At 69.4% G+C, this 54,625-nt stretch carries 58 protein-coding genes, 1 rRNA gene and 1 pseudogene (1 of these 60 cut by a window edge); 32 read left to right on the top strand and 28 right to left on the bottom strand.

All coding sequences use genetic code 11. The annotated features are described in order from the left end of the window. A 5S ribosomal RNA gene (gene rrf / locus ACFYXB_RS35285) occupies positions 1–104 on the top strand; the annotation flags it as partial. A gap of 72 nt (positions 105–176) precedes the next feature. Here rrf and ACFYXB_RS35290 read toward each other — a convergent pair. Continuing rightward, a complete protein-coding gene (locus ACFYXB_RS35290; RefSeq protein ID WP_389589134.1) occupies positions 177–725 on the bottom strand; it encodes a cysteine hydrolase family protein in 549 nt (182 codons plus the stop codon). 131 nt (positions 726–856) lie between these two features. On the opposite strand from ACFYXB_RS35290, the gene ACFYXB_RS35295 reads away from it, so the two are divergent. Beyond that, a complete protein-coding gene (locus ACFYXB_RS35295) occupies positions 857–1,420 on the top strand; it encodes a GNAT family N-acetyltransferase (protein WP_389589135.1) in 564 nt (187 codons plus the stop codon). A 14-nt stretch (positions 1,421–1,434) separates the two neighbouring features. Here ACFYXB_RS35295 and ACFYXB_RS35300 read toward each other — a convergent pair whose 3' ends face one another. The 7 genes from ACFYXB_RS35300 to ACFYXB_RS35330 form a co-directional block, all read right to left on the bottom strand. Next, positions 1,435–2,982, bottom strand: a complete 1,548-nt coding sequence (locus tag ACFYXB_RS35300) for a type VI secretion protein (protein WP_389589136.1) — start codon at positions 2,980–2,982, stop codon at positions 1,435–1,437. A gap of 1 nt (position 2,983) precedes the next feature. Beyond that, positions 2,984–4,417: an ATP-binding protein gene (locus ACFYXB_RS35305; protein WP_351350421.1), complete on the bottom strand. Its 1,434-nt coding sequence runs from the start codon at positions 4,415–4,417 to the stop codon at positions 2,984–2,986. Between the two features lie 14 nt (positions 4,418–4,431). After that, on the bottom strand, positions 4,432–5,991 hold the full coding sequence (locus tag ACFYXB_RS35310; RefSeq protein ID WP_389589137.1) for an SCO6880 family protein: 1,560 nt from the start codon (positions 5,989–5,991) through the stop codon (positions 4,432–4,434). Beyond that, positions 5,988–7,319, bottom strand: a complete 1,332-nt coding sequence (locus tag ACFYXB_RS35315) for a hypothetical protein (RefSeq protein ID WP_389589138.1) — start codon at positions 7,317–7,319, stop codon at positions 5,988–5,990. Before ACFYXB_RS35315 ends, ACFYXB_RS35310 begins: the two co-directional genes overlap by 4 nt. After that, positions 7,309–8,139, bottom strand: coding sequence for a hypothetical protein (locus ACFYXB_RS35320; RefSeq protein ID WP_389589139.1), 831 nt, complete (start codon positions 8,137–8,139; stop codon positions 7,309–7,311). Before ACFYXB_RS35320 ends, ACFYXB_RS35315 begins: the two co-directional genes overlap by 11 nt. A 183-nt stretch (positions 8,140–8,322) precedes the next feature. Beyond that, positions 8,323–8,631, bottom strand: coding sequence for a hypothetical protein (locus ACFYXB_RS35325; RefSeq protein WP_003991275.1), 309 nt, complete (start codon positions 8,629–8,631; stop codon positions 8,323–8,325). A gap of 539 nt (positions 8,632–9,170) precedes the next feature. Further along, entirely contained in the window at positions 9,171–9,419 is a 249-nt protein-coding gene (locus ACFYXB_RS35330) for a DUF397 domain-containing protein (protein ID WP_389589140.1), read from the bottom strand. Positions 9,420–9,791: 372 nt separating this feature from the next. Here ACFYXB_RS35330 and ACFYXB_RS35335 point away from each other — a divergent pair, with 372 nt between their 5' ends. The 3 genes from ACFYXB_RS35335 to ACFYXB_RS35345 all read left to right on the top strand — a co-directional run bounded on the left by ACFYXB_RS35335 (position 9,792) and on the right by ACFYXB_RS35345 (position 12,621). Beyond that, positions 9,792–10,580, top strand: coding sequence for a trypsin-like serine peptidase (locus ACFYXB_RS35335; RefSeq protein ID WP_389589141.1), 789 nt, complete (start codon positions 9,792–9,794; stop codon positions 10,578–10,580). Positions 10,581–10,667: 87 nt separating this feature from the next. Continuing rightward, positions 10,668–11,687 carry an NlpC/P60 family protein gene (locus ACFYXB_RS35340; RefSeq protein ID WP_351350431.1) on the top strand — a complete coding sequence of 340 codons (1,020 nt, stop codon included), beginning with the start codon at positions 10,668–10,670 and terminating at the stop codon, positions 11,685–11,687. A gap of 223 nt (positions 11,688–11,910) precedes the next feature. After that, positions 11,911–12,621, top strand: coding sequence for a phosphatase PAP2 family protein (locus ACFYXB_RS35345; RefSeq protein WP_351350413.1), 711 nt, complete (start codon positions 11,911–11,913; stop codon positions 12,619–12,621). Positions 12,622–12,692: 71 nt separating this feature from the next. On the opposite strand, the gene ACFYXB_RS35350 is transcribed toward ACFYXB_RS35345, so the two are convergent. Next, positions 12,693–14,285, bottom strand: a complete 1,593-nt coding sequence (locus ACFYXB_RS35350; protein ID WP_389589142.1) for an FAD-binding oxidoreductase — start codon at positions 14,283–14,285, stop codon at positions 12,693–12,695. A gap of 355 nt (positions 14,286–14,640) precedes the next feature. Here ACFYXB_RS35350 and pstS point away from each other — a divergent pair, with 355 nt between their 5' ends. The 4 genes from pstS (at position 14,641) to pstB (ending at position 18,787) form a co-directional block, all read left to right on the top strand. Then, the gene (pstS, locus tag ACFYXB_RS35355) at positions 14,641–15,771 is read left to right on the top strand and encodes a phosphate ABC transporter substrate-binding protein PstS (RefSeq protein ID WP_389589143.1); all 1,131 of its coding nucleotides are present in this window, start codon (positions 14,641–14,643) and stop codon (positions 15,769–15,771) included. Between the two features lie 131 nt (positions 15,772–15,902). Next, the gene (gene pstC, locus ACFYXB_RS35360; RefSeq protein ID WP_351350410.1) at positions 15,903–16,910 is read left to right on the top strand and encodes a phosphate ABC transporter permease subunit PstC; all 1,008 of its coding nucleotides are present in this window, start codon (positions 15,903–15,905) and stop codon (positions 16,908–16,910) included. After that, positions 16,907–17,971, top strand: coding sequence for a phosphate ABC transporter permease PstA (gene pstA / locus ACFYXB_RS35365; RefSeq protein ID WP_351350409.1), 1,065 nt, complete (start codon positions 16,907–16,909; stop codon positions 17,969–17,971). The genes pstC and pstA overlap by 4 nt, the downstream gene beginning before the upstream one ends. 39 nt (positions 17,972–18,010) lie before the next feature. Beyond that, positions 18,011–18,787 carry a phosphate ABC transporter ATP-binding protein PstB gene (gene pstB / locus ACFYXB_RS35370; RefSeq protein ID WP_389589144.1) on the top strand — a complete coding sequence of 259 codons (777 nt, stop codon included), beginning with the start codon at positions 18,011–18,013 and terminating at the stop codon, positions 18,785–18,787. Between the two features lie 320 nt (positions 18,788–19,107). Here the strand turns inward: pstB and ACFYXB_RS35375 are convergent, their stop codons facing one another. Continuing rightward, the gene (locus ACFYXB_RS35375) at positions 19,108–20,106 is read right to left on the bottom strand and encodes an anion permease (RefSeq protein WP_389589145.1); all 999 of its coding nucleotides are present in this window, start codon (positions 20,104–20,106) and stop codon (positions 19,108–19,110) included. 7 nt (positions 20,107–20,113) lie between these two features. Further along, on the bottom strand, positions 20,114–20,734 hold the full coding sequence (locus ACFYXB_RS35380; protein WP_009326469.1) for a DUF47 domain-containing protein: 621 nt from the start codon (positions 20,732–20,734) through the stop codon (positions 20,114–20,116). A gap of 195 nt (positions 20,735–20,929) precedes the next feature. Here ACFYXB_RS35380 and ACFYXB_RS35385 point away from each other — a divergent pair, with 195 nt between their 5' ends. Beyond that, complete coding sequence (locus tag ACFYXB_RS35385; protein WP_351350402.1) at positions 20,930–21,286, top strand: metal-sensitive transcriptional regulator; 357 nt, start codon at positions 20,930–20,932, stop codon at positions 21,284–21,286. 48 nt (positions 21,287–21,334) lie between these two features. Here ACFYXB_RS35385 and ACFYXB_RS35390 read toward each other — a convergent pair whose 3' ends face one another. From ACFYXB_RS35390 to mshD, 6 genes are all read right to left on the bottom strand, one after another. Next, a complete protein-coding gene (locus tag ACFYXB_RS35390; RefSeq protein ID WP_388502825.1) occupies positions 21,335–21,517 on the bottom strand; it encodes a hypothetical protein in 183 nt (60 codons plus the stop codon). 94 nt (positions 21,518–21,611) lie between these two features. After that, positions 21,612–22,463, bottom strand: a complete 852-nt coding sequence (locus ACFYXB_RS35395) for a hypothetical protein (RefSeq protein WP_389589146.1) — start codon at positions 22,461–22,463, stop codon at positions 21,612–21,614. A 333-nt stretch (positions 22,464–22,796) separates the two neighbouring features. Beyond that, positions 22,797–23,219, bottom strand: a complete 423-nt coding sequence (locus ACFYXB_RS35400) for an NUDIX hydrolase (RefSeq protein WP_351350396.1) — start codon at positions 23,217–23,219, stop codon at positions 22,797–22,799. 25 nt (positions 23,220–23,244) lie between these two features. Next, positions 23,245–24,297, bottom strand: a complete 1,053-nt coding sequence (locus ACFYXB_RS35405) for a CHAD domain-containing protein (protein WP_389589147.1) — start codon at positions 24,295–24,297, stop codon at positions 23,245–23,247. After that, positions 24,278–26,635 carry an RNA degradosome polyphosphate kinase gene (locus ACFYXB_RS35410; protein ID WP_389589191.1) on the bottom strand — a complete coding sequence of 786 codons (2,358 nt, stop codon included), beginning with the start codon at positions 26,633–26,635 and terminating at the stop codon, positions 24,278–24,280. Before ACFYXB_RS35410 ends, ACFYXB_RS35405 begins: the two co-directional genes overlap by 20 nt. A 1,381-nt stretch (positions 26,636–28,016) precedes the next feature. After that, on the bottom strand, positions 28,017–28,943 hold the full coding sequence (gene mshD / locus ACFYXB_RS35415) for a mycothiol synthase (protein WP_389589148.1): 927 nt from the start codon (positions 28,941–28,943) through the stop codon (positions 28,017–28,019). Between the two features lie 170 nt (positions 28,944–29,113). On the opposite strand from mshD, the gene ACFYXB_RS35420 reads away from it, so the two are divergent. Beyond that, positions 29,114–30,916 (top strand): bifunctional metallophosphatase/5'-nucleotidase, encoded by a 1,803-nt coding sequence (locus ACFYXB_RS35420; protein WP_389589149.1) that lies wholly within the window; start codon positions 29,114–29,116, stop codon positions 30,914–30,916. 70 nt (positions 30,917–30,986) lie between these two features. Here ACFYXB_RS35420 and ACFYXB_RS35425 read toward each other — a convergent pair whose 3' ends face one another. From ACFYXB_RS35425 to ACFYXB_RS35450, 6 genes are all read right to left on the bottom strand, one after another. Beyond that, a complete protein-coding gene (locus tag ACFYXB_RS35425; protein WP_389589150.1) occupies positions 30,987–32,441 on the bottom strand; it encodes an ATP-binding protein in 1,455 nt (484 codons plus the stop codon). Next, entirely contained in the window at positions 32,438–33,172 is a 735-nt protein-coding gene (locus ACFYXB_RS35430; RefSeq protein WP_389589151.1) for a response regulator transcription factor, read from the bottom strand. The genes ACFYXB_RS35425 and ACFYXB_RS35430 overlap by 4 nt, the downstream gene beginning before the upstream one ends. Positions 33,173–33,306: 134 nt before the next feature. Beyond that, the gene (locus tag ACFYXB_RS35435; protein WP_351350374.1) at positions 33,307–33,516 is read right to left on the bottom strand and encodes a hypothetical protein; all 210 of its coding nucleotides are present in this window, start codon (positions 33,514–33,516) and stop codon (positions 33,307–33,309) included. A gap of 32 nt (positions 33,517–33,548) precedes the next feature. Then, a complete protein-coding gene (locus ACFYXB_RS35440; RefSeq protein WP_389589152.1) occupies positions 33,549–34,568 on the bottom strand; it encodes a S1C family serine protease in 1,020 nt (339 codons plus the stop codon). Between the two features lie 164 nt (positions 34,569–34,732). Next, positions 34,733–35,755: a LacI family DNA-binding transcriptional regulator gene (locus ACFYXB_RS35445; protein WP_389589153.1), complete on the bottom strand. Its 1,023-nt coding sequence runs from the start codon at positions 35,753–35,755 to the stop codon at positions 34,733–34,735. A gap of 86 nt (positions 35,756–35,841) precedes the next feature. Next, positions 35,842–36,621, bottom strand: coding sequence for a winged-helix domain-containing protein (locus tag ACFYXB_RS35450; RefSeq protein ID WP_389589154.1), 780 nt, complete (start codon positions 36,619–36,621; stop codon positions 35,842–35,844). 176 nt (positions 36,622–36,797) lie between these two features. Here ACFYXB_RS35450 and ACFYXB_RS35455 point away from each other — a divergent pair, with 176 nt between their 5' ends. From ACFYXB_RS35455 to ACFYXB_RS35490, 8 genes are all read left to right on the top strand, one after another. Further along, positions 36,798–37,634: an alpha/beta hydrolase gene (locus tag ACFYXB_RS35455; protein ID WP_389589155.1), complete on the top strand. Its 837-nt coding sequence runs from the start codon at positions 36,798–36,800 to the stop codon at positions 37,632–37,634. Between the two features lie 71 nt (positions 37,635–37,705). Continuing rightward, entirely contained in the window at positions 37,706–37,960 is a 255-nt protein-coding gene (locus ACFYXB_RS35460; protein WP_351350364.1) for a MoaD/ThiS family protein, read from the top strand. Between the two features lie 3 nt (positions 37,961–37,963). Then, positions 37,964–39,133, top strand: coding sequence for a hypothetical protein (locus tag ACFYXB_RS35465; protein WP_389589156.1), 1,170 nt, complete (start codon positions 37,964–37,966; stop codon positions 39,131–39,133). A 154-nt stretch (positions 39,134–39,287) separates the two neighbouring features. Next, positions 39,288–40,025 (top strand): DUF2993 domain-containing protein, encoded by a 738-nt coding sequence (locus ACFYXB_RS35470; RefSeq protein ID WP_389589157.1) that lies wholly within the window; start codon positions 39,288–39,290, stop codon positions 40,023–40,025. A gap of 201 nt (positions 40,026–40,226) precedes the next feature. Further along, a complete protein-coding gene (locus ACFYXB_RS35475; protein ID WP_350310325.1) occupies positions 40,227–40,307 on the top strand; it encodes a putative leader peptide in 81 nt (26 codons plus the stop codon). Positions 40,308–40,437: 130 nt separating this feature from the next. Beyond that, positions 40,438–41,283 (top strand): sulfurtransferase, encoded by an 846-nt coding sequence (locus ACFYXB_RS35480; protein WP_351350358.1) that lies wholly within the window; start codon positions 40,438–40,440, stop codon positions 41,281–41,283. Positions 41,284–41,323: 40 nt separating this feature from the next. Further along, positions 41,324–41,611 carry a DUF1416 domain-containing protein gene (locus tag ACFYXB_RS35485; RefSeq protein ID WP_020940877.1) on the top strand — a complete coding sequence of 96 codons (288 nt, stop codon included), beginning with the start codon at positions 41,324–41,326 and terminating at the stop codon, positions 41,609–41,611. 112 nt (positions 41,612–41,723) lie between these two features. Beyond that, a complete protein-coding gene (locus ACFYXB_RS35490) occupies positions 41,724–41,984 on the top strand; it encodes a DUF3099 domain-containing protein (protein WP_351350356.1) in 261 nt (86 codons plus the stop codon). A 10-nt stretch (positions 41,985–41,994) separates the two neighbouring features. Here the strand turns inward: ACFYXB_RS35490 and ACFYXB_RS35495 are convergent, their stop codons facing one another. From ACFYXB_RS35495 to ACFYXB_RS35505, 3 genes are read right to left on the bottom strand one after another with little or no spacing between them, the layout of a single operon-like run. Then, on the bottom strand, positions 41,995–42,357 hold the full coding sequence (locus ACFYXB_RS35495; protein ID WP_389589158.1) for a DsrE family protein: 363 nt from the start codon (positions 42,355–42,357) through the stop codon (positions 41,995–41,997). Beyond that, on the bottom strand, positions 42,339–42,599 hold the full coding sequence (locus ACFYXB_RS35500; protein ID WP_389589159.1) for a hypothetical protein: 261 nt from the start codon (positions 42,597–42,599) through the stop codon (positions 42,339–42,341). The genes ACFYXB_RS35495 and ACFYXB_RS35500 overlap by 19 nt, the downstream gene beginning before the upstream one ends. Further along, entirely contained in the window at positions 42,596–42,994 is a 399-nt protein-coding gene (locus ACFYXB_RS35505) for a hypothetical protein (RefSeq protein WP_389589160.1), read from the bottom strand. Before ACFYXB_RS35505 ends, ACFYXB_RS35500 begins: the two co-directional genes overlap by 4 nt. A 175-nt stretch (positions 42,995–43,169) precedes the next feature. Here ACFYXB_RS35505 and ACFYXB_RS35510 point away from each other — a divergent pair. From ACFYXB_RS35510 to ACFYXB_RS35545, 8 genes and pseudogenes are all read left to right on the top strand, one after another. Next, positions 43,170–44,011 (top strand): annotated as a pseudogene (locus tag ACFYXB_RS35510) (DUF5753 domain-containing protein). Further along, entirely contained in the window at positions 43,993–44,184 is a 192-nt protein-coding gene (locus ACFYXB_RS35515; protein WP_389589161.1) for a DUF397 domain-containing protein, read from the top strand. The pseudogene ACFYXB_RS35510 and the gene ACFYXB_RS35515 overlap by 19 nt, the downstream one beginning before the upstream one ends. A 124-nt stretch (positions 44,185–44,308) precedes the next feature. Continuing rightward, positions 44,309–45,046, top strand: a complete 738-nt coding sequence (locus ACFYXB_RS35520; protein ID WP_389589162.1) for a hypothetical protein — start codon at positions 44,309–44,311, stop codon at positions 45,044–45,046. Continuing rightward, positions 45,043–45,888: a hypothetical protein gene (locus ACFYXB_RS35525; protein WP_389589163.1), complete on the top strand. Its 846-nt coding sequence runs from the start codon at positions 45,043–45,045 to the stop codon at positions 45,886–45,888. Before ACFYXB_RS35520 ends, ACFYXB_RS35525 begins: the two co-directional genes overlap by 4 nt. After that, positions 45,885–46,775, top strand: coding sequence for a hypothetical protein (locus ACFYXB_RS35530; RefSeq protein ID WP_389589164.1), 891 nt, complete (start codon positions 45,885–45,887; stop codon positions 46,773–46,775). The genes ACFYXB_RS35525 and ACFYXB_RS35530 overlap by 4 nt, the downstream gene beginning before the upstream one ends. Positions 46,776–46,994: 219 nt before the next feature. After that, positions 46,995–47,570 (top strand): FABP family protein, encoded by a 576-nt coding sequence (locus ACFYXB_RS35535; protein WP_351350338.1) that lies wholly within the window; start codon positions 46,995–46,997, stop codon positions 47,568–47,570. A 31-nt stretch (positions 47,571–47,601) separates the two neighbouring features. Next, positions 47,602–48,039 carry a Fur family transcriptional regulator gene (locus ACFYXB_RS35540; protein ID WP_389589165.1) on the top strand — a complete coding sequence of 146 codons (438 nt, stop codon included), beginning with the start codon at positions 47,602–47,604 and terminating at the stop codon, positions 48,037–48,039. Positions 48,040–48,049: 10 nt separating this feature from the next. Next, a complete protein-coding gene (locus ACFYXB_RS35545) occupies positions 48,050–49,015 on the top strand; it encodes a folate-binding protein (protein ID WP_351350334.1) in 966 nt (321 codons plus the stop codon). Positions 49,016–49,055: 40 nt separating this feature from the next. On the opposite strand, the gene dtd is transcribed toward ACFYXB_RS35545, so the two are convergent. Beyond that, positions 49,056–49,481: a D-aminoacyl-tRNA deacylase gene (gene dtd / locus ACFYXB_RS35550; RefSeq protein WP_389589166.1), complete on the bottom strand. Its 426-nt coding sequence runs from the start codon at positions 49,479–49,481 to the stop codon at positions 49,056–49,058. Positions 49,482–49,660: 179 nt separating this feature from the next. Here dtd and ACFYXB_RS35555 point away from each other — a divergent pair, with 179 nt between their 5' ends. The 3 genes from ACFYXB_RS35555 (at position 49,661) to ACFYXB_RS35565 (ending at position 52,915) form a co-directional block, all read left to right on the top strand. Beyond that, entirely contained in the window at positions 49,661–50,344 is a 684-nt protein-coding gene (locus ACFYXB_RS35555) for an aerial mycelium formation protein (RefSeq protein ID WP_389589167.1), read from the top strand. 57 nt (positions 50,345–50,401) lie between these two features. After that, entirely contained in the window at positions 50,402–51,658 is a 1,257-nt protein-coding gene (locus ACFYXB_RS35560) for a GNAT family N-acetyltransferase (RefSeq protein ID WP_389589168.1), read from the top strand. A gap of 342 nt (positions 51,659–52,000) precedes the next feature. Beyond that, positions 52,001–52,915: a winged helix-turn-helix domain-containing protein gene (locus ACFYXB_RS35565; protein ID WP_389589169.1), complete on the top strand. Its 915-nt coding sequence runs from the start codon at positions 52,001–52,003 to the stop codon at positions 52,913–52,915. Here the strand turns inward: ACFYXB_RS35565 and ACFYXB_RS35570 are convergent. Beyond that, the gene (locus ACFYXB_RS35570) at positions 52,910–53,098 is read right to left on the bottom strand and encodes a hypothetical protein (RefSeq protein ID WP_351350324.1); all 189 of its coding nucleotides are present in this window, start codon (positions 53,096–53,098) and stop codon (positions 52,910–52,912) included. The genes ACFYXB_RS35565 and ACFYXB_RS35570 overlap by 6 nt on opposite strands. A 148-nt stretch (positions 53,099–53,246) precedes the next feature. Between ACFYXB_RS35570 and ACFYXB_RS35575 the strand changes: the two genes are divergently transcribed. Together ACFYXB_RS35575 and ACFYXB_RS35580 are read left to right on the top strand one after the other, a co-directional pair. After that, positions 53,247–54,131 carry a GntR family transcriptional regulator gene (locus ACFYXB_RS35575; RefSeq protein ID WP_389589170.1) on the top strand — a complete coding sequence of 295 codons (885 nt, stop codon included), beginning with the start codon at positions 53,247–53,249 and terminating at the stop codon, positions 54,129–54,131. Further along, positions 54,080–54,625, top strand: partial view of an HAD family hydrolase gene (locus ACFYXB_RS35580; protein WP_389589171.1) — the 5' portion only. The gene runs 255 nt beyond the window's last position; the window shows 546 of its 801 coding nt (coding positions 1–546); it begins with the start codon at positions 54,080–54,082; its stop codon lies beyond the right edge, outside the window. The genes ACFYXB_RS35575 and ACFYXB_RS35580 overlap by 52 nt, the downstream gene beginning before the upstream one ends.

Raw genomic sequence — 54,625 nt, forward strand, 5'->3', positions numbered from 1 at the left:
GCGTGAGGGAAACGCCCGGTTACATTTCGAACCCGGAAGCTAAGCCTTACAGCGCCGATGGTACTGCAGGGGGGACCCTGTGGGAGAGTAGGACATCGCCGAACAAAAATTGAGAAAGAGCCCCAACTCCAGGTGAGAACCTGAGAGTTGGGGCTCTTTCGCGTTTCCGGTCGCGGTCAGAAGGTCACATCGGCTGTGGTGACCGTTCCACCCTTGCGGCCCGGTGCGCTCTGCCACTTCCAGTACAGGTTGGTGTGGGCGATCACCTGCTCCGGAGCGGGTGCGCCGTACTGGGTGAGGTCTTCCGTCGTGTGGGCGTCGGCGACCAGCGTCGCGTCGTAACCGCGCACCACGGCGCCGTGCAGCGTCGAGCGGATGCAGGCGTCGGTCTGGGCCCCCGTGACGACGAGCCGGCCCACTCCTCGCTCGGCCAGGAGGGACTCCAGGTCGGTTTCCTCGAAGGAGTCGCCGTACGACTTGTGCAGGAGGGGCTCTGTGTCGAGGCGCTTCAGCTCGGGGACGTACTCCCAGGGCTTGCTGCCGTGCTCGAGGTGGTCGTCGGAGTGCTGCACCCAGACCACCGGCACGTCCTCCGCGCGGGCCTTGTCGACCAGGGTGTTGATGTTCGCGAGGACGGCGTCACGGTTGTGGGCGTCTTCCACCACACCGTTCTGGACGTCGATGACGATCAGTGCGGTGTTCGGCCGGTCGGGCAGAGTCGTCATGGGTTCACCTGTGTCTCGTGTAGTTGGCCAGTCGGCGTCGGACCTGTCCCGCCCCACCGTAGGCCGGACCACTGACAGTGGGGCCTTATTTGAGGTGAGGGGCTTGGGGGGCACGCGTTACCGTGGCCGGTATGAGCGCCTCTATCAGCGATGACTACGTGATCCGTGCGATACGGGCCGACGAGTGGCCGGCAGTGAAGCAGTTGCGGCTGGACGCGCTGCGGGATCCGGCCGCGCACCTCGCCTTCCTGGAGTCCTACGAGGAGGCCGTGGCCAAGCCCGACTCCTTCTGGCAGGACCGTGCCGCGGGGGGCGGCGAGGGGGCCATCGGCGCGCGGCAGATCATCGCCGAGGCGCCTGACGGGGAGTGGGTCGGGACGGTCACCGTGCTGTTCGAGGAGGCCGGCACCGTGGACTGGGCCGGGGGTGTCGTCGAGCGGAAGCAGGGGCACGTCGTCGGGGTGTTCGTGCGGCCCGAGCACCGGGGGACCGGGCTGATCAAGGCCCTGTTCGATGCCGGGCTCGAGTGGGCGTGGGCGCGTGGGGCCGAGCGGGTACGGCTGTACGTCCACCAGGACAACGGGCGGGCCCAGGCCGCGTACCGCAAGGTCGGGTTCGGGCCGAGTGGGGAGACCGTGCCGTTCGTGCATGACGCGGGGCAGCGGGAGTTGGAGTTCGTCTTCGAGCGTGAGTGACTGAAGTCGCGGATCTAGATGGGGAGTTCGTGGTGTGGCCAGCGGGCTCGGGCCTGTTCGCGGGAGCGGAGCAGCGCCAGTGTGGGCAGTCCCTGATCGGCTCCGGTGGACAGGAGGTCCGGGAGCTGGGGGAACGGCGCCACGGCCGCGATGTCGTCCAGGACCAGGGTGAGTGGTGGGTCGAGCCGACCGGAGGATGACCGTTCGGCCATGTGCCGGCCGCGCTCGACCACGCTTGAGACGAGTGCCGTCAGGAGGGGCATGGCGCCGGGGTTCGTCCTGGGGTCCTCGATGGATTCACCGACCACATAAAGCGTGCCCCCTTCGTTGACGAAGGAATCCAAGGCGAGTGCATCAGTTCGGTTCGGAGTGCATGCCTCGCGGATGTTGACCGTGAAGAGGGCGGCGAGTGCTCGGCTGGTCAACTCGTGTGCCATGTCCCGGCGTTCGGGGTGGGCCGTGAGGGCGGCTTCTAGTTCGCCCGCGGCGCCGGGGGCGGCCTTGGGGTTGGTACGGAGGGTGCGTACGGCGTCCTGGATCTGGGTGCCCTGGGTCCAGCGGTGGACGTGGCGGATGGTGCGGGCGTCTATGGCGGCGGCGTGGAGGTAGCTGCGAAGGAGCGTTTCCGCGGTGTCGCTGACGGCTTGGTCCAGGCGGGCGGTGGGGCGGACCGGGGCGAGGAGTGCTGCCGCTCTGTGCAGGGCCGTTTGTCTGTCTTCGCAGCCTGTGGTGGGGGACCAGTGGAGACGGGCCGGGGTGTCGCAGAGGTGGGTGGGGTCGTAGAGGAGGGTGGGGCCCAGTTTGGCTCTCGCGTCCTTGGTGTCCTGCCAGATGGCGGGGTTTGAGGTGACTACGAGGGTGGGGCCCGTTGCGTCTCTGATTGTTTGGGTTGCTGTTTCGTGGCGGGCCGTGGGGTCGGCGTAGCGCACCGCGCCTTCGGCGCGGTTTGTTTCCCATCCGCCCACCCGTTTGCTGTTGGCCAGGAGGACGGCCTCTTGGGCCGGCTTCGGGTCCGGTTCGCTGCTCAGCTTCAGGTCCGGTTCGCTTCTCGGCTGCTCGCTTCTCGGTTCCGGGACCTCGTGTCGGGCTTCCGGTCTCGGACCCTCGCGTCGGTTTTCGGGTTCCGGTGTCCATGTGGGCTGTTCCTGGGGCGTCGGCCGTGCTTGGGCCGTCGCTGCCCCCTTCTCCAGCCCCCGCCTCACCCGTCCCGCCCGCCACCTCGCCACCGTGCCCATCACGAACACCGTCAGGACCATCAGCACCATCAACTGGCCGATGAACAGCCCCCAGAACAGGCCGTACCCCGACAACTGGCCGGGCGGTGTGGACGGCCAGGCGCCCGTGATGTCGTGTGGTTCCGCGATGAGGTGGCGCATGGCCAGGGGGGTGCGGGTGAAGCTGACGGCGGACGGCCAGGCGCCGCGGGAGAACCAGCCCGCGAGGCCCGTGGCCGTCCAGACCAGCAGGGTCATGCCGAGGAGGAAGGCGAGCAGGCCGACCAGCAGGCCGTCGGGGATGCCGCCCTGGCCGTCGCGTCGGGAGTCCCGTTCTTCGGGTCTCATCTCATGCCACCGTCGACTCCGACGACCCGTAACCCTCCAGGTCGCCGATGTGATGTTCCATGAAGGCCGCCGCCCTCTCCTCCGCCTCCAACTCCGCGGCGCGCAGGGCGTCGTCGTCGGACGTGTGCTCGGCGGACGACTCGGTCATCGCACGGTCGGTGAAGACCAGGGGGCGTTCGGTCTCGGTGACCAGGTGTTTGACCACCTGGACGTTGCCGTTGACGTCCCAGACGGCGATGCCGGGGGTGAGGGTCGGGATGATCTCCACCGCCCAGCGGGGCAGGCCCAGCACGTGGCCCGTCGCCCTCGCCTCGTCCGCCTTCTGGGCGTAGATGGTCCGGGTCGACGCCATCTTCAGGATCGCCGCGGCCTCCTTCGCCGCCGCGCCGTCCACCACGTCGGACAGGTGGTGGACCACCGCCACGAAGGACAGGCCCAACCGGCGGCCGAACTTCAGGAGCCGCTGGAACAGTTGGGCCACGAACGGGCTGTTGATGATGTGCCAGGCCTCTTCGACCAGGAAGATGCGCTTCTTCCGGTCGGGGCGGATCCAGGTGTGCTCCAGCCAGACTCCCACGATCGCCATCAGGATGGGCATCGCGATGGAGTTGCGGTCGATATGGGAGAGGTCGAAGACGATCAGCGGGGCGTCCAGGTCGATGCCGACCGTCGTGGGGCCGTCGAACATGCCCCTGAGGTCACCGTCGACGAGGCGGTCGAGGACCAGTGCCACGTCCAGGCCCCAGGCCCGTACGTCGTCCAGGGCGACGTTCATCGACTCGGCCGACTCGGGCTCGGGGTGCCGTAGCTGCTCGACGATGTCGGAGAGGACGGGCTGGCGCTCGACGATCGTCTCGTTGACGTAGGCGTGCGCCACCTTCAGCGCGAAGCCCGAGCGTTCGTCCAGGCCGTGGCCCATCGCGACCTCGATGATGGTGCGCAGCAGGGCCAGCTGGCCGGTCGTGGTGATCGACGGGTCGAGGGGGTTGAGCCGGATGCCGTGGTCCAGGGCGGCCATCGGGTCCAGGCGGATGGGAGTTATTCCCAACTCCTGGGCGATCAGGTTCCATTCGCCGACCCCGTCCTCGCCCTGCGCGTCGAGGACGACGACCTGGCGGTCGCGGAAGCGCAACTGCCGTAGGACATAGGTCTTCTCGAGCGCCGACTTGCCGTTGCCCGACTCGCCGAGGACCAGCCAGTGCGGAGCCGGGAGTTGTTGGCCGTACAGCTGGAAGGGGTCGTAGATGTAGCCCTTGCCGGAGTACACCTCGCGGCCGATGATGACGCCGGAGTCGCCGAGGCCGGGGGCGGCGGTGGGGAGGTAGACCGCCTGGGCCTGGCCGGTGGAGGTGCGCACCGGGAGGCGGGTCGTCTCGATCTTCCCGAAGAGGAAGGACGTGAAGGCGTCGGTGAGGACGGACAGCGGGTCCCGCATCAGCTCATCAGCCCCTACCTGCGAATGCCGGTGGCGAACGGAAGTGTGTTCACGAAGGCCCGGTGGTGTTCGCGGTCGCACCACTCCAGCTTCAGGTACGACTTTCCGGCCGACGCCCTTATCGTCCGCTTGTCGCGGGCCAGGGCTTCCGGGGAGCGGGAGGAGACGGTGATGTAGCCGACCAGGTTGACGCCGGCGGCGCCGCTCGCGAGGTCCTCGCCGCGCTGGTCGAGGCGGTTGTGGGCGGCGATGTCGCGCGGGTCGACCGTGCGGTTCATCTTGGCGGCGCGGGACGCCTCGGCCTCGTCGTTGGTCTTCTCGGTCAGCATGCGTTCGATGGCGACCTCGGTGGGTTCGAGGTCCATGGTGACGGCGACCGTGCGGATGACATCCGGGGTGTGGACGAGGAGGGGCGCCAGGAAGTTGACGCCGACCGGGGTCATCGGCCACTCCTTGACCCAGGCCGTGGAGTGGCACCAGGGCTCACGGGTCGAGGACTCCCGGGTCTTCGCCTGGAGGTACGTCGCCTCCATCGCGTCCAGCTCGGCCGGCCAGGCGTTGCGCTTCGTCATCGCCTGGATGTGGTCGATCGGGTGGTCCGGGTCGTACATGGAGTGGATGAGGGAGGCCAGCCGCCCCTGACCGAGGGGCTGGCGCACCCGGATGTCCGCCTCCTGGAGCCGTGAGCAGATGTCGGTCAGCTCACGGGCCATGACGACGGCGAGCCCGGCGTCCCGGTCCAGCTTGCGGCCCGCCTGCGGGCGTGCGGCGCGGGCCACGGCCTGTGCCTCGGCGGCGAGTTCGCGGGTGAAGTGCATGCAGGCGACGAGGTAGGCGCGGTGCTGCTCGCTGCTAGTCGACACCATGGACTGCAGCTGGTCGTACGACCGCGACAGCCAGCCCGGTGCCTTCTCGTCCCCGCGTACGGCGACGTCCTTGGCGTGAGCGTCCGGGTCGGCGGGGAGGGTGCGGGCCAGCATCTGGAGCCGGGTGACGAAGCCGTCGCCGTTGGCCACGTGCTTGAGCAGGGTGCCGAAGCGGTCGACGAGGGCTTCCTGGTCCTCGGAGTCGCGCAGTCCGACGCCGGGGCCCTCGATCTCGATGGCGGCGGTGACGGTCCTGCGGTCGGCGTGCAGGAGTACGGCGATCTCGTCGGGCCCGAACGGAGCGGCGAGCCAGTTGATGCCCCCGATGCCGGGCGGGGGTCCGATCTCGACTTCGCGTCCGTCGAGGCGGGTGCCGGCCTCCATCACGCTCGACCGGTACACGGTTCCCTGGCGCAGGGTCCGCTTATAACTGCGGTTGATCTCGAACCACTTGTAGAACGTACGGCGCTTGTACGGCACGTACACCGCCGCCAGTGCCAGCATCGGGAAGCCGGTCAGCAGCACGATGCGCAGGGAGAGGACGGGGACCAGGAGCCCGCACATCATGCCGAGGAACGCGCCGGCGATGATGAGCGCGATCTCGCCGGACTCACGGTTGCGGCCGACGATCGCGTTCGGCCGGGCGCGGCCGATGAGATACGTACGGCGGGGCGTGACCGCGGGGGACAGATGGGACTCGGTCGTCAACGCCCTTCACCTCCTGAGTGGTTGCCACCGCTGCTGTTGCGACTGTTGCTGGCGTGCGGGGTGTTCACCGGGCTGGGCGAGCGCGGTGCGGGTGCGGCGGAAGGGACAGATCCGCCGCCTCCGTTCGAGGTGCGCGAGCTGTGCGCGGCGACTCCGCCGGAGGCCGGGTTGGCCGGGCGGGGGGTGCTGGAGGAGGAGCCTTGGCCGCCGCCTCCGTTGTTGTCGGCGCGGGCGCTGTGCGTCTTGATGCCCTGCGCGACCAGGGTCGCCGGGGAGCTGATGACCGCGGCGGCCTTGTTCTCGGCGCCCTGCATGATGCGGTTGTTGCGGGAGTTCGCGATCTCGTCGCCGAAGCCCGGGACGAAGCGGTAGATCATTCCGCTGGCGAAGATGGCGAGCAGGATGATGGCGAGGCCGGAGACGACGGCGCCGAGTGCGTCCGGGCCTTCGTCCGTGGCCAGGGCGCCGGCCAGGCCGAGCACGATGACGATGACCGGCTTGACCAGGATCACCGCGATCATGATCCCCGCCCAGCGGCGGACGTGGCCCCACAGGTTCTTGTCCACGAGGCCCGAGTACACGACGACGCCGAGGAGGGCGCCGACGTACAGGAGGACGGCCCGGATGAAGAGCTCCAGGTAGAGGACGCCCGCGGCGAGGATCGAGACCAGCGACACCAGGATCAGCATGATGGGGCCGCCGCCGATGTCGTTCCCCTTGCTCAGCGCGCCGGAGAACGTGCCGAAGAACGTGTCGGTCTGGTCTCCGGTGGCCTTGGCCAGGACGTCGCTGACGCCGTCGGTCGCGGAGACGACCGTGTAGAGGATCAGCGGGGTGAAGGCGGAGGCCAGCACAGTGAGCCAGAGGAAGCCGACGGCTTCGGAGATGGCGGTGGTGAGGGGCACGCCGCGTACGGCCCTCTTGGCCACGGCCAGGAGCCACAGCAGGAGCGTGAGGATGGCGGAGGCGGCGAAGACGAGGGCGTACTGCTGAAGGAACTTGGGGTTCGTGAAGTCGACGCTCGCGGTCTCCTTCACGGCGTCACTGAGCTTGTCGACGGTCCAGGACGCGGCGTCGGCGCAGCCCTTGGCCAGGGAGGAGAGGGGGTCGAGGGTGGAGGTCAGGGGGTCGGTGGGGGTGCCGGTGCCCTTGCTGCTGCCTTTTTCGCAGTAGTCCTTGGCGGGGCCGCGGATGAGGTCGCAAGGGTCGTTGGAGGGGGTGGGGCTCGGGGTGGGTGCGGCGACGGCTTGAGTGGCCAGTAGTACCGTGGCGGTCTGTACGGCCCCGAAGACGGCCGTGACTTTGAGGATGCGGTGGTTAGCGCGCATACGTGAACCCTCCGTACTCCTCAACGGCCTTGGTCATGTCGTCGGCTGTGGAGGCCTTTTGGTCGCGACCGACCGGGACCGGGCCGTCCTTCTGCTGGAAGTCGGTGACCTTCCAGTCGTTGCCGACCCACTTCAGTTCGTACGTCGTGGTGTACCAACTCTCGGACACCGGATTGGTCGAGGCTTCGCCGGACAGGCCGAAGAGCGAGGTGTACCAGATCTCGACTGTGGCGCTGTCCGTGCCGGACGACGTGACCTTGGTGCCCACCGGGATGATCCGGGAAATGAAGGTCTGGCCGCTCGGTGCGGCACCGTCCCTTGTGAGGCCGATGTTGCTGAGGAACGACTCGCTGGAGTAGGCACGGTCGAGGTCGGACTGTCTGGCGGCCGCCACATCGGGGGCGTAGACGGTGTTGACGATCTCGTGCCGTCTAGCCGTGTTGAACATGTCCGTCGAGCCCAGAGCCACCGAGTAGTTCGCCGCCGCGCTCTGCGCCCCCTGCTCGCTGTGTGCGAACCCCGTTGGGATGCCTGCGGACTTGGTCTCCACCGGGCGGTTGCCCGTCGCGGACGTTGGTGAAGGCGCCGGCTTGTTGCCGCTGGCGCCCCCGGACGGGGAATCGTCACCTCCCCGGTTCGCGAAGGCGATCGCCGCGATCAGGAGGACCACCACCCCGACCACCGTGACCAGGCTCCGGGATGACGAGCGTCCGCCCCGGCGGGTGGCGCCGCCGTAGGGGTCGCCCTCGGGGAGCCGCGTGCGGGTCTGCCCCGTGTCGGCGTAACCGCCGGAGGAACCGTGCTCGTCTCCGAGACTCATGCCGCGTACGCCCCCTCGACGTTGTCCGGGAACAACGGTAGCCGTGCTGGTTCCCGCGCGGGCGCGGTGTGGTGACTCGACATCAGGGAAACGCAACCTCAGCCGGTGGGCACGACGGGCGGGTGGGCTAGGGGACGGGGACCGGGCGTGCCCGGAGGGGAGCGGAGGAGCTGGGAGCCGACCTCAGACCGCCATGCCGTACACGATCGTGAACAGCGTGCCGAGTGAGCCGATGATGAAGACTCCCGTCAGGCCCGCGATGATGAGGCCCTTGCCCTGCTCGGCGCTGAAGGTGTCCCGGAGGGCCGTCGCGCCGATGCGCTGTTTGGCCGCGCCCCAGATCGCGATGCCGAGGCAGAGCAGGATGGCCACGGCCATCACCACCTCGATCATCACCTTCGCCTCGTTGCCCAGGCTGCCGAAGGGACCCCAGTCGGGAGCGATCCCGCCGATGATGGTGTTGATGTCTCCCTTGTCGGCCGCAAAGAGCATGTAAGTCACCGCCCCTGGTGGGTAGTTCTGCAAGCCTCTGCGGTGTGCAGAGGTCACTCCTCATTCTCGCCGACAATGGCGCCGTCGTATGTCGACTTGAAGTCATTGATTGGCGGGTTTCGTACGAACACCTCGTACGGTCACTCTGTGTATCATGGCAGGTCACGCCGGGCAACGAGGCCTGAGCGGAACCTGTCGTGCGGTTCCGTCGTTGACCTCTCTTACGACCTGGCGCGGTTTTTGACGGCTGGTCGGGTGAACGGTCGTGACGATGTTCTCATGCTTCCCCATGCCGAAACGGGCCCCGGCGGTTGCCGGGGCCCGTGCTCGTGCGAGGCGGTTGGAGGTCAGCCGGTGAAGGCCGTGACGCCCTCCGGGGTGCCCAGGCCGGTCGGGCCGTCGTAGCCGGTCCGGGCGGTGCACAGCGGCGGCGAGCGATCCGGAGGCGGCGCGACGGCTGTGGGCGGTGTCGGAGGAACTGACGGGGGTTCGGTGGGGGCTCCAGGTCGCCGGGACGGTGTGAGTGGGGGCCGGTTCGGTCAGGCCTCCAGGCCCTCCACGAAGTGGTCGAACTCCCCTGCCTGGACGCCGAGTACGAAGGCGTCCCACTTACGGCGGTTTGTGGTGACGACGTGGTCCGGGGCGCTGGTCTCTCGGATGTAGACGGGGGCGTCGCCGTCGTCGGCGCCCTGACTATCGCCGAAGGCGATCTCGATCCAGGGACCGGGTCCTGTTGCCTCCGGAGGGGCGGCGCGTTCCCAGGTGAGGTTCGGGGGGATGTCAGGCATGGGGGGTGACCTGCTTCTTGAGAGTGGTGAGGACAGCGCGGAAGGCGGCCGGGGTGGCCGTGAGTACGGATCTGGTCGGATCGCCGCTTTCGGTGAGATGGATTTCGGTGGCGGTGGCGACATGGACACCCGGGGATGTGCACCGGCACGGCGGCGTTCAGCCGTACGGCGTGGTGTTCGAGCTCCACGAGGTCGAGCAGGCCGGCGGGCAGGATCTCTGCGGGAGCTGGGCGCGTCCAAGGGTGGGAAGCTGCTGTGGGCCGAGTGTCGGTGAGGCGGCTGTAGAGGCGCAGTCGGGCTTCGCACAGTACGGTGAAATTCTCAGTGAAGTCGAGGACGGTTTCTCACCTTCGTGGGACAGAGTGAGCCCTGATGAAGCGCATCTCACGCATCCCGGGTACCTCCGGCACCTCGCCCTTGGCTCTCTTCGGCGCCATGGTGCTGCTGGCCGCCACGTCGGCCTCCGTCGCGGCCGCGGACGACGGGCCCGGGCCGTTCGGCGTCACCGCGGCGGCCGTGGCCACGGCGCAGAGCGCGCGGGTCGGGGCGCTGTTCGGCGCCGACCGGAGCGCGAGCCTCGCCGGCGGTCACTTCTGCACCGCCTCCGTCGTCCACAGCCGCGGGCGGAACCTCATCGTCACGGCCGCGCACTGCCTCGACGGCGACGACTCCGACCTCGTGTTCGTGCCCGGCTACCGGGACGGGCAGGCGCCGCACGGGGTGTGGACGGTGGGGAAGCGGTTCCGGCCGGACGGGTGGACCGACGGACAGGACGAGGACAGTGACCTCGCCTTCGCCGAGGTGGACGAGCTGGACGGGGAGCGGATCGAGGATGTCGTGGGGGGCAACGCCTTTGCCACGGGGGTGGCTACCGGGGCCACGGCCGTGACCGTCACCGGCTATCCCGACTTCCTCGACGCCCCGATCAGTTGCACCAACAAGCCGACCGCCCAGAGCAGTACGCAGCAGCGCATCGACTGCCCCGGCTTCAGCAGCGGGACCAGTGGCAGTCCCTGGGTGAACGGTGACGGGGAGGTCGTCGGCGTACTGGGCGGCCACGAGCAGGGCGGCGCCACGGCCGACAGGTCGTACAGCGTGGTCCTGAGGGCGCAGGCGGCGGAGCTCTACCGGGACGCCGCGGCCGGCGACCCGCAGCCCTGACCCCCGGCCCTGACCCCCAGCCATTTCCGGCTACGCCTCTGTGATTTGGCGCCACTCTCCGCCGAAATGGCCTTGAACGGCCCCTCCATGGGGGAGGGTTGGGGCGTGCGGAAAGTGTGGGTCGTCGGTGGGGTCGCTGTCGGGCTCGGAGTCAGCTTTGTCATGCTGCTCGTCCTCGGCGTGTACGTCGTTGCCGGGAATCTGCTCAACGGCGTCGGCGGCGGGACCGTGGGACTCGCCAAGGGGGCCGTGCCCGGGGCCTACAAGGCGCTCGTGCAGCGGTGGGGAAATCTGTGTCCCGCGCTCAATCCCGCGCTGCTCGCCGCCCAGCTGTATCAGGAGAGCGGGTGGGACCCGGGCGTCGTCAGTCCCGCTGACGCTCGGGGTATCGCTCAGTTCATTCCAAGTACCTGGGCCACGCACGGCATAGACGGCAACGGTGACGGCAAGCGCGACATCTGGGACCCGAATGACGCGATTCCATCGGCCGCTTCGTACGACTGCGAGCTCGCGAAGTACGTCAAGGACGTGCCCGGCGACACCAGTGACAACATGCTCGCCGCCTACAACGCCGGCGCGTACCGCGTCATAAGGGCTGGTGGAGTTCCAGCCATCCGGGAAACCCAGAACTACGTCAAGACGATCCGCACGCTGGAGAAGAGCTTCGCCGCCCCCGTCTCCCGGGTCGACCCCAGCAGGCAGGCCGCCGGCGCCATCGCCTACGCGCAGGGCAAGCTCGGCACGCTCTATCTGTGGGGCGGCACCGGTACGGCTGACCAGGGCGGACGGTTCGACTGCTCGGGGCTGACGCAGGCGGCGTACCAGAGGGTCGGCGTGACGCTGCCGCGCGTCGCCAATGATCAGTACAACGCCGGGCCGCATCCCTCCCGTGAGGAACTGCTCCCCGGCGATCTGGTGTTCTTCTCGGACGACCTCACCGATTCCCGCGCTATCCGGCACGTGGGTATTTATGTCGGCGGCGGTTACATGATCGACGCTCCGAGAACGGGCGCTGTGATTCGGTTCGACCCGATTGACACCCCCGATTACTTCGGTGCCACACGGGTCACCGAAGATGGCGCGAAAGCGCTCCCCACGAGCGTGTGAACCGAGCGCGAACCCACCCCCTGAGCTGCGGCGATGAGTCTCTCTTCGATAACGTCTGCGTGATCATTCGGTGGAGTGTGGAACCTATCAATGGGGACCGTGCGTTCCTGTTCACGTAGCCGGCTGACGTCACGACAGCGGAAGCGGATCTACAGACCACAGGGGTGGCGACAGCGGCGCACACGAGGTGCGTCCGGAACAACGACGAAGGGGCCACAGCACCATGGCTGTACTCGCCGAATCCGGATCGAACCCCGACGTCGACCTGCTCTACGAGATCAACGGACTCGCCAAGGACGCCCCGCACTGGGTCGACCGGGCCGTGGAGTTCGTCGGTCAGTACGGGATGCTGCTCGCGACCGTGCTGCTGGTGGTGTGGTGCTGGTGGTCCATGCGGCGGCGGGCCGGCAGCGGGGACGAGGCCGCCTCTTCCGTCGCCTCCCTGGTGTGGGCGCCGCTCGCCGCCGGTATCGCCGTCCTCGTGAACGTGCCGATAAGAGGGTTCGTGGACCGGCCCCGGCCCTTCGTCGACCACCAGGGGCTCGACGTCCTCCTCCCAGGAGGAACCGACTACTACTCCTTCGTCAGCGACAACGCGACGATCACCATGGCCGTGGGGGTCGGGCTGTTCGTCGCGAACCGCACGTTCGGGCTCGTGGGGATTGGGCTGGCACTCCTCGAAGGGTTCAGCCAGGTGTACATGGGCGTGCACTATCCGACGGACGTGGTGGGCGGCTTCGCGCTCGGTACGGCCGTCGCCCTGCTCCTGTCCCCGCTCGCCATGGCCCTGCTTACGCCCGTGATGAAGGCGGTCGAGCGCTCGCCGCGGGCCGGGTGGCTGATCCGGCGCCGGGCCGCCTACGGCGGTGGGGACACGCTGGTTCCGGGGGCCCGTTCCTCGGCGGCGTCCGAGGAGCGGGACCTCGCGGCATAGTTGCTCGGCTGCTCGGCTGCTCGGCTGCTCGGCTGCTCGGCTGCTCGGCGGCACGACTGCCCGCAGCTGCGCTACACCCCCTGCGGGTACCTGAAGAACCGATTCGGGTCGTACTGCTGCTTCACCTTGGCCAGGCGGCTCGCCGCATCGCCGTAGTACGCCTGGCGCCAGTTCGTCAGTGTCGGGTCCGTGTAGTTCTGGTAGGCCGCCCCGGAGGCGTACGGCTTCATCGCGTTGTGCGCGGACGTCAGCCAGGACTGGGCCGTCGAGCCGGTCGTGCCCGCGGTCCAGGACGCGATGTACTGGGCCAGCATGCGCGAGCGGCGGTGGACGAAGGCCGTGGCCGTGGGCGAGACGCGGTTGACCGCGCCGCCGAGGGCCGTGAGCGCGATGCTGCCCGCGCCGCCCTGGACCGACTGCGTCTGCTTCAGCAGCGTCTGGATGCCGGCCGCCGAGAGCGAGCGGTCGAAGAAGTCCGAGCGTGCCGCGTACGTCTCCCGGCCCAGCGCGCCCTGCGGGGAGCGGCCGGGGGTGGAGCCGGGAAGGTGGCACTGGGCGTTCGTCGAGAAGGACGAGCAGCCCGCGTAGATCTCCATCGCCTCCTCGTAGCCCCGGCGGCGCAGGGACACGCTCGACGCCGGCGCGCCCACCTTGTCGGCCAGGCGGTCGACGGCGTTCTGGAGTTCGCCGTACGTGCCGAGGGAGAACGCGGCCACCGAGACCCTGGGCGTGCCGCCGGGCGAGTTCTCCAGGTGGAGGGAGGACCAGATCTCGTCGGGCTGGTCCGGGCCCCACTCCTGCCAGGCCTTCACCACCGCGGCCGCCCTTGCCCACGGCCAGGTCAGATGGCCGGTCACGGCCTGGGGCGCGGGGTGGGTGCGGAACTGGAGCTCCGTGACGACGCCGAAGTTGCCGTTGCCGGCGCCGCGCAGGGCCCAGAAGAGGTCCTGGTTCGTCGTCGCGTTCGCGGTGAGCTGCTTGCCGTCGGCCGTGATCAGGGTGGCCTGCGTGAGGCTGTCGCAGGTCAGGCCGTAGGCGCGGGAGACCACTCCGTGGCCGCCGCCGAGGACCAGGCCGGAGACGCCGACCGTGGGGCACGAGCCCGCCGGTATCGTCACGCCCTGCGCGGCCAGCGCCCGGTAGACGTCGATCAGCTTCGAGCCCGCCCCTACGACGGCCTGGCCGCCGCTCACGCGGACGCGGTTGAGCCTGGACACATCGACTATCAGGCGCCCGTCGCCGGACGACCAGCCCGCGTAGGAGTGGCCGCCGTTGCGTATCGCGACCCTGATGCCTTGGGCCCGGGCGTACGCCAGCGTCGTACGGATGTCGTCCGGGTGGGAGACGTAGGCGACGGCTGCCGGCTTCAGGCCGTCGAAGCGGGTGTTGTAGAGCAGGTGCGCCGTGTTCCAGTCCGCCTCGCCCGGGCGGACCAGGGTGCCGTCCAGGTCGCGGGCGAGCGCGGACCAGTCGGCGGCGGCCGCTGCGTTGGTGGTCTTCAGCGGATTACGCGAGGATGTGGACGTAACAGACGAACCGGAAGCAGATGCCCCGGAGCCGTTGCCCGCGGAACCGGCGGTTTCGCTTGTGCCTCCACTGCACCCCGCCACCGCGACCGTCGCCAGTGCGGCCGCACCCCCGGAGATGAACGTACGCCGTTCCATGACCGTGCCTTCCGTCGGCTTCCGTGGAACGAGACGGAGAGCCGACTCGAAGGGTTCCACGGGCGTCGCATGCGTGTGCGCGCGCCGTTTTCCCACAGTGTGGAGGGCGCGGGGGCCGCCCGACGTGACCTCGGAAGTCGGGACCTCGACGTGCCCTCCCCGTGAGCATTCCGTGACCTTACCGGGCCGACGGTAGGGGTTCACCCTCCGTTCACTTCCGCCCATCGGCGGCTTCATCTCATCTGCCTAATTTCGGCCCTACCCGGTGCGGAGTGCGGCCCAGAACGAGCGGCGCACGCGCCATACGACTTCGCACGCCGCCGCAGGTGGCGGCTCCTGGAAGGAACTCCCGAAAGTGAAGCTTCAGCGCAAGAACCGGCTGCGCGCCCTTTCCCTCGGTGCTGTCGCCGTCTCCGGCGCCCTGGCCCTGACGGCGTGCGGCTCGGACGACACGGGCAGCAAGGGGAGCGACAACTCCTCCGCGCCCGCCACCAGCGCCAGCTCCATCAAGTGCGACGACGCCAAGGGCCAGCTGCTCGCCGACGGCTCCTCCGCGCAGAAGAACGCGATCGACGCCTGGGTCAAGACCTTCTCGCAGGCCTGTGGCGTTCAGATCAACTACAAGGGCGGCGGCTCGGGCGCCGGTGTCACGGCGTTCACGCAGGGCCAGGTGGCCTTCGCCGGTTCCGACTCCGCGCTGAAGCCCGAAGAGGTCACGGCCTCCAAGGCGGTCTGCTCCGGCGGCCAGGGCATCGACCTCCCGATGGTCGGCGGCCCGATCGCGCTCGGCTACAACGTCCCGGGTGTCGACAACCTGACCCTGGACGCCCCCACGCTCGCCAAGATCTTCGACAGCAAGATCTCGAAGTGGAACGACCAGGCGATCGCCAAGCTGAACCCGGGTGTCAAGCTGCCCGACCTCAAGATCCAGGCGTTCCACCGCTCGGACGAGTCCGGCACCACGGACAACTTCACCAAGTACCTGATCGCCACCACCCCGGACAACTGGAAGTACTCCGGTGGTAAGGCCTGGCAGGCCAAGGGCGGTCAGTCCGCTCCGCAGTCCGCGGGTGTGGCCCAGCAGGTCAAGCAGACTTCCGGTGCCATCGGCTACTTCGAGCTCTCCTACGTCGCGGACGGCATCAAGGCCGTCTCCATCGACACGGGTGCCAGCAAGCCGGTCGCGCCCAGCACCGAGAGCGCCACCGCCGACATCGCCGCCGCGCAGGTCGTCGGCACCGGCAAGGACCTGGCGCTGCAGCTCGACTACAAGACCAAGGCGGAGGGTGCCTACCCGATCACCCTGGTCACGTACGAGATCGTCTGTGACAAGGGCAACAAGGCGGACACCCTGCCCGCCACGAAGGCCTTCCTGCGCTACATCGCCAGCGAGGACGGTCAGAAGGTCCTGTCGGGCATCGGCTACGCGCCGGTCCCCGACGAGATCATCGCGAAGGTCCGCACGACCATCGAGGGCCTGAGCTGACCTGAATCCGTGAGTGCGGACCGGTCCCGCGAGGGGCCGGTCCGCACCGTCCGGTGCACCGCCGCCCGGAGTCGTACGCGTACGGCTCCACCGAGCCGCCCACCCCGCGGCTCCGCAGACCGGAGATCCCGATGGACATATCGACACAGACAACTGACGCACCTCCCCCCACACCACGGCCGACCGAGGCCGACCGGAAGCGCGCCGCGCGTGGCGCCACCCGGCCCGGCGACCGCATCTTCCTCGGCCTGTCCCGCGGGTCGGGCATCCTGCTGCTGGTGATCATGGCCGCGATCGCGGTCTTCCTCACCTATCGCGCCGCCCTCGCGATCAGCAAGGACCACGCGAACTTCCTCACCGCCTTCGAGTGGAACACCAACCTCCAGCCGCCCGTCTTCGGCATCGCGGTGCTGGCCTTCGGCACGATCGTCTCCTCGATCGTCGCCATGGTCCTCGCGGTCCCGGTCGCGGTGGCCATCGCGCTGTTCATCACGCACTACGCCCCGCGCCGCATCGCCGGCCCCGTCGCGTACGTGATCGACCTGCTCGCCGCCGTGCCGTCCATCGTGTACGGCCTGTGGGGCGCCCTGGTGCTCGTACCGCACATGAACGGCCTGTTCGGTTGGCTCAACGACTACCTCGGCTGGACCGGCGTCTTCTCCTGGGACGAAGGCGCCCCGCGCTCGATGCTCACCGTCGGCATCCTGCTCGCGATCATGATCCTGCCGATCATCACCAACGTGAGCCGTGAGGTCTTCCGGCAGGTCCCGCAGATGCACGAGGAGGCCGCGCTGGCCCTCGGTGCCACGCGGTGGGAGGTCGTCCGCATGGCGGTGATCCCCTTCGGCCGCTCCGGTGTGATCTCGGCCTCCATGCTCGGCCTCGGCCGCGCGCTCGGCGAGACGATGGCCGTCGCCACCGTGCTCTCCCCGACCTTCGACATCCAAGCCAGCCTGCTCAACCCGGGCGGCGGCACCTTCGCCCAGAACATCGCCAGCAAGTTCAGCGAGGCGACACCGTTCGGCCGGGACGCGCTCATCGCCTCCGGTCTGGTCCTGTTCGTCATCACCCTGCTGGTCAACGGCGCGGCCCGCATCATCATCCAGCGCCGTGCGGAGTACTCGGGGGCCAACGCATGAGCCACGCAGCCGCCATCAACGACAAGCGCGCCAGCACGCTGCGCGGCGCCAGCCTGCCCTCGTGGTCGCCCTGGGCGATCGCCGCCGGCTCCATCGTCCTCGGCATCGGGATCAGCCTGGCCGCCGGCCTGGACAGCAAGATCCAGTGGGGTCTGATCGCCGCGATCCTGTTCGTCCTCGGTACGTACGGCATCTCCGCGCGCGTCGAGGGCCGCCGTCAGGCCAAGGACCGGGTCGCCACCAGCTTCGTCTGGGTCGCCTTCCTCGTCGCCGTGATACCGCTCGTCTCCCTGATCTGGGTGACCGTCGCCCGCGGTGTGAAGGTCCTCGACGTCTACTTCCTGACCCACTCGATGGGTGTGGTCGCCGACACCGAGCCCGGCGGCGGTATCTACCACGCCATCATCGGCAGCCTCGAGCAGGTCGGCCTCGCCACCCTGATCGGCGCTCCGATCGGCGTGATGACCGCGATCTACCTGGTCGAGTACGGGCGCGGCAAGCTCGCCAAGTCCGTCACCTTCTTCGTCGACGTGATGACCGGTATCCCGTCGATCGTCGCCGGTCTGTTCATCCTCAGCCTCATGCTGATGTTCGACATGCAGCCGTTCGGCTTCGCGGGCTCCCTCGCCCTGGCCATCCTGATGATGCCGGTCGTGGTCCGCTCCACGGAGGAGATGCTCAAGCTCGTCCCGAACGAGCTGCGCGAGGCGTCCCTCGCGCTCGGCGTCCCGAAGTGGCGCACCATCCTGAAGGTGGTCCTGCCGACCTCCATCGGCGGCATCACCACGGGCATCATGTTGTCGGTTGCGCGTATCGCGGGTGAGACGGCCCCGGTGCTGCTGCTCGTGTTCGGCAACCCCTTCATCAATACGAACCCGTTCGAGGGTGCGCAGGCGTCGCTGCCGCTGTACATCTACCAGCAGTTCGCGAACAGCGCGGGCGCCGGTGCGGCGTACGACCGTGCGTGGGCGGCGTCGCTCACGCTGATCGCCTTCGTGATGATCCTCAACCTGGTGGCTCGCGGCATCGCCCGCTGGAAGGCCCCGAAGACCGGTCGCTGACGCGGCCTCAGCGACTGAATTCTGGAAGTGACGTAAACAATGGCCAAGCGAATCGACGTAAGCGGACTCACCGCCTACTACGGCTCCCACAAGGCGATCGAGGACATCTCGATGACCGTCGAGCCGCGCTCGGTGACGGCGTTCATCGGCCCGTCCGGCTGCGGCAAGTCGACGTTCCTGCGCACGCTGAACCGGATGCACGAGGTCACCCCGGGTGGCCGCGTCGAGGGCAAGGTGCTCCTCGACGACGAGGACCTGTACGGCGCCGACATCGACCCGGTGTCGGTCCGCCGTGAGGTGGGCATGGTGTTCCAGCGCCCGAACCCCTTCCCCACGATGTCGATCTTCGACAACGTGGCGGCGGGTCTGCGCCTCAACGGCAACTTCAGGAAGGGCGAGCTCAGCGACGTCGTCGAGAAGTCGCTCAAGGGCGCGAACCTCTGGAACGAGGTCAAGGACCGTCTGAACAAGCCCGGCTCGGGTCTGTCCGGTGGTCAGCAGCAGCGTCTGTGCATCGCCCGCGCGATCGCGGTCGAGCCGAAGGTGCTGCTGATGGACGAGCCCTGCTCGGCGCTCGACCCGATCTCGACCCTCGCCATCGAGGACCTGATCGGTGAGCTCAAGGAGCAGTTCACGATCGTCATCGTGACGCACAACATGCAGCAGGCGGCGCGTGTCTCCGACCGCACGGCGTTCTTCAACCTCTCCGCCGTCGGTCAGCCCGGCAAGCTGATCGAGATCGACGACACGGAGCGCATCTTCTCCAACCCGTCGGTCCAGGCCACGGAGGACTACATCTCGGGCCGCTTCGGCTGACCCGTCCCCCAGATCCCCTCGCGGTGCTGCATGGCGGTGCCACCGCGAGGACGGAAAAGGGCCCGCCCCTGGCTCTCGGGGGCGGGCCCGTCCGTCTTTCCGGGTTCGTTCTCGGCACCACGGGCTCGGTCGGTTTCCGGGCCCGACCCTTGGACTCCCGAGTCGAGCGGTGGGGCTGCTTCCAGCGGACCGAGTCGGCTGCCGGGCCCGATTTCCAGCCGACCGAGTCGGGTGATCGGGGTACTTTTCAGCCCACCGAGTCGGGTGGTGGGTGGGTATGGGCCCGGGGGTCAGGGCGCGGAGCCCCTTGGTACGGCGGCCTACAGGAACGTCAGCTTCACAACCCCGAAGGCCAGCGCAGCGACCAGCGCTGCCGCCGGCATCGTGATGAACCAGCCCAGCACGATGTTCTTCGCGACACCCCACCGCACCGCGTTGACACGTTTTGTCGCACCCACGCCCATGATCGCCGAGGTGATGGCATGCGTCGTGGAGATCGGTGCCTTGAACAGGTACGCCGTCGTGAACATGATCGACGCCCCGGTCGTCTCCGCCGCGAACCCCTGCGGCGGGTCCAGCTTGATGATCTTCCGCCCCAGCGTCCGCATGATGCGCCAGCCACCCGCGTACGTCCCCAGCGACAGCATCAATGCGCAGGCGATCTTGACCCACACCGGGATCGGATCGCCCCGTGTCTCATGGCCGGAAATGACCAGTGCCATCACCACGACACCCATGGTCTTCTGCGCGTCCTGCAGACCGTGGCCGAGTGCCATCCCCGCCGCGGAGACGGTCTGCGCGATCCGGAAACCGCGCTTGGCCTTGTGCGGATTGGACCGCCGGAACATCCACATGATCGCGGTCATCACCAGGTAACCCACGATGAGACCGACGATCGGCGACAGGAACATGGGCAGGATGATCTTGTCGATCACGCCGTTCCACAGCACGGTCGTACCGCCCGCGAGCGCCGCGCCCACCAGGCCGCCGAACAGTGCGTGGGAGGAGGAGGACGGCAGACCGAGGTACCAGGTGATGAGGTTCCAGACGATCGCGCCGAAGAGCGCCGCGAAGAGGATGCCCATCCCGTGGCCGCCCTTGGGCGTCTCGATCAGACCCTCACTGACCGTCTTGGCGACGCCGGACCCGAGGAAGGCACCGGCCAGGTTCATGACCGCAGCCATGGCCAGGGCGGCGCGCGGGGTCAGTGCCCGCGTCGACACGGACGTCGCGATCGCGTTCGCCGAGTCGTGGAAACCGTTCGTGTACGTGAAGAAGAGCGCGACCGCGATGGTCACGATCAGGGCGAGGGTGTCCATCGACGGCTCAGGACTCCTTGACGGCGATGGTCTCCACCGTGTTCGCCACGTGCTCGAACGCGTCCGCCGCCTCTTCCAGCACGTCCACGATCTGCTTGAGCTTCAGCACCTCGATCGCGTCGTACTTGCCGTTGAAGAGGTGGGCCAGCAGCTTGCGGTGGATCTGGTCCGCCTGGTTCTCGAGCCGGTTGACCTCGATCCAGTACTCGGTGAGGTTGTCCATCGTCCGCAGGTTCGGCATCGCCTCGGCCGTGAGTTCGGCTGCCCGCGCCAGTACCTCGATCTGCTGCTCGACGCCCTTCGGCAGTTCCTCGACGTTGTAGAGGACGACCAGGTCGACGGCTTCCTCCATGAAGTCCATGATGTCGTCGAGGGACGATGCGAGGGAGTAGATGTCCTCGCGGTCGAAGGGCGTGATGAACGAGGAGTTCAGCTGGTGGAAGATCGCGTGCGTGGCGTCGTCACCCGCGTGTTCGGCTGCCCGCATACGCTCCGCGATCTCGGCCCGGGCGGATGCGTCCGCCCCGAGCAGTTCCATCAGGAGTTTCGAGCCCGTGACGATGTTGTCCGCGGATGCGGCGAACATGTCATAGAAGCTCGTCTCCCTGGGGGTCAGACGAAAGCGCACGTGGGGTCCTCGGTAAGCATTGGTTTCGGTCAGGGTGATGCTAAGCGCATCATCCGGCCACGGCTAATGGGCCGTCCCCCCAGTGTCACCCATGGGACACCGTGATCAGCACGGGGGCGTACCAAGGGCCCTATACCCAGCAAAGTTCGTTACGATATACCCAGTAGGGGTATACGTCAGGACCTGGAGGACGCGATGACGACCACCGAGGCCGGCGCACCGGCGCCCTCCGAGGACACCGGCGTCGTGGTGACCGACCACGACCGCGGGATCCACGGGTATCACAAGCAGAAGGACGAGCACCTCAAGCGGCTGCGGCGCATCGAGGGCCAGATCCGCGGGCTGCAGCGGATGGTCGACGAGGACGTCTACTGCATCGACATACTCACCCAGGTGTCCGCCTCCACGAAGGCCCTGCAGTCCTTCGCCCTGCAGCTGCTGGAGGAGCACCTGCGGCACTGCGTCGCGGACGCCGCACTCAAGGGCGGCAACGAGATCGACGCCAAGGTCGAAGAGGCGACGAAGGCGATCGGTCGACTGCTGCGGACCTGAGGATCCGGGCCGAGGCGCGGCGGACGGGCCGCGCCTCCACGCCAGGCCCTAGACGTCCCGGGTCTCCCGGGCGCGCTCTTCGGCCACTTTCAGCACCTCGTCGATGCTCTCAAGGCTGAGTCGGTCTTCGCGCGCGGCCGAGGCCGCGATGATGAGGTCTCCGCACAGCTCGATCTCGGCGAGGGCCACGTGGTCCTGAACTGCCGTACCGCCGCCCGGAGCCACGTGCATCACCTCTTCTCTGCCGTCATCGACTTCCTAGAGTAGGCAGTGGTCTACACACCGCGCATGGCACGGACGGGCTAGTTCGCGGGATGGTTACCGGCTAGTTCTCTGGCTGATTTTCGGCGATCCGTCCCGCATAGATGTCGTTCGAGCGCGGCAGCCGTACGTCCACGGGCGCGCCGAAGTCGTACAGCAGCGTCGTCGAGGCGACGTCCACGGTGGCCTGCCGCTGTCCGTTGACGAAGCTGAACCGCTGGCACAGTTTGCGGATCCGGCCCTGGTCGTCGAGGTAGGCGTCGAACGGGACGTCGGTCGTGGCGAACCCTTTCGCTGCCGCCTGAAGTGCCGCCCTGTTGCCTGCCGAGGCTTCCTCGGCCGCGGCGGCGAGATCGGCGGTGCCCCGGTAGTGCAGCACCTCGGTGCCGGCGACCTCGGTCCGCCCCACGTACGACGCCGTGCGCGTGCCGCGCAGCAGTTCGGCCGCGGCGTACGGGTCGGTCGCGCCGCCCGTCACCAGGTTGCCGTCGGAGAGCGTCGCGGTCTCGACCCGTACCCATTTGTCGGCGGGCACTCCGGCGCCCCGGTTCTTCATGAACAGGGCGCCCGGCGCGAGGAGTTCGGTGATCGGGCGGTGTTCGGTGGTCCCGGCGGGGTCCTGCGGGAGCACGACCGTGAGCCGGCCGAGCTGTCGCCGGTAGTCGTACACACCCTTGCCGCGGATGGTGACCCGGGTGCCGCCGGTGGCCATCTCCATCGACGTGCCGGCCTTGGAACTGCCCGCGTCCCGCAGCATGTCGGCGGCGCGGTGCAGTGCGATGACCGGATCGGCCGCGCCGCGCGCGTCCTCCGCGGCGGCACCGCTGCCGCAGCCTGTGGCACATGTGCCCACACACACCACGAGTCCCACCGCGACGATCGTCCCACCCGCTCGCCTGTACTGCCGCCGATCCATCGCCTGCCTACCCCCAGCCGGTACGTCCGTCACGGGCCCCCTGTCGTTTCGCTTAACGACGGGTAGGAGGTGCCGTCACGCGTCGCCGTGGGCGGGGAGGGGCCATACGACCCCTTTACCGGCAGGCTGGGTAACGTTGTCGCAGTGGCGCAGCAGGACGGGCCCGTACGGGCTCACGAGGGACAGGGACACCGCACAACTACTGATGAGCAGGGCCGTTTCTGCCTGGCACGCTGTATCTGCGGCTGGCGCGGACCGGCCCGCCGCGCCAGAAGCCAGGCCCGCACGGACGCGGAGGCACACCTGGCGAGCTTCTGAGCGGGCGCCGGTGTGCTACGGCTGCTCGACCCTCCGCACCAGGGCGTCGACGAGGTCCCGGTCGCGGGGCTGGGTCAGTCGGCCGCGGGCCTCGGAGGTCGAAAGCCACAGGATGCGGTCCACCTCGTGGTTCGGGTCGAAGTGGCCCGACACGGCCTGGGCTGCCCAGTAACGCACCTGCTTGGGGCGGCCCCCCGCGAGATAGTGCAGGGTCGGCAGCTCGGCGCCGGGGTCCGCGACGTAGCCGGTCTCCTCGGCCACCTCCCGCAGCGCGCCGGACAGCGCTTCCTCGCCGTGCTTCAGCTTGCCCTTGGGGTGGGACCAGTCGTCGTACTTCGGCCGGTGGACGATACAGACCTCCAGCTCGCTGCGGACGGGGGAGCGGCGCCACAGGACGCAGCCCGCGGCCAGGACGGTGGTGTCGTTCGTTTGCGTCACCGGTGACACAGCCTCCTCGGAAGGGTCAAGGCGCATGGACCTTCTGCTGCTGCCAGGCCTGCTGGAACGCGAACCGCGCCGCCTCCACCTCGTGCCGCTGGTCGGCGTGGAGCACACCGAGGGCGTACGCCGTCGCCGGGGCGATGCGCGGGGTGCGGGCCGCCTGCGCGGCAGCGGCGGCCGCCTCGGAGGCGTCCCGGTGCCGGTTCAGGGCCTGCCCGGCCGTGAGCAGACGTACGTCGACGGGGACGCCGTCGCCGTACAGCACCTCGCGGGCGTAGCGGTGCAGCCGCAGCAGGAGCCGGACCTGGTGCCAGGGGCCGTCCTGGGGATGCGGGGCAGGGTCCGGGGACAGGCCATGGACCAGGGCCTCCGCGTTGTAGGGGTGCCCGGCGGTGACAAGGGGCAGTGCGCCGACGGCGGCCAGGAGACGGTCCTCGGCCGCGGTGGCCAAGGCACGCAGGTCGGTGGTGCGGGCGGCCGGGGTGAGCGGGACCTCGCTGGCGAGGACGGCGATCTTGTCGGCGACGGCGTGGAAGCGCGAGGAGCCGAGGGCCTGCAGGGCCGTGGAGTGGGCCCGGGTCCGGGCGAGGGTGAGCTGGCGTTCGAGGAGGGCGCCCGCCTTGGCCGCGCCCACGGTGAGGTTGCCGCGTTCCGGGGGGGCCGGGACCGGGGGTCCGGAGCCGGCGGTGCCGGACGCCAGCGACTGGGCCGGGAACATGCTGGATCCCGACAGCCGGTGCAGCGCGAGCAGCAGTCGCTCCAGTCTGGCCTCGCAGGCGTGCTCGAGCCCCAACGTCCCTGACAGCCAGGCCAGTTCGGGGCGCATCGACTCCGACCAGTCGGCGTCGAGGAGCGGCCGGAAGGTGTGCAGGCTGCCGCTGATGCGGCGGGCCGATCGGCGCAGGGCTCGCGCCGCGTCGACGGACTCCTCCGCACCGTTCGTCGTGCCGGTCTCCCGGTGCAGACGCAGCGCGCGGAGGAACTCCGTGGCCTGGGCGCGCAGGTAGCCCTCCAGGGCCTCCCCGGTCACCGCCCGCGCCGTGGGGTCCGTCGGTTCAAGGTGTTGCTGTGCCACGCCGGCGCCTCCGGGCGTCTATGAGCATCTCCTGGATGTTGCGCAGAGGCTGTCCGTCGGCGTCGGTCGCGTGCCGGGTCCACTCGCCGTCCGGACCCAGGTGCCAGGAGGAGGTGGTGTCGGACATGCCAGTCTCGAGCAGCCGGTTGAGGGCCGCCAGGTGGGCCGGGTCGATGACCCGGACCAGGGCCTCGATACGGCGGTCGAGGTTGCGGTGCATCATGTCGGCGCTGCCTATCCACACCTCGGGGTCGCCGCCGTTGCCGAAGGCGAACACCCGGGAGTGCTCCAGGAAGCGGCCGAGGATGGAGCGGACCCGGATGTTCTCCGAGAGCCCGGTGACACCCGGCCTGAGCGCGCAGATGCCGCGCACCCAGACGTCCACCGGCACACCCGCCTGGGAGGCGCGGTAGAGGGAGTCGACGACCGCCTCGTCCACCATCGAGTTGACCTTGATGCGGATGAAGGCGGGGCGGCCCGCACGGTGGTGCTGGACCTCCTTGTTGATCCGCGAGATCAGGCCGCCCCGGAGGGACTTGGGGGCGACCAGCAGGCGGCGGTACGTCTCCCGGCGGGAGTAGCCGGAGAGACGGTTGAACAGGTCGGAGAGGTCCGCGCCGACCTGCGGGTCGGCGGTGAGCAGGCCCAGGTCCTCGTAGAGGCGGGCCGTCTTCGGGTGGTAGTTGCCAGTGCCGACGTGGCTGTAACGCCGTAGCGTCTCGCCCTCCTGACGCACCACCAGGGACAGCTTGCAGTGGGTCTTGAGACCGACGAGGCCGTACACGACGTGGCAGCCGGCCTCCTCCAGCTTGCGCGCCCACTTGATGTTGGCGTGCTCGTCGAAGCGGGCCTTGATCTCGACCAGGACGAGGACCTGCTTGCCGGACTCGGCGGCGTCGATGAGCGCGTCGACGATCGGGGAGTCGCCGGAGGTGCGGTACAGGGTCTGCTTGATCGCGAGGACGTCCGGGTCGCCGGCCGCCTGCTCGATGAAGGCCTGCACGGACGTCGAGAAGGAGTCGTACGGGTGGTGCAGCAGGACGTCCCGGGCGCGCAGGGCCGCGAAGATGTCGGGCGCGGACGCCGACTCGACCTCGGCGAGGTCGCGGTGGGTGCCCGCGATGAACTTCGGGTACTTGAGCTCGGGGCGGTCGATGCCTGCGATGCGGAAGAGACCGGTGAGGTCCAGGGGGCCCGGCAGCGGGTACACCTCGGCCTCGGAGATCTTCAGCTCGCGCACCAGCAGGTCGAGCACCTCGCGGTCGATGGACTCCTCGACCTCCAGGCGCACGGGCGGGCCGAAGCGGCGCCGCATGAGTTCCTTCTCCAGGGCCTGGAGCAGGTTCTCGGCGTCGTCCTCCTCGACCTCCAGGTCCTCGTTCCTGGTCAGGCGGAAGGCGTGGTGTTCCACGACCTCCATGCCAGGGAACAGCTCCTCGAGGTGCGCGGCGATGACGTCCTCCAGCGGGACGTACCGGCCGGGCGCGGCCTCCAGGAAGCGGGACAGCAGCGGCGGCACCTTTACCCGGGCGAAGTGCTTGTGGCCGCTGACCGGGTTGCGTACGACGACGGCCAGGTTCAGGGACAGGCCGGAGATGTACGGGAAGGGGTGCGCCGGGTCGACCGCCAGGGGCGTGAGGACCGGGAAGATCTGGTGCCGGAACAGCGTGAAGAGGCGCGCCTGCTCCTTGTCGGTCAGCTCGCTCCAGCGGACCAGGTGGATGCCCTCCTCCGCGAGCGCGGGGGCGATGTCCTCGTGGTAGCAGGCGGCGTGCCGGGCCATGAGTTCGCGGGAGCGGGCCCAGATCATCTCCAGCACCTCACGGGGCTGGAGGCCGGAGGCGGAGCGGGTGGCGACACCCGTCGCGATGCGGCGCTTCAGTCCGGCCACCCGGACCATGAAGAACTCGTCCAGGTTGCTGGCGAAGATCGCCAGGAAGTTCGCCCGCTCCAGGAGGGGCGTGTTCGGGTCCTCGGCCAGCTCGAGGACCCGCTCATTGAACGCGAGCCAGCTGCGCTCCCGGTCGAGGAAGCGGCCCTGCGGCAACTGGGCCTCGTCGGCCTGCGACTCCTCGTACGCGTCGAGATCCGCGTCGATGTCGGGTTCCAGGTCGGAGACCACCGCCGCCACGGTGTGCGGGCGGTGGGCGGCGAGGGAGCCGACGGAGGGCTGCGGGTGCTGTACCTCGGTGTGGGTGTCTGACTGGCTCATAAGGCCATTGTTCCGCGCGAAAGGTGAAACGGGCGCGTCGGAACGCGCAGGCGGGAGCGACACGGCCCCGTTCACCGCTTGCCGCTGCTTGGGCGGCGGCGAAGGTTCTGGCACAGCGGGCTTCATTCGCCGAGCGTCGCAAGGTCGTCTGAATCGTTGGTTACGGAGACATGACGTACGGGATAGCGCGGAACGGCCCCCGGACGACCACGCCGGTCGGCGGACCGCTGAAAAATGATGATCCCGTACGTTCCTCCCCCCGTGGCAGGGACGTACGGGATCACCGCTTTGTCCCGGACTCAGGCGGTGCGGCGGCGCAGCACCGTGTAGGCGGCCGTGGCCGTGGCCGTGGCCGTGGTCGCGGACGCGGTCACGGCGAGGACGATGCCGGTCTCCACGAGGTGGAGTGGCCAGAAATGGGACTCGGGGTGGTAGACGGCGTAGAAGCCGTCGGCGTTGCGTCCTTGGCGCGGCTGCCAGGCGCTGTCGGGCAGTGAGCGGCCAGTAGTGGGAGTACGGGTGGAATGTGTGGTAGTTGCCGACGACGTCGAGCCTCGCGTACGCGGCGCCGCACTCGGCGGAGGAGTAGCACGGCGGGCGGGGGACATGGGCGCCGGTGGAGGTCACCAGTCCCTCGTCGACGTAGACGCCCCAGCCCGGGGCGCCCTGGCCGAGGCTGCCGACGGTGGTGACGGCCGGCCACAGATGCGGCATGACCTTCTCCACGAGGGCCCTGAGGGCGGCGGTGAACAGCAGGGCGAGGACCAGTGCGGGCAGCGCCCGGCGCCACAGCAGGCCCGCGAAGACGCCCGCGGCAAGTCCGGCCAGGGCCAGCGCGACGGTGGTGGGGCCGTTGGCGTGGAAGGTCCAGGTGTCGTACCAGGGCTTGGCCGTGAAGATCCGGCCGCGCCCCGCCGACCAGGCGAGATGGTGCAGCAGGACCGGCAGACCCGACCCGGCGGTGACCGCGAGCGCCGGGACCGCGAGGCGCAGGCTCAGCCAGCGGGCCGGTGAGACGGCCTGGGACCAGGTGAGGGTGGCGGTGCCGGACTCCAGCTCCCTGCCGACAAGGGCGGCGCCCGCCCAGGCGGCCACGGCCAAGGGGAGCGCGCTCAGGGCGACGGTGGCGTAGTCGTAGCCGTCCTTGTAGCGCAGGATCGCGTTCTGGTCGTACCGGCACGTCGAGTAGTCCTGGCAGGCGTCGAAGTACCGCCAGCCATCCGCCGCCGCGTCGGCCGGCGGGCCGCGCAGCGCCAGCAGCAGGGCGGCGGCGAGGAGCACGAAGAGCACCCGGGTGTACAGCGCCGGGCGGTGCAAGCGCAGCAGCCAGACGGTCAGGCGCGGCCCGCCGGAGGTGCGCGGGGCGGTCGCGGGGGCGGTGAGGGCGGTCACGCGGCGGCCTCCTCGGTCCGAGCCGGGGCGGCGACGAGGGCCGGGGCCTGCGGATTGCGGAGAGGTGGTGCAAGAAGGGGGCGACGTCAAGCGGCCGCCCCCTCTGTCTCCCGTGTCACGTCTCCGTGCGGTACATCAGGTCCGTCTCGTACGTCGTGAAGCCCAGCCGCTCGTACACCGTGACCGCCGCTGTGTTGTCGGCGTCCACATAGAGCATCGCCGTCGGCATACCCTGTGCGGCCAGGTGCCTCAGGCCGATCGTCGTGAGCGCCTTGCCGAGTCCGCCGCCCTGGGCGCCGGGCGCGACGCCGAGGACGTACACCTCGCCGAGCTGCTCCTCCGCGTGCACCTTCGTCCAGTGGAAGCCGATCAGCCGGCCCTCCCGCTCGGCGAGGAAGAATCCGGCCGGGTCGAACCAGGGCTGCGCCTTGCGGTCGTCGAGGTCGCGCTGGGTCAGGGAGCCCTGCTCAGGGTGGTGGGCGAAGGCGGCGGCGTTCACCGCGAGCCAGGCCGCGTCGTCCTGCCCCGGTACGAAGGCACGCACCCTCACCCCGTCCGGCAGCTTCGGCTCGGGCAGCTCCAGGCCGGTCAACGGCCGCCGCATCTGGCGCAGTTCACGGAACAGGGTGAGCCCGAGGACCTGGGCTAGGTGCCGGGCGGCGGAGTGCCCGCCGTGCGCCCACACCCGCAGCCGCTTGCCCGACGCCGCGAGCAGCGCCGAGCCGAGCGCCCGCCCGTGCCCGTGCCCGCGGTACGAGGGGTGTACGACCAGCTCGGCGGTCGGCGCCTCCACCGGGTCGGTGTCCTCCAGCTGGGCGTAGCCCACGAGTTCGTCGCCGACCGTCAGCAGCAGATGGGAGACGCCCTGCCGTGCCCCGCCGCCTAGTTGGAGCCGCCCCTGCTCGGAAACCGGCTGCTGTCCGTCGATGTGGGCGGCCTCCGCGAGCAGCGCGAGCACGGCCTCCGCCTGGTCCGGGGTGAGCGCGGAGGAGGTCTCGATGGAGCGGGACGGGAAGGGCCGTACGGTGTCGTCGCTGGTCATGCGTACGAGGGTAAAGGGCGGCCGGGGCGATGGGGTGACAACCGGGTAGGTAAAGGGATGGGCAAAGGGAAATCAGGATGTAACCATGAACCCCCTGACACGCTACGCGCGTTGACCCTATGCTGCGCCGCGACGGACTACCAGATCCAGCAGACCCACAGGGGGGTTCCATGCCGGCCACGTCCCATCCGCTCCGGCGCACGAGACGTCGTACCTACGCCGTTCTCGCGACCACCGCGGCCCTGGCCACCGCCGCCGCACTGGCCGCCGCGCTTCCCGCGCAGGCGCACTCCGACCAGGGCGGCCACGGGCACCCGAGCCGCTACCAGGACGTCCAACTCCTGTCCTTCAACGACCTGCACGGCAACCTCGAACCGCCGACGGGCTCCTCCGGCCGGGTCACCGAGCTCCAGCCGGACGGCACCACGAAGACCGTCGACGCGGGCGGCGTCGAGTACCTCGCCACCCATCTGCGCCAGGCCCGCCAGGGCCACCCGTACTCCATCACCGCGGCCGGCGGTGACATGGTCGGCGCCTCCCCGCTGATCTCCGGCCTGTTCCACGACGAGCCGACGATCGAGGCGCTCAACGGCCTGAAGCTCGACGTCACCTCGGTCGGCAACCACGAGTTCGACGAGGGCGCGCGCGAACTGGCCCGCCTGCAGAACGGTGGCTGCCACCCGACGGACGGCTGCTACGGCGACGAGACCTTCCAGGGCGCGAACTTCCCGTACCTCGCGGCGAACGTCCTCGACGAGAAGACGAAGAAGCCGATCCTCAAGCCCTACTGGGTGTGGAAGAAGCAGGACGTCAAGATCGGCTTCATCGGCGTCACCCTGGAGGGAACGCCCGGCATCGTCTCCGCGGACGGCGTCAAGGGCCTGGTCTTCAAGGACGAGGTCGAGACGATCAACAAGTACGCCAAGGAGCTGCAGAAGCAGGGCGTGAAGTCGATCGTCGCGCTGATCCACGAGGGCGGTTTCCCGGCGTCCTCGGCCTACAACTACGACTGCGACTCCGCGGGCGCGGGCAGCGGTGTCTCCGGCCCGATCGTCGACATCGCGAAGAACGTGACTCCAGCGGTCGACGCGCTGGTCACCGGCCACACGCACAACGCCTACGTCTGCACGATCAACGACCCGGCCGGCCGGCCCCGCATGGTCACCTCGGCCTCGTCGTTCGGCCGGCTGTACACGGACACGACGCTGACGTACGACCGCTACACCGGCGACATCGCCCGTACGGCCGTCAATTCCGCGAACCACGTGGTCACCCGGGACGTCGCCAAGGCGCCCGACATGACCCAGCTGATCGCCAAGTGGAACACCCTGGCCGCCCCCATCGGCAACCGTGCCATCGGCTACATCTCGGCCGACGTCAACAGCTCCGGCACCGAGTCCCCGATGGGCGACCTGATCGCCGACGCCCAGTTCGCGTACGGCAAGAAGCTGGACCCGGAGACCGACCTGGCCCTGATGAACCCGGGCGGTGTGCGGGCCGGCCTCACCTACGCGGCCAAGGGCGCCGAGGGCAACGGCGTGGTGACCTACGCCGAGGGCTTCGCGGTCCAGCCGTTCGCCAACACGGTCAACCTCCAGGACTTCACGGGCGAGCAGGTGATCCAGACGCTGAAGGAGCAGGTGAGCGGCGCGAACGCGGCGGTTCCGCAGATCCTCCAGCCGTCGGCGAACCTCACCTACACGCTGGACCTCACGAAGACGGGCGCGGACCGCGTCGTCACCGACTCGATCCGGCTCAATGGTGCGGTCATCGACCCGGCTGCCACCTATCGCGTCGCGACGAACAGCTTCCTCGCGGGCGGCGGTGACCACTTCACCACGCTGGGCCTGGGCACCAACGACCTCGTCGGCACGGACGACTTGTCGGCCCTGGCGGAGTACATGACGGCCAACTCGTCGGCCTCGAACCCGATCGCGCCGCCGGCCACGAACCGGATCACGATCGTGAAGTAACACCCGCACATCAGCACTCGGGCCCGGCGCGTACACCCCGTACGCGCCGGGCCCTTGCGTTGCCGTTCCCTCAGATCCGGTCCGGCGGAGGCGTGGGCGCCCCCGGCAGCCGTACCGTCGCCACCGTGCCGCCCCCCTCCGCGGGCGCCAGTGACACCGTGCCGCCCGCCTGCTGGACCGTACGGGCCACGATCGACAGGCCGAGGCCCGAGCCGGGCAGGGCCCGCGCGCTCGGGGAGCGCCAGAAGCGGTCGAAGACGTGCGGGAGCTCGTCCGCGAGGATGCCGGGGCCGTGGTCGCGGACCGTGAGGACGCCCCGGTCCAGGACCACCTCGACCGTGCCGCCCTCGGGGCTGAACTTCACCGCGTTGTCGAGGATGTTGACGATCGCCCGCTCCAGGGCGGAGGGCTCCGCCTGGACGTACCACGGCGCCAGGTCCGCCTTGATCGTCAGCTCCGGGCCGCGCAGCCGGGCGCGGTCGAGGGCCGCCTCCACCGTGTCCCGCAGGGCGACCACCTGGACGCGCTCGCCCCGCTGGCCCTCCGAGCGGGACAGCTCCTGGAGGTCGCCGATCAGCGCGGCCAGCTCGGTCATCTGCGCCTTCACCGACGCGAGCAGCGCCATGCGGTCCGCCGGGGGGAGCGGGCGGCCCGTCTCCTCGCTGCGCGTGAGGAGCTCTATGTTCGTGCGCAGGGACGTGAGCGGGGTGCGCAGCTCGTGTCCGGCGTCGGCGATGAGCTGCTGCTGCAGGTCCCGCGAGCTGGCCAGGGCCGACGTCATCGAGTTGAACGAGTGCGACAGCCGTGCGACCTCGTCGTCGCTGTCCTCGTCCACGGGGATGCGGATGCTCAGGTCCTCCGTGCGCGCCACGTGCTCGACCGCCTCGGTGAGCTTGTCGACGGGGCGCAGACCGGCCCGCGCGACGGCGAGGCCGGCGGCCGAGGCGCCGAGGACTCCGATGCCGGAGACGAGGAGAAGCACGATGGCCAGGTCGTTGAGCGTCTTCTCGGTGTCCTCGAGGGACACCGCTTGCATGAGCGCCACGTCCGGGTACGCCATGCGACGGTTGGGCCCCAGCCCGAGCGGGATGGCGACGGTTTTCACCCGGACGTCATTGCCCTCGGTGTCTGTGCTGTTGTGGAAGGTGCTGATGCGCGGGTCCGGGTTCGCGGCGACGGCCTTGTCCGTGGCCGTGGTCCTCACCGCACCCGCGGACAACCCCGGCAGGACACAGAACTTGCCGTCCGCCGTCACCAACTGCAGGTAGACGTACCGCATGTTGGTGGAGTCGGAGCTGGTGGCCGTATGTGAGCAGGTCGCGAGATACGCCGTCACATCCTCCGGGGCGATGGTGCCATTCATGCCCGCCAGCCGGTTGTCCACCTGCTCGTACAGCTGGTTCCGCACGATGAACCAGCACGTCATCGAGACCGCCGCCACGGCGAACGCCACCGCCGCCGCCACCAGCAGGGACAGCCGGGAGCGGATCGGCAGGGAGCGGAAGCGGCGCGAGATGCGGGTCACTCCACCCCACCCTGCCGCAGGACGTAGCCCACACCCCGGACCGTGTGCACGAGCCGGGGCTCGCCGTCCGCCTCCGTCTTGCGGCGCAGGTACATGACGTACACGTCGAGGGAGTTCGACGACGGCTCGAAGTCGAAGCCCCACACCGCCTTCAGGATCTGCTCACGGGTGAGCACCTGGCGCGGATGGGCCATGAACATCTCGAGCAGGGTGAACTCCGTCCGGGTCAGCTCGACCTGCCGGCTGCCCCGGGTGACCTCGCGTGTCGCGAGGTCCATGCGCAGGTCGCCGAAGGTCAGGGCCTCGTCCTGCTCCGCCGCGCCGGCCACGCCCCCGGCGTAGGAGCTGCGCCGCAGCAGTGCCCGGATCCGGGCGAACAGCTCGTCCAGCTCGAACGGCTTGACCAGGTAGTCGTCGGCGCCGGCGTCGAGCCCGGTGACCCGGTCGCCGACCGTGTCGCGTGCCGTCAGCATCAGGATCGGTGTCCTCTCGCCGGCGCCCCGGATGCGGCGCGCTGCCGTGAGGCCGTCCATGCGCGGCATCTGGATGTCCAGGACGACGAGGTCGGGCTGGTAGGCGGTGGCTTTCTCCAGCGCGTCCGCCCCGTCGACCGCGACCTCGGTGTCGTACCCCTCGAAGGCGAGGCTGCGCTGGAGCGCTTCGCGTACGGCAGGCTCGTCGTCGACGATCAGGATGCGCTGGGGGTCACGGTCGCCTTCGGCGGGGCTCATCGGTCGCGGTTCCTCGGGGGTGGGGTAGTGGGTGACGCCAATGTCTTCAGCGTCGCACGTTTCGGTACTGCCGGGCACGCACGTACGGAGCGGCCGTGCCCGGGGCGGGCTGGAGTGTCTGTGCCAAGGGCGGCTCAGGCGTGTACGGCGTTGAGCCGGCGGAGGGGCACCTTGTGCAGGTGGGAGCGCTCGGCCGACAGTCGCAGGCCCATCAGCTGGGGGGCGGCGACCTCGATGGGCAGGGCCGCCGGGCGCGGGGCGTTGAGCTCGTACGCCACGTCGAGGGCCAGGGTGGTACCGGCCGGTGCGGTGGTGGACGTCGGGTGCGCAATCTGCTCGATCATGATGTGCTCCTCACTTCCGGTGCGGGGGGTTGTCAGCTGGTGGAGCCTGCCCGCAGCTTGGCCAGATCGGACTTGACGGTGTTGACGGGGATCGCAAAGCCCAGGCCGACGCTGCCCGCGTCCGAGGACGAGGACTGGGAGGCGGCCGAGTACATCGCGGAGTTGATGCCGATGACATTGCCCGCGGCGTCGATCAGCGCGCCGCCGGAGTTGCCCGGGTTCAGGGAGGCGTCCGTCTGGATCGCCTTGTACGTCGTCGTGGACGAGCCGGTGTCGCCGTTGAACTGCTGACCGCCGAAGGAGAACGGCCACCGTCCGTCACCGCCGCCCTGGCCCTGACCCTGGTTCTCGTCCGTCGAGACGGTCACGTCACGGTTCAAGGCGGAGACGATGCCGCTGGTCACGGTGCCGGTCAGGCCCTCGGGGGAGCCGATCGCCACCACCGAGTCGCCGACCTGCACCCCGCTGGAGTCGCCGAGGGAGGCGGCCTGGAGGCCGGAGGCGCCCTTGAGCTTGATGAGCGCGAGGTCCTTGGAGCTGTCGGTGCCGACGACCTCGGCCGAGTGGGCCTTGCCGTCGCTGGTGCGCACCTTGATCGACGAGGCGCCGGAGACGACGTGGTTGTTGGTGACGATCTCACCGTCGCTGGTGATGATCACGCCGGAGCCGGTGGACGACCCGTCGGACAGGGTCGCGTTGACCTCGACCACGCTCGGGCTGAGCGCGGAGGCGATCGCGGCGACGTCGCCCTTCTTGCTGGAGGGCACCACGTTCGTGGCGGTCCCGGCGACGGAAGCCGAGTCCTTGCCGGTCAGCTGCTGGAAGCCGTACGCCGTGCCGCCGCCGACCGCCGCGGCGACGATAGCGACCGCGGCAAGCAGGCCTATCGGAAGCCGGGCGCGCTTCTTGTGCGGCTGCGGCGCGGGAGCCGACGCGTGGACGGGCGGGGCCGGCCACTGCGGGTCGACGGGGGAGGAGGGGTGGGAGTAGGGCTGCCCGAGGTTCTGCTCGGGGGAGTCGTAAGCGTCGCTGCGGCGGAAGCTCTCGGTCATGCCAAAGAGCTTTTCCCGTGATCATGAGAGGTCCCTGAGTGCTCCCTGAGAAGCCCGGCAGAACCTCGTTTGCCCGATATAAAGAAGCCCCTCGCGCTGCGGCAATGGCTCTCAGTGAGTTTTAAGACACCGTCCGTGAACAGGGCGTATGTGCTGGTGAACCCTCACTCGCAGCCGCAGGACGCGCGGAGCACCAGCCGTGACGGGAACGTCTTCAGCCGCTCGCGCCGCGATCCCGCCACCCGCAGACCGTCGTCCAGGACGAGATCCACCGCCTCGCGGGCCATCGCGGAACGGTCCGAGGCGACCGTGGTCAGCGGCGGGTCCGCCAGCGCCGCCTCCTTGATGTCGTCGAAGCCGGCCACCGCCAGCTGCCCCGGCACATCGAGGCGCAGCTCGCGCGCGGCCCGCAGGACACCGAGGGCCTGGTCGTCGGTGGAGCAGAAGATCGCCGGCGGGCGCCTCGGCCCCGAGAGGATCTCCAGGGCGATGCGATAGGCGTCGTAGCGGTTGTACGGCGCCTCGAACAGCCGGCCCTCGGTCGTCAGCCCTGCCTCGTCCATCGCGCGCCGCCAGCCCTCGACGTGGTCGGAGACCGGGTCGCCGACGGAGGGGGTCTCGGCCGTACCGCCCATACAGGCGACGTAGTCGTAGCCGTGCTCCAGCAGATGCCGTACGGCGAGCTGGGCGCCGCCCAGGTCGTCCGTGACCACGGCGACGTCGTCGATGGCCTCGGGGCGCTCGTGCAGCAGCACCACCCGGGCGTCCCACGCCTCGATCTCGGCGGCGGCCAGGTCGTTGAGCGCATGGGAGACGAGGATCAGGCCCGAGACGCGCATCCCCAGGAAGGCGCGCAGATAGTGGACCTCGCGCTCGCCGACGTAGTCGGTGTTGCCGACCAGGACCATCTTTCCGCGCTCCGAGGCGGCCTGCTCGACCGCGTGCGCCATCTCCCCGAAGAAGGGCTGGCGGGCGTCCGGGATGATCAGGCCTATGAGATCCGTGCGTCGCGAGGCCATGGCCTGGGCCACCCGGTCGGGCCGGTACCCCAGTTCCTTGATCGCGGCGAGTACACGCTCGCGCGTGGCCGGGGCGACCGGCCGGGGTCCGTTGTTGATGACATAGCTGACGACGGCAGTGGAGGTCCCTGCCAGTCGAGCCACGTCATCGCGAGTCACCTTCGGCACGCGCGGAGTCTACGCGGAGAGACCCGCTCCGGGCAGGGCATATCGAAGCTTCTCTGTGCGGAAGCAATGCCCCACCCGAGCGTCCGCTACGCCTCGGCCGGTACGTCCGCGCTGGCCGGCATGGCCGAGGTGTCCGCATCCTCCGCCTTTGCCCGGTCTGCCTTGGCCCTGGCCTCGTCGCTGGAGCGGTCACCCTTCTCGGGAGTAACGAATCGATAACCGACGTTCCGGACGGTGCCGATCAGCGACTCGTGCTCCGGGCCGAGTTTGGCCCGCAGGCGCCGTACGTGCACGTCGACGGTCCGGGTGCCACCGAAGTAGTCGTACCCCCAGACCTCCTGGAGCAGTTGTGCGCGCGTGAACACGCGGCCCGGGTGCTGCGCCAGGTACTTCAGGAGCTCGAACTCCTTGAAGGTGAGGTCGAGGACCCGGCCCTTGAGCTTGGCGGAGTAGGTCGCCTCGTCGACGGACAGGTCGCCGTTGCGGATCTCCATGGGGGAGTCGTCGTTGACGATCTGCTGCCGGCCCATGGCGAGCCGCAGCCGTGCCTCCACCTCCGCCGGGCCGGCGGTGTCGAGGAGCACGTCGTCGATGCCCCAGTCGGCGGTGACGGCGGCGAGGCCGCCCTCGGTGACGACCAGGACGAGGGGGCAGCCAGGGCCTGTGGACCGCAGCAGCTGGCACAGGCTGCGGACCTGGGGGAGGTCGCGTCGCCCGTCGATCAGGATGACGTCGGCGCCGGGGGTGTCCACGAGTGCCGGACCTTCCGCGGGGGCCACACGCACGTTGTGCAGCAGCAGGCCGAGTGCGGGGAGCACCTCTGTCGACGGCTGGAGAGCGTTGGTCAGGAGCAGTAGAGAACTCATACGTCTGGTTCCTCCTCGGTCCCTGCGAGGACGTTTGTGGCGACGTTGCGGTACTGCTCTGCGATCCCGGGGCCCCGTACACCTGCGGTTTCCCGCGCCGTATACAACGCTTCCGAAAGCACAAAAGGACCCGGGGGCCACGCTGCCCGAGTCCTCTGCACAGCAGAATAGCCGACATGAGCAACGGTCCGGCAGGTCATGTGGCACCTTCCATGGTTTGTCCGAACTGCGAGACGAGCAGACGCGCACCTATGCGGACGTTTCTGCACACGGCCGACGGGGTTTCCATCAATTCCGTATACGAACCGGGTCCCGTCGTATACGACTCCTCCGCGCCACCCTCCCGTGACCTGGCATTCGTCGTCGCGCACGGCTTCACCGGCGACGTCGACCGGCCGCACGTGCGCCGCGTCGCGGCCGCCCTCGCCCGGCACGCAGCCGTGGTCACCTTCTCCTTCCGGGGCCACGGGGCCTCCGGCGGGCGCTCGACGGTCGGCGACCGCGAGGTCCTGGACCTCGACGCGGCCGTCGCATGGGCCCGCGAACTCGGGCACACGCGCGTGGCCACCGTCGGCTTCTCCATGGGCGGCTCGGTGGTACTGCGGCACGCGGCACTGCACCGGGGCGTCGACGCGGTCGTCTCGGTCAGCTCACCGGCCCGCTGGTACTACCGGGGCACGGCCCCCATGCGCCGGGTGCACTGGCTGGTCACCCGCCCCGAGGGCCGGCTCGTCGGCCGCTGGGGCCTGCGCACCCGCATCCACCACCGCGACTGGAACCCGGTCCCGCTGTCGCCGACGGAAGCGGCCGGCCGGATCGCGCCGACCCCCCTCCTGATCGTCCACGGCGACCGCGACGGCTACTTCCCCCTCGACCACCCCCGCATGCTGGCCAAGGCCGCAGGCGACCACGCCGAGCTCTGGCTGGAACCCGGCATGGGACACGCCGAGAACGCGGCGGCCGACGAACTGCTGGCGCGGATCGGGGACTGGGTGGTCTCCAGGGCGGGCTAGCCTGACGGTGTTGATGTGCGGAGAGTGCGAAGGCTGCTCCGCCGAGAGACTCGAGGGACTCGAGGGACGAGATGGCAAAGGTCACGGTGCGCTACTGGGCCGCCGCGAAGGCCGCGGCCGGGATCGCCGAGGAGCCGTACGACGCGGCACACCTCGCCGAGGCGCTGGCCGCGGTGCGCGAGCGGCACCCTGGTGAACTGACGCGCGTGCTGCTGCGCTGCTCGTTCCTCGTCGACGGCGACCCCGTGGGGACCCGTGACCATGAGACCGTACGGCTGGCCGAGGGCGGCACGGTCGAGGTGCTCCCGCCGTTCGCAGGAGGGTGAGCGATGACCGACCAGCCGTATGAGGGCGGGACGTACGAGGGGTACGACCCGTACCAGCAGCAGATACCGCAGGGGCAGGCGCAGCCCTGGCCGGGGCAGCCCGGTTACGACCAGAGTGGCTACCACCAGGCCGGATACGCCCAGCCCGGACATGCCCAGCCCGGACATGCCCAGCCCGGCTACGACCAGCAGCAGTACCCACAGCAGCAGTACACCCAGCAATGGCAGGGCCAGACCTGGGAGACGCAGGCCCAGGCGCCGCTCCCGCCCGCCGCTGACGCGACGTACCTGCCGCCGCTGCAGTACGACCAGCCCGCGCCCGCCCCCGCCCAGGCACCGCAGGCACCCGCACAGGCCGTAGGAACCAAGGAAGCCGGGCCGGAGTACGGTCCCGCCACGATCGCCGGCAACTCACGCGTCACCGACGCCCAGCGCGCCCGTCTGGAGGGCCGCTCCCCGATCATCGAGCCGGGGATGCAGCCGGCGGCGCTCACGGCCGTGCTGGGGCTGCTGCTCTCGGGTACGGCGGCCATCGGCTCGTACGCCCTGCTTGTGCCGCTGGTGATCCTCCAGGCCGTCACCGCCGCGGGCTGGTTCCGGCTCAACGGCATGTGGCCCGCCCGGCAGGGCATCGCGCTCGCCTTCGCGGGGGCGCTCACCGCGGACGTGGCGGTGCTGGTGGCCGGGCGCGAACACGCGCCCGCGGCCATCCTCGGCCCGCTCGGCGTCTGGGTGCTGCTGGCCCTGGTCCTGCAACTGCGCTCGCACGCCGACCCGGACACCCGGATGCACGGCCTGATGGCGACCGTCGCCTCGACGGCCCTGGCGGTCATCGCGACCGGCTATCTGGGCGCCGACCCCGACGCGGTCACCGTGGGCGCGGCGGCGGTCGCCGTGGCCCTCCTGGCGCGGGCCCTGCCGCTGCCCACCCCGGCCTCCGTGGTCGTCGCCCTCCTCGCGGCCGCGGGCGCGGGCATCGCGACGGGCGGCATGACGGACCTCGGCGCCAAGGGCGCGCTCCTGGGCGCCGCCGCCGGCGTCTGCGCCCTCATCGGCCACCGCGTCGCGTCCTACGACTACCCGTCCCGCTTCGTGCACTTCACGGCCGGCGTCGCACTGCCCCTGTCGGCAGCGGCGCCTGCGGTGTGGCTGCTGGGACGGGCGCTGGGCTGAACGGCGGGGCCGAGGGGCCGAACGGTCCACGCCCTCTGTCACAGGTGATCGACAAACTCCGGAGGGACGAGCGCCGCGGAGTTACCGTGACGGCTGACCGTCTTCGTCGAAAACCGTGCCTGACCGCCGACCGCCCGAGGTGGGGGAACACCACATGCGCGCCCTGCGAATATTTCTGATCGTCGTCGTGATCCTGGGCGGCCTGTTCGTGCTCGTCGACCGTATCGCCGTGCACTTCGCGGAGGGGGAGGCGGCGGACAAGCTGCGCACGACCGAGAACCTGGCCGCCACCCCGGACGTGTCCATCAAGGGCTTCCCCTTCCTCACCCAGGTGGCCGGGGGCTCGCTGGACGACATCGAGGTCGGCATCAAGAACTACGAGGCGGCCACGGGCAACGGTGCCGAGAAGATCCGTATCGACGACCTGAAGGCCGACATGAAGGGCGTCGAGTTCACCGGCGACTACAGCTCCGCCACCGCGTCGACCGCCACCGGCACCGCGACCATCGCCTACGACGAACTGCTGAAGACCGCCAAGTCCGAGCCCGCCGAGGTCGCGCCCGGCGTCACGGCTCGTGTCGTCGGCATCTCCGACGGCGGCAACGGCAAGATCAAGGTCGCGGTCGAGGCGACGGTCCTCGGCGCCAAGCTGCCCGAGCCGGTCTACGTCCTGAGCACGGTGACCGTCGTGGACAACAAGGTCAAGGTGCACGCCGACAACCTGCCCAAGTTCGGCCGCGTCGAGATCGCCGAGAACCGCGTCCGCGAGATCACCGACTTCCAGCAGGCCGTCGACGAACTGCCCGGCGGGATCAAGCTGGACAAGGTGCAGGCGGCGAAGGACGGCGTCGACATCACGGTGAAGGGTTCGAACGTCAAGCTGGCCGGGTAGGACGAACCCCGTCACGAGACGGCGGACGTCCGACAGACGAGACAGCCATGTCCGTACCGCAGATGTGATGACCGAAACCTGCGCCCGGGAGCCGTGTGACGGCCGCCCGGGCGCTCATTTGTTCTCACATTGCGGACGATCGCATCTCAGGATGCGGCACGCCGGTGACACGCCCCACTGTCCGTCCCTAGGATCGAGGCCATGAAGCGACAGGCGGATCTCACGAAGCGGCGGGCAGTAGACCTGTGCCGCGTTGCCGCCATGCTCTGTCGCACCTTCTGAGCGGAAGCCCCACTCGGGCCTTCCGTATCCCAGCCGCCCTGCTCAGGGCATTCGTGCGCCGCCACCTGACGCAGGCGCGCACCCCTCGCACTCGCACGCCCCGCCGCAACTGCCCCGGAGGAGAAAGAGCATGAGCCGCAGCGACGTCCTCGTAGACGCCGACTGGGTCCAGGACCACCTGGACGACCCCAGCATCGCCATCGTCGAGGTGGACGAGGACACGTCCGCCTACGAGAAGAACCACATCAAGAACGCCATCCGTATCGACTGGACCAAGGACCTCCAGGACCCGGTCCGCCGCGACTTCATCGACCAGGAGGGCTTCGAGAAGCTCCTGTCGGCGAAGGGCATCGGCAACGACAGCCTGGTGATCCTGTACGGCGGCAACAACAACTGGTTCGCCTCGTACGCCTACTGGTACTTCAAGCTGTACGGCCACGACAACGTCAAGCTCCTCGACGGCGGCCGCAAGAAGTGGGAGCTGGACGCCCGCGAGCTGGTCGACGGCACGGAGGTCCCGGAGCGGGCCGCCACCGACTACAAGGCCAAGCCGCAGGACAAGACCATCCGCGCCTTCCGTGACGACGTCGTCACCGCGATCGGCTCGTACAACCTGGTCGACGTCCGTTCGCCCGACGAGTTCTCCGGCAAGCTGCTCGCCCCGGCGCACCTGCCGCAGGAGCAGTCGCAGCGTCCGGGCCACATCCCGACCGCGCGCAACATCCCCTGGTCGAAGAACGCCAACGACGACGGCACCTTCAAGTCGGACGACGAGCTCAAGGAGCTCTACGCCGAGGAGAACGTCGACCTGGCCAAGGACACCATCGCCTACTGCCGCATCGGCGAGCGCTCGGCCCTGACCTGGTTCGTCCTGCACGAGCTGCTGGGCGTGGAGAACGTCAAGAACTACGACGGCTCCTGGACCGAGTACGGCTCCCTCGTCGGCGTGCCGATCGAGCTCGGCGCCGCCAAGTAAGCACCCTCGACCGACCTTTCAAGACCTCTGGAGAAACAGCATGTGTGGAGCGAAGGCCGGCGGCCCGGACGCCTCGACGATCAAGCCCGGTGAGACCACGATCCAGGGCCAGGTGACCCGCGACGGCGAGCCGGTGACGGGCTACGTCCGTCTGCTCGACTCGACCGGCGAGTTCACCGCGGAGGTGCCGACCTCCGCCACCGGACAGTTCCGCTTCTACGCGGCCGAGGGCACCTGGACGCTCCGCGCCCTCGTCCCCGGCGCTACTGCCGACCGCACGGTCGTCGCCCAGCAGGGCGGCCTCGCGGAGGTCGCGATCGCGGTCTGAATCGCGGTCCGAGCGGCACCGTGACGGCCGGAGGGCCGCACCCCACGGTTGGACACCATGGGTGCGGCCCTCCGGCCTGTCCGGGTCTGCCGTCCGGACCTACTCTGGGGGTATGTACGCCCGGCGACGGCACGTCTATTTCGCCATGATGGGGATCTGTATCGGCCTCTTCGTCCTGGCTTGGGCGGTCGTGCGTATCTGGTCGGTCCCCGCGGCCGTGGGCATGTGCGTGGTGGCGATGCTCATCCCGCCGGTCGCCGCGATGATGGCCAACCGCCGGGGACCCGAGGACCGCTGGTGGGACGATCCCTCGGGCGACCCGCAGTCGGACGAGTGGTGGGACGAGCTGGACGGCAAGAAGCGCCCCCACTAGCGGCGGCCGGTCAGTAGACGAGCGCCTGCGTCTCGTCGCCGAGAGCCTCCTGTACGAAGACCTGCGCGCCCGCGATCCGTACGCCCTCGATGACGTCCTTCTCCGTGATGTCCCGCCGGGCCGCGCACTGCGTGCACAGGGTCACCTGTCCGCCCGCCAGGATCGCGTCCAGCAGATCCGGCAGCGGGGCCGCGTGCGGCAGCTCGAACTCTGCGGCCCGCCCCGGCAGCGCGAACCACGCGGACTCACCGGTCAGCCACAACGACACGTCGACGCCACTGGCCACGGCCACTGCCGCGACGGTGAACGCCTGTGAGCAGCGCTCGGGCGCATCGACCCCGGCCGTCACCTTGATCACGAGCTTCTTCGCCATAAGGGGAAGGTTAGTAGGCACGCCAGCAGGCAGGCGACGCTGATCGCGCCGAGCACGGCGTTCCAGACGGTGTCCGCCGTCACCTTGCGGCGGGGTGCAGGCACGGGCTCGGGCGTGGACGCGGGCCTGCTCGCCCGTAGCGCTTCCGGATCGAACGGCGGCAGTGCGTACCCCGGAAACCCCGTGTACCTCCACGGGTCGTCGTCGCAGGTGCAGCGGACCGTCTGCTTCGGGCCGGTCATGCGTGGTGCTCCCGCCGCTGGTGGTGGCGCAGCAGCACGTTCGCGTCGGCCTCCGCGCTGTGGTCGTACACCGCACGCGCCTCCTCGCGGCGGTCGGCGAGCCAGCCGCACGCGGCACAGCCGTCGACCGGCTGCGGTGGGCGGTCGAGCTCGGCGGGGTCGGTCAGGGCGGCGGCGGTCCGCGTCTGCGTGTGCGCCGCGCGCAGTCCCGCGCTCAGCCGCTCGTCCGGCGTCGCCCGCCGCAGCGACGCCGGGTCGGCCTCCCACTCCCGGCCGCCGCCGACGGGACGCAGCATCGCGTGCGTCCCGGTCAGGTCCTGGTACTCGCCGACCTTTTGGGCGGCCGGGTCGTAGACGAGTGTTCCGGGAGTGAGCGGTGTCGGCTCCGTCGTCATAGCGCTGTTCCCTTCCGTGAACGCCTGCGCGGTACGCGAGCGCGGAGTTACGCTGCGTGTTCAGGCGGTATGAGCATGACCGCTGAACAGGGCCGAAACGCCGTTGAGAGGCCGTACTTCATCGGCATGCGGCGTTACTTCCACACCTTCCACAGCCTTTCCGAGAGGAAGTGCAATGCCGCCGAGGCGAGTGATCACGGGACGCAGTCAGGAGCCGAGGAAGCGTTTTCAGGAGGAGTTACGGCTCCTGCGCGCTGAGCGGCGTCTCAGTCTGCGAGGGCTCGCGACGGCCGTGGGCTGGGACTGGTCCCAGTTCGGAAAGATGGAGAGCGGCCAGACCCTCGGCGGCCCGGAGGTCGTACAGGCGCTGGACACGTACTACGGGACACCGGGGTTGTTGCTGACCCTGTGGGAGCTGGCGCTCGGGGACGCCACGCAGTTCAAGGAGCAGTACCGGCGGTACATGGTGCTGGAGGCCGAGGCGGTGAGCCTGTGGCAGTACTCGGTGAGCACCGTGCCGGGTCTGCTTCAGACGGAGGAGTACGTGCGCGAAGCGCTCATGGCTGGCGGAAACAAGGACAAGACCCTGGAACAGCAAGTCGAGGCGCGTATCGGTCGGCGCCAGCTCCTGGAGGGGGAAGGCGCACCGCCGTTCCGCGCCATCCTCTCCGAGGCGGTGTTGCGCAACTCGCTGCCCTGCACAGGAGATTGGATTGAGCAGCTGGAGTTCCTGGTGGAGGCGGCGGAGCGTCCGAACATCGTGCTCCAGGTGCTGCCGTTCGGGCTGGGGCTGCACGGCCTCGTGAACACCGACACGATGTTCCTGCGGCTCCTGGACGGGCGTACGGTCGCGTATGGCGAGAACGACGTACGAGGCGAACTCATCGAGGAATACAGCAAGGTTGAGCGTCTGCAACGCGCCTATGATGCGGTACGCGACGCGGCGCTGTCCCCAACCGAGTCGCGCCAGCTGGTCCTGCGGATGTTGGAGGAATCCCGTGCGAGCCGTCGACCTGAACAAGGGAACGTGGCGTAAGAGCAGTTACAGCAACACGGACGGCGGCAACTGCGTCGAGGTCGCCCACAACCTCCCCGTCGTCCCCGTCCGGGACAGCAAGGACACCGCCCGCACCCCCCTCGTCTTCGCCGGGACGGCCTGGGCGGCGTTCGTCGGCTACATCAAGTCGTGACCGAACTCCCGTACAACCACGGGCGTTTCCCATGGGTCTGCTGTGAAGCGCGGATACGGAATCCGCGCTTCACGTTCTGTGGGGGGACGTCTTGGAAGTACCCGATACACCTGATGTACCCGATGTGAATGAAGAGCCGCCCGCGCCCCGCCCGTACCGACGCGGACGTACGGCCCTGCTGCTCGCCACCGCCGCCGTGCTCGGGCTGGTCGCCGGCACCTGCGTCGGCTACCTGGTCCAGGCCGACCGCGAGCCCACCGCGCTGCCCCCACTCTCGCAGCCTGTACTCCGGCAGGCCAAGGGTGAGGTCGAGCCGCTGTCCGCTGCGCAGGACCGCCGGGTCAAGATGAACGGTGACCTGCGCAAACTGCTGCTCACACGGCCCAAGGGCGCCCAGGCGGGTCCGCTCCCGGTGGCCGACGACGGCTGGATGGACCTCGCCGAGTACGCCGACCAGTACGAGCGGCCGGGCACCGCGTTCACCAACCTCGTGGGCGACGAGTTCCGGCGTGCGGCCGCAACGACATGGCGGGTGGGTGACGACTACGACGTCGAGATCTACCTCGTGCAGTTCCTTCAGGAGAGCAAGCCGGCGGCGTCCGAGTGGGCGGCGAACGGCGACTACTGGGCCGAGGACGAGGGCGACGTCCGGCGTTGGCCCCTCCCCGGCACCGGGGACGGGAACGGAACGGTGTTCGTACACGACCGGCCGGACCGGGAACCGGGTTACCTCCCGGTCTACACGGCGGAGGCCCACGCCTGGCGCGGTGACGTCTACATGGAGGTCTGGGTCTACGACTCCAAGCCGATCCCCAAGGCGAAGATCATGGACCTGGCCGAGCGGCAGATGGGGAAGCTGTGACCGAGACGCCTGAGACCCCTGGGGCCCCTGAAACCCCTGAAGCCCCCGAGACGGTGGCCCTGCCCGGGGCCGACGACGAGGCCGCTCGCGGCCTTCCGCGTGTCCGGGGGCGCCGTGTCGCGCTCGTCGCGGGAGCCCTGTTGCTGGCCGGCGTGTTCGTCGGCGGTGCCGGCTACACCGTCATGACCGTCCAGGACGCCGATCGCGCGCCCGGCAAGCCCACGTGGAAGTTCCCGACGGTGGCCGAGGACAAGGGCACCAAGAACCGGGGCGCCGCATCCGGACTGAGCGCGCTGCTCCTGCCCTTCGGCACCGACGACTACGAACGCGGGCCCGACCTCGGGAAGTTCGGCGCCGACGCCGAGCTCAGCGGGGCGCAGGCCACCGCCCTGAGCAAGGAGTCGGTCAAGGGGATGCCCGGTTCGACGCGCCGGGAACTGGAGAAGCTGATCGACAGGCAGCGCATCCAGGGCATCGCGATGCGGAGCTACGCGGTCGACCAGTCTCCGGACCACGTGCACGCGATCACGTTCGCGGTCACCTTGCAGAAGATGGAGAACCGTACGGCCGTACGTGACCTCGCGACGTCCTCCATCAAGTTCCTCGACTCCACGAAGGCCTTCCGCAAGGGCCCGAAGATCGAGGGGCACAAGGACGCGCGTTGCTACCTGACACCCAAGGGCGGCGACCAGAAGCTGGGGTACGCGTTCTGCACCGCCTATGTGGGTGACGTCCTGGTCAGGACCACCGCGGTCGGTCCCGGGCCGGTCGTCGGGAACGACATCGCGAAGTTCTACGCCGCTCAACTGGACCGCATCGACGACCCGGGACAGGCCGTATGACCGAGGAACGCCAGACACCGAACCCCACCGAGCCGGCGGACGCCACGGAGGTGACGGCCGCCGCCGAGCAGTCCTCCGGCCCGGCGGACGCGTCGGCCCCCGTCGTACTCCCCGTCTCACCCGTCCGGGACCGTCGTGTGCTTCGGGCCGTTCTTCGGTGGACCGCCGTCGCTGCCGTCTTCGCCGTGTGCGGAGCTGGTACGGCGTACGGGATCGTCCGGATGGACCGTACCGACGTGCCAGGACTCGCGACCGAGTCGGACGGGCGGTGGACGTACCCCGAGATCACCCGGCCGCCGCTGCCCCCGGGCAGCCTGGGGCCGCTCGACACCAAGAACTGGGCCGGCTCCCACTACGCGGACCTGCGCGCCCTGCTCCTGCCCGTGCCCACGGGGGCGACGCGGGACAAGGCGCTGCGCGGCACGGGCGGCTGGCTGGCCAAGCAGGACTTCCTCGACGTGTACGCGAAGAACGCGGACCGCGAGAAGATCGGCCAGCTGCTCACCGACTACGGACTCAGGCACATCGCCGCCCGTGGCTGGACCACCGCTGACGGCACCCGCACGGGCATCTACCTGCTGCAGTTCGACACCTCGGTAGTGGCCGAGGACGTCTACGGCGAGCTCACCCAGTACGACTCACCCGTGTACCCCGTGCGTGGCGCCGACGTGACGGAGTTCGACGACGGATACCCGTCCACCGCCGACGTGCACGGCATCGAGCGCTACGCGTACGCCGAGGTGAAGCCGTACGGCGCCGCGCAGGTCCGGCAGGCCTACCTGCGCGCCGCCGACACCCTTGCCGTGATCGTCCAGTCCCGCAAGGGCACCACCCCCGCCATCCCCTTCCAGCAGACCGTGACCCTGCAGAGCCAGCTGCTCGGCTGAGCACACGCAGGTGCACCTCGCCAGGAGGCCCGGGCTCCAGCCGCGTAAGCTGGGGCCCGGCTCTGTGTACGCCCACCCTCGCTCAAGGAGCACCCGTGGAGATCTTGTTCGACACCCTGCTGGTCCTGGTCTGCGTCGGCGTCCTCGCCTTCGCCGGACTGACCGTGAAGAAGCTGTACCAGGGCCAGCGCTGACCCCCGTCCAGGAATACTGTCACTCATGATCGAGATCCCGTCCGACCTCCACAAGGACCTGGTCCCCCTCGCCTTCCTGCTCGGCAACTGGGCCGGCGCCGGCGTGCACGACTTTCCCGGCTCCGAGAAGTGCAACTTCGGTCAGGAGGTCACCTTCACCCACGACGGGCGGGACTTCCTGGAGTACCACTCCCACACCTGGGTGCTGGACAACGACGGCAACAAGGTCCGCCCGCTGGAGTCCGAGTTCGGCTTCTGGCGCGTCGACGCCGACCGCAAGGTCGAGGTCACGATGACCCGCGACGACGGCGTCATCGAGATCTGGTACGGCGAGCTGGCCGACAAGAAGCCGCAGATCGACCTGGTCACCGACGCGGTGGCCCGCACGGCCGCCTCCAGCCCCTACAGCGGCGGCAAGCGCCTGTACGGTTACGTCAAGAGCGACCTCATGTGGGTCGGCGAGAAGCAGACCCCCGAGGTCGAGCTGCGCCCCTACATGTCCGCCCACCTGAAGAAGGTCGTCACCCCCGAGGACGTCGAACGCTGGGCCAAGGCCCTGCCCGACGACCTGCCGGACGACGGGATCGCGTTCTTCAAGTAGGCGTTCGGCGCGATGGTCCTAGACTTCCAGTGTGGTGAGCACCGACTGGAAGACTGATCTGCGGCAGCGCGGTTACCGGCTGACCCCGCAGCGGCAACTCGTGCTCGAAGCCGTGGACACTCTGGAGCACGCGACCCCCGACGACATCCTCTGCGAGGTCCGCAGGACGGCGTCGGGGGTCAACATTTCCACGGTCTACCGGACCCTGGAGCTCCTGGAGGAGCTGGGTCTGGTCAGCCACGCGCACCTCGGGCACGGCGCGCCGACGTACCACCTCGCCGACCGCCACCACCACATCCACCTCGTGTGCCGGGACTGCCAGAACGTCATCGAGGCGGACATCTCGGTGGCCGCCGAGTTCATCACCAAGCTGCGCGACACGTTCGGCTTCGAGACGGACATGAAGCACTTCGCGATCTTCGGCCGCTGTAAGGCCTGCTCCCTGAAGGCTTCAAGTACCGAGTCGTAGTCTTGTCGGTATGAAGAGCCCCCTGCTGTCCCTGCCCGGCGCAGTCCCCGCCGAGGGCGTGGACGAAGGCGTCGCCGCCCACTACGGCGACCTGTTCCGCGAGCAGCGCGCCCTCGCCGACGGCACCGGTTTCGTCGACCTCTCGCACCGCGGGGTCGTCACCGTGTCCGGCGAGGACCGGCTGAGCTGGCTGCACCTTCTCCTCACCCAGCACGTCAGCGACCTCCCCGTCGGCGAGGCCACCGAGGCGCTGATCCTGTCCGCGCACGGCCACATCGAGCACGCCCTGTATCTGGTCGACGACGGCGAGACGGTCTGGGCCCACGTCGAGCCCGGCACCCAGGACGCGCTGATCGCGTACCTGGAGTCGATGAAGTTCTTCTACAGGGTCGAGGTCGCCGATCGGACCGCCGACTTCGCGGTGGTGTACCTGCCGGCGGGTTCGATCGCGGAGGTCCCCGAGGGCGCCGTCGTACGCGAGACGCCGTACGGCCGTGACCTCTTCCTGCCCCGCGCGGACCTGGAGTCGTACGTCGAGAAGGCCGGCCCCCCGGCCGGGATCCTCGCCCACGAGGCACTGCGCGTCGAGCAGCACCGCCCCCGCCTCGGCTTCGAGACCGACCACCGTACGATCCCGCACGAGCTGGGCTGGATCGGCACCGCCGTCCATCTCCAGAAGGGCTGCTATCGCGGCCAGGAGACGGTCGCCCGCGTCCAGAACCTGGGCAAGCCCCCGCGCCGGCTGGTCTTCCTGCACCTCGACGGCAGCGAGGTTCATCTGCCCCCGCACGGCACCGAACTTTACGTCGCGGACGAGGGCCCCGACGGCCGCAAGATCGGTTTCATCACCACGTCGGTACGCCACCACGAGCTGGGCCCGATCGCCCTCGCCCTGGTCAAGCGGAACGTACCCGTGGACGCGCGACTGGTGGCCGACACGACGGCCGCCGCGCAGGAGACCGTCGTAGCGCCGTAAAGGTCTTACGCCGTAAAGGTCTTACAGGTTCTACAGGGTTCTACATCTCGATCAGCACGGTGAACGGGCCGTCGTTCGTCAGCGACACGTGCATCTGAGCGCCGAACCGGCCCGTCGCCACCGTCGCGCCCAGTGACCGCAGTCGGGCCACCACCTCGTCCACCAGCGGCTCTGCCACGTCGCCCGACGCGGCGGCGTTCCAGGTGGGCCTGCGGCCCTTGCGGGCGTCCCCGTACAGGGTGAACTGGCTGATGACGAGCAGCGGGGCGTCGATGTCGCTGCACGACTTTTCGTCGTGCAGCATGCGGATCGACCAGAGCTTGCGGGCGAGCTGGGCCGCCTTCTCCTTGGTGTCCTCGTGGGTCACTCCGACGAGGACGCACAGGCCCTCGCCCTCGATCGCGCCGACCGTCTCGCCGTCCACGACGACGCTCGCGCCGTCCACCCTCTGCACCACTGCACGCATGGGAACCATGATGCCGGGTGCGCCGTGTGGCGTCGTAGGCGGTTCGTACGAGGTCCGCAGGGGTCTATTTTTGATCCTTAAGCCCCCATCTGGGGCTGTTCGGGGGCACTCGGTCACATAGCGGCCAGTTGGGGTGGCACGATGCATCCGTACGCCGGTCGAGGGGACGGTAGAGGCACATGAGTACACCTGGTACCGGGCAGCCGCCCGGTGCGGTCGCGGCGGCCCTCCCGGGCGGCCCCGAGACGCACCGGCCGCCCGCGCAGCGCAGCGACAGTCCAGCCAATCCGCCTAATCCGCCTAATACGACCAATCCGCCCGGTCCGGCCCTGCCCGCAGACCCGGCCGAACCCGACCTGACCCTGCTGAGCCTGCCAGGCGTGCGCACCCTGCGCCGGGACGCCCAGCGCGACGAGGCGGACCTCAGCTATGTACGGCGGCTGTTGCAGGGGAGGATCGACATCCTGCGCGCGGAGCTTTCGCGGCGCGGGGCCGCGTCCGTGGTGACGCCCGACGCCCTTCTGGTGCTTCCCGAGGACGCCCCGGTCGTCGACCGGCTCCCGGAGATCCTCACGGACGCCCCGGCCCGCCACCGCTCCTCGGCCCGGCACGTCACCCTGGGCACCCCGCACAGCGAGGAGTACCGCCGCCTGGCCGCCGACATGCTCGCCGAGGTCGAGCTCTCCGACCTCCAGGCCCGCACGGACGCGGAGCTCAACACGGCGATGGGCCGGCTGGTCCGCTACGAGCAGCAGGTCTCGCGCCGCCGTCAGCAGCTCCAGCGCACGGCCGACGACTGCAGCGCCGAGATCGCCCGGCGCTACCGGGAGGGCGAGGCACAGGTGGACGACCTGTTGATGTGACGGGCGGGGGGCGAAAATCCGCGCGACACCGGCACGCCGCGTGCCTACCGTGACCCCATGAGCCGCCCCGCCGCAGACATCGACGTCCATGCCGTCACCGAGGACGAGTTCGCCGACTGGCTCCGTGCCGCGAAGACCGGTTTCCTGCGCGAGCCGGTCGTTTCGCCGGAGCAACTGGCGGTCCGCCGCGAGCAGTTCGTGTTCGGCCGCCACCTCGGAGCCTTCGACCGCGGCCGATGCGTCGCGACGTTCCGCTCCTTCCCGCAGGAGCTGACAGCGGTCGGCGGCGCGGCCGTCCCCGCCGACGGGATCTCCTCCGTCACCGTCAGCCCCACCCACCGCCGCCGCGGCCTCCTCACCCGCATGATGACCCAGGACCTCGCGGCGGCGAAGGAACGCGGCGACGTCGTGGCCACGCTCATCGCCGCCGAGTACCCGATCTACGGCCGCTACGGCTTCGGCCCCGCCACCTGGACGACCGAGTGGACCGTCGACGTGCCCCGCACCGGCCTCGATCCGCGCTGGTCGGGCCCGGAGGACGGCGGCCGCATCGACCTCGTGGACGGCGAGGAGGTGCGGGGGCTCGGCCCCGAGCTGCATGAGCGCGTCCGCCGCGCCCAGCCGGGTGCCGTCAGCCGGGACGAGCTGTGGTGGCGGACGAACACCGGCGCGGTGCGCTTCGAACCCAATTGGACCGAGCCCTACTATGCCGTGTACCGCTCGGCGTCCGGTGAGGTCGAGGGCCTGGTGTCGTACGAGTCCGACGACAACTGGCGGGACAAGCAACCGGACAACACGGCCGACGTCAACTGGCTGATCGCGTCGACGCCGGCGGCGGAGCGGGCGCTATGGCACTACCTGTGCTCGATCGACTGGATCACGAAGGTCAAGAGCGGCTGGCGTGGCCCCGACGACCTGCTCCCCTTCTTCCTCCCCGACCTCCGCGCGGCCCGCCTCACGGCCCAGTCGGACTGGCTGTGGGTGCGGATCCTGGACGTCGTACGGGCCCTGGAGGCGCGGACGTACGAGGGGACGGGCACCCTGGTGCTGGAGGTGGTGGACCGGCTCGGGCTGACCGGCGGCCGCTACCGGCTCGAGGCGTCGCCGCAGGGTGCGAGCTGCACGCAGGTCACCTCCGGGGATGCCGATCTCACCCTGGACGTGGCGGAGTTGGCGACGCTGTGGCTCGGTGACGAGTCGACGGCGCGGCTGGCGGCTCTGGGCCGGGTGCGGGAAGTACGAGAGGGCGCCGCCCGACTGGCCGACGCCCTGCTGCACACGTCCGGGCGACCGTGGTGCCCGGACATCTTCTGACCGCTCCTTCCTCCCGACCGACAGTGCTGACTCATCCGTAGCGAGCTATGAAGTTGTGACTGTGCGATGTCGATGTTGAGTTGTCGATGTGGAGTTGTGGCTGTGCCTGCGGGTGGCCGTTGAGCAGTCTTCGTCCCCCAGCGGCGGCGGTTCGACCGTGGTCGAGCCGGACCGACCGAGCTCCCGGCTCCCCTCCGGAAGGGAGCCCGGTCGGCCAACCACCCGGACGCTTAACCATGTTGCTCAAGTTGGCTACCAACTTCACATTACTTATGTCCGCTTGGAAGCGACTCATAACCACCTTCCCATGAACTGCCGAAAGATGGCGAGAAGTTGTAGTGTTTGCGCGTGGAGCCGGAACACGCCCCCGCTGATGGGGGGAAGAGGTCACAACGGCCACAGAAGTCACATCACGAGGTGGCCGACGAGCTGCGCACCAGGATCCGGTCCGGCGTGCTGCGGCCCGGTGAGCGCATGCCCACCCAGGCCAAGCTGGCCGACGAGTTCGGGGTCGAGCGCGGGGCCGTACGCCAAGCGCTGCGCATCCTGCAGTCGGAGCGCCTGCTGACCAACGTTTCGAAGGGAGCGCCCGCCACGGTGGCCCTGGACCTGGGGTTGGGCCGGTTCGCGGCCGGTCCCGGGGCTCCTCCGCAGCCGACCATGGTGGCCCTCGCGTCCCGGGTGGCCGACGCTTTCGCGGCCCCGCACGTCGAGATAGACGCCCTGTGTCTGACCTCGGTCTCGCTCACGCTGGCGATCGGCGAACCGCTGCGCCAGATCCACGCCGGCCGACTGAAACCGGCCAAGGTCGACGTCCGCGTCCTACTGCCGAGCCGGGACATCGACCTCGCCTTCCCGGCGCCGGTCGACTCCTCGGCCGCGGGGATGCTGCACCGGCGCTGGCTGGCCCAGCGCAACGCGCAAGGCCAGGTCCTGCGGTACAACCTGCTGGCACTGCGCGCCACGCACGGCATCGATGTGAATGTTTCCTTCCGCGCGCTGCCGTTCACCCCGCCGGTGAAGTTGTACCTGCTCAACGGCATGGAGGCGCTGTTCGCGTACTACACGCTCTCCCGGCGCGAGCGGGAGATCGAGCACGAGCATCTGGAGATGTACGACTCGGACGGCACGCAGTCGATGCTGTTCGGGTTCGAGCAGGGCGCCGGACTGCGCGACACGACGTTCGTCGAGCAGTCCCATCTGTGGTTCAACGCCCTGTGGGAGACGATCAGTTCCGATCTGCTGCTGACGTCATAGGGCGGGGCCCGCGAGCAGAACCGCGAGCAGGACGGCTCCGGCGGAGCTTACCGCCGGACTCTTGGCCTTGAGTCCTATGGTGAACAGGAGCAGGCCGACGATGCCAGTGGCGCCGAACTTCCACTGCACGAGCTGTTCGAAGCCGACGACGAAGACCGCGGAGATGAGGGCGAGGGCAGGCACGGTGTTTCCCCCTTCAGGCTGCCAGGAAGCAAAACTTCCGCCAACTTGAGGAAGTTGGTAACCAACTTCGCTTAGGTTGTCCCCACTTGGCTACTATCCATAAACAACTTTCAGGCAACTCCCGCCAGATGGATCAGAGTTGTAGCGTTTGGTCGTGACCCAGGAGAACGTGGCAGTGAACGGCAGCAGAAGGCTCTCGCCCCAGGAGATCGCCGAGACCCTGCGGGAACGCATCCGCATGGGCGACCTCAAGGCGGGCGACCGCCTGCCCACCCAGGCCGAACTGGCCGAGGAATTCGGCGTGGAACGCGGCACCGTTCGCCAGGCCCTGCGCTCCCTCCAGGAGGACGGCTTCCTCAGCAACGTCAGCAAGGGGAGTCCGCCGCGGATCGCCGAGCCGGCACGGGCCGTCGACAAGCCGCAGCCGACGATGGTCAGCCTGGGCCCCCGGCTCGCGGAGGCCTTCTCGGCCCCTCATGTGCGCATAGACGCGGTCAGCCTCACCGCCGAGACCCTGTTGCTGGCGGTGAGCGAACCCCTCCGCCTGATCCACGAGGGCCGTATCCACCCCGAGAAGCTGGATGTGCGCATCCTGCTGCCGTCACGGGAGATCAATCTCGCCTTCCCGGTCCCGGTCCCGGTCGAGGGCCGGAGCAGCGACGACCAGGTCCACGAGCGCTGGCTGAAGATGCGCAACGCCCAGGGGCAGGTCCTCAGATACAACCTGCAGGCGCTGCGGGGCACCCATGACATCGACGTGGAGGTCACGTTTCGTGCGCTGCCGTTCACTCCACCGGTGAAGTTGTACCTGCTCAACGGTACGGAGGCGCTGATCGGCTACTACATGGTCACGCGCCGGGAGGAGTCCACGGACACCGGAACGCTCGAGATGTTCGACGCAGTGGGCTCGAAGTCTCTCCTCTTCTCCTTCGAGAAGGGGGCCGGTCAGCGGGATGCCGCGTTCGTGGAGCAATCGCAGAAGTGGTTCGACGCCCTCTGGGAAACCATCACGACGGACCTGACACTCTCCTAGTGACTTCTGATACGACGCAGACTGAAGCGGTGACGGAAGAGACAGCGAACCAGATCGAGAAGCTGCGGGAACTGATCGATCGTGCCCAGGTGGTCCTCTGGGACTTCGACGGCCCGATCTGCCGACTGTTCGCCGGGCACACGGCAGACCTGGTGGCCGGTGAACTGGTGGAGTGGCTGGAGGGCCGCGGACTGCACGGCCTGCTCACGGAGACCGAGCGGGAGTCGCTGGACCCGCATATCGTCCTACGAGCCGTGGACCGCCGCCACCCCGGCAGCGATCTGGTGGCGGTGCTGGAGGAACGTCTCACCCTGGAGGAACTCCGTGCCGCGCTCACGGCGATGCCCACGGCCTACGCCGACCCGCTGATACGCACCTGGACGGCCGTCGGCGCCCGCCTGGCCATCGCCACGAACAACTCCCCACGGGTGGTCCGCGCCTACCTGGCGAGCCGCAGCCTCACCGACTGCTTCGCCCCCCACATCTACGGCCGC

The sequence above is a fragment of the Streptomyces sp. NPDC002619 genome (assembly GCF_042889305.1).
Taxonomy (GTDB): domain Bacteria; phylum Actinomycetota; class Actinomycetes; order Streptomycetales; family Streptomycetaceae; genus Streptomyces.

Bases quoted from the DNA above. Each gene is read 5' to 3' on its own strand.
- ACFYXB_RS35455 (WP_389589155.1), top strand. From the start codon at position 36,798: ATGAGCAACGGTCCGGCAGGTCATGTGGCACCTTCCATGGTTTGTCCG.
- ACFYXB_RS35315 (WP_389589138.1), bottom strand. From the start codon at position 7,319: ATGCGCGCTAACCACCGCATCCTCAAAGTCACGGCCGTCTTCGGGGCC.
- ACFYXB_RS35345 (WP_351350413.1), top strand. From the start codon at position 11,911: ATGGCTGTACTCGCCGAATCCGGATCGAACCCCGACGTCGACCTGCTC.
- ACFYXB_RS35410 (WP_389589191.1), bottom strand. From the start codon at position 26,635: ATGAAGCCCGCTGTGCCAGAACCTTCGCCGCCGCCCAAGCAGCGGCAA.
- ACFYXB_RS35420 (WP_389589149.1), top strand. From the start codon at position 29,114: ATGCCGGCCACGTCCCATCCGCTCCGGCGCACGAGACGTCGTACCTAC.
- ACFYXB_RS35475 (WP_350310325.1), top strand. From the start codon at position 40,227: ATGAAGCGACAGGCGGATCTCACGAAGCGGCGGGCAGTAGACCTGTGC.
- ACFYXB_RS35290 (WP_389589134.1), bottom strand. From the start codon at position 725: ATGACGACTCTGCCCGACCGGCCGAACACCGCACTGATCGTCATCGAC.
- ACFYXB_RS35465 (WP_389589156.1), top strand. From the start codon at position 37,964: ATGACCGACCAGCCGTATGAGGGCGGGACGTACGAGGGGTACGACCCG.
- ACFYXB_RS35435 (WP_351350374.1), bottom strand. From the start codon at position 33,516: ATGATCGAGCAGATTGCGCACCCGACGTCCACCACCGCACCGGCCGGT.
- ACFYXB_RS35375 (WP_389589145.1), bottom strand. From the start codon at position 20,106: ATGGACACCCTCGCCCTGATCGTGACCATCGCGGTCGCGCTCTTCTTC.
- ACFYXB_RS35460 (WP_351350364.1), top strand. From the start codon at position 37,706: ATGGCAAAGGTCACGGTGCGCTACTGGGCCGCCGCGAAGGCCGCGGCC.
- ACFYXB_RS35530 (WP_389589164.1), top strand. From the start codon at position 45,885: ATGACCGAGGAACGCCAGACACCGAACCCCACCGAGCCGGCGGACGCC.
- pstA (WP_351350409.1), top strand. From the start codon at position 16,907: ATGAGCCACGCAGCCGCCATCAACGACAAGCGCGCCAGCACGCTGCGC.
- ACFYXB_RS35390 (WP_388502825.1), bottom strand. From the start codon at position 21,517: ATGCACGTGGCTCCGGGCGGCGGTACGGCAGTTCAGGACCACGTGGCC.
- ACFYXB_RS35430 (WP_389589151.1), bottom strand. From the start codon at position 33,172: ATGAGCCCCGCCGAAGGCGACCGTGACCCCCAGCGCATCCTGATCGTC.
- pstC (WP_351350410.1), top strand. From the start codon at position 15,903: ATGGACATATCGACACAGACAACTGACGCACCTCCCCCCACACCACGG.
- ACFYXB_RS35485 (WP_020940877.1), top strand. From the start codon at position 41,324: ATGTGTGGAGCGAAGGCCGGCGGCCCGGACGCCTCGACGATCAAGCCC.
- ACFYXB_RS35300 (WP_389589136.1), bottom strand. From the start codon at position 2,982: ATGAGACCCGAAGAACGGGACTCCCGACGCGACGGCCAGGGCGGCATC.
- ACFYXB_RS35480 (WP_351350358.1), top strand. From the start codon at position 40,438: ATGAGCCGCAGCGACGTCCTCGTAGACGCCGACTGGGTCCAGGACCAC.
- mshD (WP_389589148.1), bottom strand. From the start codon at position 28,943: ATGACCAGCGACGACACCGTACGGCCCTTCCCGTCCCGCTCCATCGAG.
- ACFYXB_RS35385 (WP_351350402.1), top strand. From the start codon at position 20,930: ATGACGACCACCGAGGCCGGCGCACCGGCGCCCTCCGAGGACACCGGC.
- ACFYXB_RS35500 (WP_389589159.1), bottom strand. From the start codon at position 42,599: ATGACCGGCCCGAAGCAGACGGTCCGCTGCACCTGCGACGACGACCCG.
- ACFYXB_RS35325 (WP_003991275.1), bottom strand. From the start codon at position 8,631: ATGCTCTTTGCGGCCGACAAGGGAGACATCAACACCATCATCGGCGGG.
- ACFYXB_RS35450 (WP_389589154.1), bottom strand. From the start codon at position 36,621: ATGAGTTCTCTACTGCTCCTGACCAACGCTCTCCAGCCGTCGACAGAG.
- ACFYXB_RS35495 (WP_389589158.1), bottom strand. From the start codon at position 42,357: ATGGCGAAGAAGCTCGTGATCAAGGTGACGGCCGGGGTCGATGCGCCC.
- ACFYXB_RS35340 (WP_351350431.1), top strand. From the start codon at position 10,668: ATGGGGGAGGGTTGGGGCGTGCGGAAAGTGTGGGTCGTCGGTGGGGTC.
- pstB (WP_389589144.1), top strand. From the start codon at position 18,011: ATGGCCAAGCGAATCGACGTAAGCGGACTCACCGCCTACTACGGCTCC.
- ACFYXB_RS35350 (WP_389589142.1), bottom strand. From the start codon at position 14,285: ATGGAACGGCGTACGTTCATCTCCGGGGGTGCGGCCGCACTGGCGACG.
- ACFYXB_RS35305 (WP_351350421.1), bottom strand. From the start codon at position 4,417: ATGCGGGACCCGCTGTCCGTCCTCACCGACGCCTTCACGTCCTTCCTC.
- ACFYXB_RS35555 (WP_389589167.1), top strand. From the start codon at position 49,661: ATGAGTACACCTGGTACCGGGCAGCCGCCCGGTGCGGTCGCGGCGGCC.
- ACFYXB_RS35560 (WP_389589168.1), top strand. From the start codon at position 50,402: ATGAGCCGCCCCGCCGCAGACATCGACGTCCATGCCGTCACCGAGGAC.
- ACFYXB_RS35295 (WP_389589135.1), top strand. From the start codon at position 857: ATGAGCGCCTCTATCAGCGATGACTACGTGATCCGTGCGATACGGGCC.
- ACFYXB_RS35505 (WP_389589160.1), bottom strand. From the start codon at position 42,994: ATGACGACGGAGCCGACACCGCTCACTCCCGGAACACTCGTCTACGAC.
- ACFYXB_RS35545 (WP_351350334.1), top strand. From the start codon at position 48,050: ATGAAGAGCCCCCTGCTGTCCCTGCCCGGCGCAGTCCCCGCCGAGGGC.
- ACFYXB_RS35330 (WP_389589140.1), bottom strand. From the start codon at position 9,419: ATGCCTGACATCCCCCCGAACCTCACCTGGGAACGCGCCGCCCCTCCG.
- ACFYXB_RS35395 (WP_389589146.1), bottom strand. From the start codon at position 22,463: ATGGATCGGCGGCAGTACAGGCGAGCGGGTGGGACGATCGTCGCGGTG.
- ACFYXB_RS35320 (WP_389589139.1), bottom strand. From the start codon at position 8,139: ATGAGTCTCGGAGACGAGCACGGTTCCTCCGGCGGTTACGCCGACACG.
- ACFYXB_RS35335 (WP_389589141.1), top strand. From the start codon at position 9,792: ATGAAGCGCATCTCACGCATCCCGGGTACCTCCGGCACCTCGCCCTTG.
- ACFYXB_RS35490 (WP_351350356.1), top strand. From the start codon at position 41,724: ATGTACGCCCGGCGACGGCACGTCTATTTCGCCATGATGGGGATCTGT.
- dtd (WP_389589166.1), bottom strand. From the start codon at position 49,481: ATGCGTGCAGTGGTGCAGAGGGTGGACGGCGCGAGCGTCGTCGTGGAC.
- ACFYXB_RS35535 (WP_351350338.1), top strand. From the start codon at position 46,995: ATGATCGAGATCCCGTCCGACCTCCACAAGGACCTGGTCCCCCTCGCC.
- ACFYXB_RS35470 (WP_389589157.1), top strand. From the start codon at position 39,288: ATGCGCGCCCTGCGAATATTTCTGATCGTCGTCGTGATCCTGGGCGGC.
- ACFYXB_RS35440 (WP_389589152.1), bottom strand. From the start codon at position 34,568: ATGACCGAGAGCTTCCGCCGCAGCGACGCTTACGACTCCCCCGAGCAG.